The sequence below is a fragment of the Cellvibrio sp. OA-2007 genome, from assembly GCF_000953825.1.
Classification (GTDB): domain Bacteria; phylum Pseudomonadota; class Gammaproteobacteria; order Pseudomonadales; family Cellvibrionaceae; genus Cellvibrio.
Map to the genome: position 1 here is coordinate 1 of NZ_BBUL01000085.1, position 57,671 is coordinate 57,671.

51 protein-coding genes (1 of these 51 running past the window's edge) are annotated in these 57,671 nt (G+C 47.6%); 21 read left to right on the top strand and 30 right to left on the bottom strand.

The features are described 5' to 3' along the window. The first annotated feature begins 121 nt into the window (after positions 1-121). Positions 122-1,402 (top strand): glutamate-1-semialdehyde 2,1-aminomutase, encoded by a 1,281-nt coding sequence (gene hemL / locus AWU77_RS07530; protein WP_062061126.1) that lies wholly within the window; start codon positions 122-124, stop codon positions 1,400-1,402. 81 nt (positions 1,403-1,483) lie between these two features. Here hemL and AWU77_RS07535 read toward each other — a convergent pair whose 3' ends face one another. From AWU77_RS07535 to AWU77_RS07565, 7 genes are all read right to left on the bottom strand, one after another. After that, the gene (locus tag AWU77_RS07535) at positions 1,484-2,083 is read right to left on the bottom strand and encodes a Yip1 family protein (RefSeq protein WP_062061129.1); all 600 of its coding nucleotides are present in this window, start codon (positions 2,081-2,083) and stop codon (positions 1,484-1,486) included. A 221-nt stretch (positions 2,084-2,304) separates the two neighbouring features. Next, positions 2,305-2,979: an SCO family protein gene (locus AWU77_RS07540; protein ID WP_238582342.1), complete on the bottom strand. Its 675-nt coding sequence runs from the start codon at positions 2,977-2,979 to the stop codon at positions 2,305-2,307. Further along, positions 2,957-3,388, bottom strand: coding sequence for a copper chaperone PCu(A)C (locus tag AWU77_RS07545; RefSeq protein WP_062061132.1), 432 nt, complete (start codon positions 3,386-3,388; stop codon positions 2,957-2,959). Before AWU77_RS07545 ends, AWU77_RS07540 begins: the two co-directional genes overlap by 23 nt. Next, positions 3,372-4,307, bottom strand: coding sequence for a heme o synthase (gene cyoE / locus AWU77_RS07550; RefSeq protein WP_084618188.1), 936 nt, complete (start codon positions 4,305-4,307; stop codon positions 3,372-3,374). Before cyoE ends, AWU77_RS07545 begins: the two co-directional genes overlap by 17 nt. A gap of 16 nt (positions 4,308-4,323) precedes the next feature. Beyond that, positions 4,324-5,403 (bottom strand): heme A synthase, encoded by a 1,080-nt coding sequence (locus tag AWU77_RS07555; protein ID WP_062061134.1) that lies wholly within the window; start codon positions 5,401-5,403, stop codon positions 4,324-4,326. Then, a complete protein-coding gene (locus AWU77_RS07560; protein ID WP_062061138.1) occupies positions 5,400-5,945 on the bottom strand; it encodes a hypothetical protein in 546 nt (181 codons plus the stop codon). Before AWU77_RS07560 ends, AWU77_RS07555 begins: the two co-directional genes overlap by 4 nt. After that, positions 5,942-6,685 carry an SURF1 family protein gene (locus tag AWU77_RS07565; RefSeq protein ID WP_062061141.1) on the bottom strand — a complete coding sequence of 248 codons (744 nt, stop codon included), beginning with the start codon at positions 6,683-6,685 and terminating at the stop codon, positions 5,942-5,944. Before AWU77_RS07565 ends, AWU77_RS07560 begins: the two co-directional genes overlap by 4 nt. 26 nt (positions 6,686-6,711) lie before the next feature. On the opposite strand from AWU77_RS07565, the gene AWU77_RS07570 reads away from it, so the two are divergent. Continuing rightward, positions 6,712-6,921: a DUF2909 domain-containing protein gene (locus tag AWU77_RS07570; RefSeq protein ID WP_062061146.1), complete on the top strand. Its 210-nt coding sequence runs from the start codon at positions 6,712-6,714 to the stop codon at positions 6,919-6,921. A gap of 43 nt (positions 6,922-6,964) precedes the next feature. On the opposite strand, the gene AWU77_RS07575 is transcribed toward AWU77_RS07570, so the two are convergent. From AWU77_RS07575 to AWU77_RS07625, 11 genes are all read right to left on the bottom strand, one after another. Continuing rightward, entirely contained in the window at positions 6,965-7,846 is an 882-nt protein-coding gene (locus tag AWU77_RS07575; protein WP_062061150.1) for a cytochrome c oxidase subunit 3, read from the bottom strand. A gap of 44 nt (positions 7,847-7,890) precedes the next feature. Further along, positions 7,891-8,418 carry a cytochrome c oxidase assembly protein gene (locus AWU77_RS07580; protein ID WP_062061153.1) on the bottom strand — a complete coding sequence of 176 codons (528 nt, stop codon included), beginning with the start codon at positions 8,416-8,418 and terminating at the stop codon, positions 7,891-7,893. A 41-nt stretch (positions 8,419-8,459) separates the two neighbouring features. Further along, positions 8,460-10,070 (bottom strand): cytochrome c oxidase subunit I, encoded by a 1,611-nt coding sequence (gene ctaD, locus AWU77_RS07585; protein WP_062061156.1) that lies wholly within the window; start codon positions 10,068-10,070, stop codon positions 8,460-8,462. Between the two features lie 3 nt (positions 10,071-10,073). Continuing rightward, positions 10,074-11,234: a cytochrome c oxidase subunit II gene (coxB, locus tag AWU77_RS07590; protein ID WP_238582338.1), complete on the bottom strand. Its 1,161-nt coding sequence runs from the start codon at positions 11,232-11,234 to the stop codon at positions 10,074-10,076. Positions 11,235-11,888: 654 nt separating this feature from the next. Next, a complete protein-coding gene (locus AWU77_RS07595) occupies positions 11,889-12,731 on the bottom strand; it encodes a putative porin (protein WP_062061159.1) in 843 nt (280 codons plus the stop codon). A 145-nt stretch (positions 12,732-12,876) separates the two neighbouring features. After that, the gene (locus tag AWU77_RS07600; RefSeq protein WP_062061161.1) at positions 12,877-13,689 is read right to left on the bottom strand and encodes a symmetrical bis(5'-nucleosyl)-tetraphosphatase; all 813 of its coding nucleotides are present in this window, start codon (positions 13,687-13,689) and stop codon (positions 12,877-12,879) included. A 43-nt stretch (positions 13,690-13,732) separates the two neighbouring features. After that, complete coding sequence (gene apaG / locus AWU77_RS07605; RefSeq protein WP_062061164.1) at positions 13,733-14,101, bottom strand: Co2+/Mg2+ efflux protein ApaG; 369 nt, start codon at positions 14,099-14,101, stop codon at positions 13,733-13,735. 1 nt (position 14,102) lies between these two features. Next, on the bottom strand, positions 14,103-14,966 hold the full coding sequence (rsmA, locus tag AWU77_RS07610; protein ID WP_152625307.1) for a 16S rRNA (adenine(1518)-N(6)/adenine(1519)-N(6))-dimethyltransferase RsmA: 864 nt from the start codon (positions 14,964-14,966) through the stop codon (positions 14,103-14,105). A 16-nt stretch (positions 14,967-14,982) separates the two neighbouring features. Then, positions 14,983-15,978: a 4-hydroxythreonine-4-phosphate dehydrogenase PdxA gene (pdxA, locus tag AWU77_RS07615; protein WP_062061170.1), complete on the bottom strand. Its 996-nt coding sequence runs from the start codon at positions 15,976-15,978 to the stop codon at positions 14,983-14,985. 120 nt (positions 15,979-16,098) lie between these two features. Then, entirely contained in the window at positions 16,099-17,418 is a 1,320-nt protein-coding gene (locus AWU77_RS07620; RefSeq protein WP_062061173.1) for a peptidylprolyl isomerase, read from the bottom strand. A 15-nt stretch (positions 17,419-17,433) separates the two neighbouring features. After that, complete coding sequence (locus tag AWU77_RS07625; protein WP_238582339.1) at positions 17,434-19,986, bottom strand: LPS-assembly protein LptD; 2,553 nt, start codon at positions 19,984-19,986, stop codon at positions 17,434-17,436. A gap of 177 nt (positions 19,987-20,163) precedes the next feature. Here AWU77_RS07625 and AWU77_RS07630 point away from each other — a divergent pair, with 177 nt between their 5' ends. The 3 genes from AWU77_RS07630 to AWU77_RS07640 are packed head-to-tail and all read left to right on the top strand — an operon-like array spanning position 20,164 to position 22,874. Further along, the gene (locus tag AWU77_RS07630) at positions 20,164-21,252 is read left to right on the top strand and encodes an aminoglycoside phosphotransferase family protein (RefSeq protein ID WP_062061176.1); all 1,089 of its coding nucleotides are present in this window, start codon (positions 20,164-20,166) and stop codon (positions 21,250-21,252) included. Beyond that, positions 21,252-21,959, top strand: coding sequence for an N-acetylmuramate alpha-1-phosphate uridylyltransferase MurU (gene murU / locus AWU77_RS07635; protein ID WP_062061178.1), 708 nt, complete (start codon positions 21,252-21,254; stop codon positions 21,957-21,959). Before AWU77_RS07630 ends, murU begins: the two co-directional genes overlap by 1 nt. Positions 21,960-21,992: 33 nt before the next feature. Beyond that, complete coding sequence (locus AWU77_RS07640) at positions 21,993-22,874, top strand: SPFH domain-containing protein (protein ID WP_062061181.1); 882 nt, start codon at positions 21,993-21,995, stop codon at positions 22,872-22,874. A 69-nt stretch (positions 22,875-22,943) separates the two neighbouring features. On the opposite strand, the gene AWU77_RS07645 is transcribed toward AWU77_RS07640, so the two are convergent. Both AWU77_RS07645 and AWU77_RS07650 read right to left on the bottom strand, forming a co-directional pair. Beyond that, complete coding sequence (locus tag AWU77_RS07645) at positions 22,944-23,624, bottom strand: hypothetical protein (RefSeq protein WP_062061184.1); 681 nt, start codon at positions 23,622-23,624, stop codon at positions 22,944-22,946. Positions 23,625-23,674: 50 nt separating this feature from the next. After that, positions 23,675-25,483, bottom strand: a complete 1,809-nt coding sequence (locus AWU77_RS07650) for a serine/threonine-protein kinase (RefSeq protein WP_062061187.1) — start codon at positions 25,481-25,483, stop codon at positions 23,675-23,677. A 227-nt stretch (positions 25,484-25,710) separates the two neighbouring features. Here AWU77_RS07650 and rpsT point away from each other — a divergent pair, with 227 nt between their 5' ends. Further along, the gene (gene rpsT, locus AWU77_RS07655) at positions 25,711-25,980 is read left to right on the top strand and encodes a 30S ribosomal protein S20 (RefSeq protein WP_062061190.1); all 270 of its coding nucleotides are present in this window, start codon (positions 25,711-25,713) and stop codon (positions 25,978-25,980) included. Positions 25,981-26,270: 290 nt separating this feature from the next. Next, positions 26,271-26,660, top strand: coding sequence for a DUF413 domain-containing protein (maoP, locus tag AWU77_RS07660; RefSeq protein ID WP_062061193.1), 390 nt, complete (start codon positions 26,271-26,273; stop codon positions 26,658-26,660). A gap of 91 nt (positions 26,661-26,751) precedes the next feature. Here maoP and AWU77_RS07665 read toward each other — a convergent pair whose 3' ends face one another. The 3 genes from AWU77_RS07665 to AWU77_RS07675 form a co-directional block, all read right to left on the bottom strand. Further along, positions 26,752-29,133, bottom strand: a complete 2,382-nt coding sequence (locus tag AWU77_RS07665) for a GH36-type glycosyl hydrolase domain-containing protein (RefSeq protein WP_062061196.1) — start codon at positions 29,131-29,133, stop codon at positions 26,752-26,754. Positions 29,134-29,220: 87 nt separating this feature from the next. Further along, positions 29,221-30,861: an MFS transporter gene (locus AWU77_RS07670; RefSeq protein ID WP_062061199.1), complete on the bottom strand. Its 1,641-nt coding sequence runs from the start codon at positions 30,859-30,861 to the stop codon at positions 29,221-29,223. Between the two features lie 130 nt (positions 30,862-30,991). Continuing rightward, a complete protein-coding gene (locus AWU77_RS07675) occupies positions 30,992-32,029 on the bottom strand; it encodes a LacI family DNA-binding transcriptional regulator (RefSeq protein WP_062061469.1) in 1,038 nt (345 codons plus the stop codon). 115 nt (positions 32,030-32,144) lie between these two features. Here AWU77_RS07675 and AWU77_RS07680 point away from each other — a divergent pair, with 115 nt between their 5' ends. Next, positions 32,145-32,714 (top strand): gluconokinase, encoded by a 570-nt coding sequence (locus AWU77_RS07680; protein WP_062061202.1) that lies wholly within the window; start codon positions 32,145-32,147, stop codon positions 32,712-32,714. A 94-nt stretch (positions 32,715-32,808) separates the two neighbouring features. Next, positions 32,809-33,102, top strand: a complete 294-nt coding sequence (locus AWU77_RS07685; RefSeq protein ID WP_062061204.1) for a hypothetical protein — start codon at positions 32,809-32,811, stop codon at positions 33,100-33,102. A gap of 77 nt (positions 33,103-33,179) precedes the next feature. On the opposite strand, the gene AWU77_RS07690 is transcribed toward AWU77_RS07685, so the two are convergent. The 3 genes from AWU77_RS07690 to AWU77_RS07700 all read right to left on the bottom strand — a co-directional run bounded on the left by AWU77_RS07690 (position 33,180) and on the right by AWU77_RS07700 (position 39,939). After that, positions 33,180-35,162 carry a PhoX family phosphatase gene (locus AWU77_RS07690; RefSeq protein ID WP_062061208.1) on the bottom strand — a complete coding sequence of 661 codons (1,983 nt, stop codon included), beginning with the start codon at positions 35,160-35,162 and terminating at the stop codon, positions 33,180-33,182. Between the two features lie 12 nt (positions 35,163-35,174). Then, positions 35,175-37,124 (bottom strand): phytase, encoded by a 1,950-nt coding sequence (locus tag AWU77_RS07695; protein WP_062061211.1) that lies wholly within the window; start codon positions 37,122-37,124, stop codon positions 35,175-35,177. Positions 37,125-37,194: 70 nt separating this feature from the next. Next, positions 37,195-39,939 (bottom strand): TonB-dependent receptor, encoded by a 2,745-nt coding sequence (locus tag AWU77_RS07700; protein WP_062061214.1) that lies wholly within the window; start codon positions 39,937-39,939, stop codon positions 37,195-37,197. A 254-nt stretch (positions 39,940-40,193) separates the two neighbouring features. On the opposite strand from AWU77_RS07700, the gene AWU77_RS07705 reads away from it, so the two are divergent. The 9 genes from AWU77_RS07705 to AWU77_RS07745 all read left to right on the top strand — a co-directional run bounded on the left by AWU77_RS07705 (position 40,194) and on the right by AWU77_RS07745 (position 51,500). Further along, positions 40,194-41,126, top strand: a complete 933-nt coding sequence (locus AWU77_RS07705) for a GGDEF domain-containing protein (protein ID WP_062061217.1) — start codon at positions 40,194-40,196, stop codon at positions 41,124-41,126. Between the two features lie 8 nt (positions 41,127-41,134). Beyond that, the gene (locus tag AWU77_RS07710; protein WP_062061220.1) at positions 41,135-42,250 is read left to right on the top strand and encodes an AraC family transcriptional regulator; all 1,116 of its coding nucleotides are present in this window, start codon (positions 41,135-41,137) and stop codon (positions 42,248-42,250) included. A 60-nt stretch (positions 42,251-42,310) separates the two neighbouring features. Beyond that, the gene (locus AWU77_RS07715; RefSeq protein WP_062061223.1) at positions 42,311-42,904 is read left to right on the top strand and encodes an FMN-binding negative transcriptional regulator; all 594 of its coding nucleotides are present in this window, start codon (positions 42,311-42,313) and stop codon (positions 42,902-42,904) included. A 50-nt stretch (positions 42,905-42,954) separates the two neighbouring features. Further along, positions 42,955-43,617, top strand: coding sequence for an SDR family oxidoreductase (locus AWU77_RS07720; RefSeq protein WP_062061226.1), 663 nt, complete (start codon positions 42,955-42,957; stop codon positions 43,615-43,617). 151 nt (positions 43,618-43,768) lie between these two features. After that, complete coding sequence (locus AWU77_RS07725; RefSeq protein WP_062061229.1) at positions 43,769-44,761, top strand: Gfo/Idh/MocA family protein; 993 nt, start codon at positions 43,769-43,771, stop codon at positions 44,759-44,761. Positions 44,762-44,833: 72 nt separating this feature from the next. After that, positions 44,834-47,068: a DUF3857 and transglutaminase domain-containing protein gene (locus AWU77_RS07730; protein ID WP_062061232.1), complete on the top strand. Its 2,235-nt coding sequence runs from the start codon at positions 44,834-44,836 to the stop codon at positions 47,066-47,068. 8 nt (positions 47,069-47,076) lie between these two features. Continuing rightward, positions 47,077-48,498, top strand: coding sequence for a lipopolysaccharide assembly protein LapB (locus AWU77_RS07735; RefSeq protein WP_152625308.1), 1,422 nt, complete (start codon positions 47,077-47,079; stop codon positions 48,496-48,498). Between the two features lie 41 nt (positions 48,499-48,539). Next, positions 48,540-49,850, top strand: coding sequence for an NAD(P)/FAD-dependent oxidoreductase (locus AWU77_RS07740; RefSeq protein WP_062061238.1), 1,311 nt, complete (start codon positions 48,540-48,542; stop codon positions 49,848-49,850). A gap of 255 nt (positions 49,851-50,105) precedes the next feature. After that, positions 50,106-51,500, top strand: a complete 1,395-nt coding sequence (locus AWU77_RS07745; RefSeq protein ID WP_062061241.1) for a diguanylate cyclase — start codon at positions 50,106-50,108, stop codon at positions 51,498-51,500. Between the two features lie 7 nt (positions 51,501-51,507). Here the strand turns inward: AWU77_RS07745 and AWU77_RS07750 are convergent, their stop codons facing one another. From AWU77_RS07750 to AWU77_RS07765, 4 genes are all read right to left on the bottom strand, one after another. After that, entirely contained in the window at positions 51,508-52,026 is a 519-nt protein-coding gene (locus AWU77_RS07750) for a GNAT family N-acetyltransferase (RefSeq protein ID WP_062061244.1), read from the bottom strand. A gap of 162 nt (positions 52,027-52,188) precedes the next feature. After that, positions 52,189-53,223, bottom strand: a complete 1,035-nt coding sequence (gene lipA / locus AWU77_RS07755; RefSeq protein ID WP_062061471.1) for a lipoyl synthase — start codon at positions 53,221-53,223, stop codon at positions 52,189-52,191. Positions 53,224-53,387: 164 nt separating this feature from the next. Further along, on the bottom strand, positions 53,388-54,038 hold the full coding sequence (lipB, locus tag AWU77_RS07760; RefSeq protein ID WP_062061247.1) for a lipoyl(octanoyl) transferase LipB: 651 nt from the start codon (positions 54,036-54,038) through the stop codon (positions 53,388-53,390). Position 54,039: 1 nt separating this feature from the next. Further along, positions 54,040-54,312, bottom strand: coding sequence for a YbeD family protein (locus tag AWU77_RS07765; RefSeq protein WP_062061256.1), 273 nt, complete (start codon positions 54,310-54,312; stop codon positions 54,040-54,042). A gap of 205 nt (positions 54,313-54,517) precedes the next feature. On the opposite strand from AWU77_RS07765, the gene AWU77_RS07770 reads away from it, so the two are divergent. The 3 genes in view from AWU77_RS07770 to AWU77_RS07780 are tightly spaced (at most 7 nt apart) and all read left to right on the top strand, a layout consistent with a single transcriptional unit that may run on beyond the window. Next, the gene (locus tag AWU77_RS07770; RefSeq protein WP_062061266.1) at positions 54,518-55,195 is read left to right on the top strand and encodes an RDD family protein; all 678 of its coding nucleotides are present in this window, start codon (positions 54,518-54,520) and stop codon (positions 55,193-55,195) included. 7 nt (positions 55,196-55,202) lie between these two features. Further along, positions 55,203-56,192 (top strand): stage II sporulation protein M, encoded by a 990-nt coding sequence (locus tag AWU77_RS07775; RefSeq protein ID WP_062061270.1) that lies wholly within the window; start codon positions 55,203-55,205, stop codon positions 56,190-56,192. Beyond that, a protein-coding gene (locus AWU77_RS07780) for a DUF4129 domain-containing protein (RefSeq protein ID WP_062061275.1) crosses the window boundary here: on the top strand, positions 56,189-57,671 show its 5' portion. It continues 137 nt past the right edge of the window; the window shows 1,483 of its 1,620 coding nt (coding positions 1-1,483); it begins with the start codon at positions 56,189-56,191; its stop codon lies beyond the right edge, outside the window. The genes AWU77_RS07775 and AWU77_RS07780 overlap by 4 nt, the downstream gene beginning before the upstream one ends.

The window sequence follows — 57,671 nt, forward strand, 5'->3', positions numbered from 1 at the left end:
ATTGAATTGTAGGTTGGCGGTGAGGTACGAACCCCAACAGCGGATGCACGATCAGCATGTTGGGGTTCGTACCTCACCGCCAACCTACGGGAAAATGACATTTTATTTATAAGGAAAAACCATGAGCCGCTCTGAAGAATTATTTTTACAAGCCCAAAAAACCATTCCCGGCGGTGTTAACTCACCCGTGCGCGCGTTTAAAGCCGTAGGCGGTACGCCCATCTTTTTTGAAAAAGCATTGGGCGCTTATGTATGGGATGCGGACGGCAAACGCTACATCGATTACGTGCAAAGCTGGGGGCCAATGGTGCTCGGTCACGCCCACCCGGAAGTCATCAACACCGTTATTGAAACCGCCAAATTTGGTTTAAGTTTTGGTGCCCCCACCGAGCGCGAAACTACACTCGCTGAAAAGCTGTGCAATTTAATTCCCAATATGGACATGGTGCGTTTTGTTAGCTCGGGCACCGAAGCCACCATGAGCGCCATTCGTCTTGCGCGCGCATTCACCAAGCGCGACAAAATTATTAAATTTGAAGGCTGTTATCACGGTCACTCGGATTCGCTGCTGATTAAAGCTGGCTCCGGCGCACTCACTCTGGGCGTGCCCAGCTCACCCGGTGTACCTGCGGTATTGGCCGATCACACGCTAACTCTCGATTACAACAACACCGAACAAGTGCGTGAATGTTTTGCCAAACTCGGCGATCAAATCGCCTGCATTATTGTTGAGCCAGTGGTTGGCAATATGAATTGTGTACCGCCAGTGCCAGGCTTTTTAGAATGTCTGCGCGAAGTCTGCGATCAATACGGCAGCGTGTTAATTTTTGATGAGGTGATGACCGGCTTCCGCGTAGGCCATACAGGTGCGCAAGGTCACTATGGTGTGAGCGCCGATATCATCACGCTCGGCAAAGTGATCGGCGGCGGCATGCCAGTCGGCGCCTTTGGTGGCCGCCGCGACATTATGCAAATGATTGCCCCCTCCGGTCCGGTATACCAAGCAGGCACACTTTCAGGCAACCCAGTCGCTATGGCCGCCGGTTTGAAAACATTGGAATTGTTAGAGCAAGATGGTTTTTACGCTAACCTCTGCGCGCGCACCACGCAGTTAGTGGAAGGTCTACAACAACTCGCCGATGCCGCAGGCATTCCCTTCACCACTAATCACGTTGGCAGTATGTTCGGTTTCTTTTTTACCAGCGAGAAAAAGGTCACCAACTTTAAACAAGTGATGGCCTGCGATATTCCGCGCTTTAATAAATTTTTCCACGGCATGTTGGAGCGCGGGGTGTATTTGGCACCTGCCTCTTACGAGGCGGGCTTTATGTCGGGCGCACATACGGAAGAGGATATTAACAATACCCTCAAGATTGCCGCTGAGGTGTTTGCCAGCTTGTAATGCTTGTATTGAATACTCAAAAAAAAAGCCGGTACTGCATAAACAGCACCGGCTTTTTTATACGCTAAAAAATTATACCGATCAGCCCGTGTACGCCGGCCCAAAACCAAAACTCCAAATCAACACGGTGATGGCCATAATCGACACAAACATGACCAAACCAATGGTGAGGATGGAACTGGAATAAATGAAACCCTCATCCTCGGGAATTTTCATAAAAATTGGAATGCCCATATACAGCAAATACACGGTGTAAAATACTGCGGCTATACCCACCAACATAGTGAGAATCACGTTGGGATAGAGTGCGCACAGCCCCGCTACAAATAAAGGCGTCGCAGTGTAGGCAGCAAACACAATGCAGCGCGCAAGGCCAGGCGCCGAATCATAAGTGCGCGCCATCCAGTTAATAAATGCACCGATAACAGCAATGCCAGCGAGCATAGCCAAGTACATCAGTATACTCATCACTGCAGCGCTAGATTCCGTCAGCATAACTGGCGCCCCCTTGCCAATGACCCAGCCCACTTTCGTAGTACCGATAAACATAGAGACGGGGGGGATTAATGCCAGCAACAGAACATGGGCAAAATACAAATGGGAAACGCTTTCTTGTGTATCGCGGATTTCTTCCCATTCTTGATGAGGATGAATAAATAGACCAGCAACATGGGAAATCATAGTTTATCTCCAACACTGTTATTAGGTTATTCGGTTTTAACGTGACAGGTTCAACAACTAATCGTTGGGCAAAAAACTGTTTCTATCTTTTATTAGTATACGTCAGTGCCAGCATTCCTCCTAAGTGCAGTTAGACCAAATGAATTTCAAAAGAAAAGTCTCAATAACCACAACATCTAAATTTAATCGTATTTGCAGAAGCTGGATAATACTTAAAAAATCTATCGGCCCATTAATTTTTGCATATCAAATAACATGTCTTTAACGCTGTAAGGCGATGTAAAACTGCCGACAAACTCACCGGCAGGATTAACCATAAACACACGAGTAGAGTGATTAACTTGATATTGCTCGCCCACCTCGACCGGCATATTGATGCCTGCAGGAATACTCAATACCTTACTGTTAAAGATTGCGGAACGATCATAAGCCGCACCAAAAAAATTGGCAAAGCTGGCTAATTCAACATTACTACCCCGCAAACCAATTATCTGCGGATGAAAAAAATGGACATAGCTTGCCAGTTTCTCCTGCCCGTCGCGCTCAGGGTCAACCGATACAAACACCACTTGCAGTTCGTCACCCGCACCCATTCTATTGAGCAGTTTAGCTAATTTTTGCAATTCCATCGGGCAGTAATCAGGGCAAGATGTAAAACCAAAAAACACCAAACTCCAATGACCACGAAATATATTTTCACTAGCCATCTCTCCACGATGATTTTCCAATATGAATCCCGTTAAGGGTTTAGGCTCTGGCAACATCTGCGCGGCAGTCAGTGGCGACGCAGCAGAAAAATGCTGCATACCCAATACAATACCAAGCCCCACACTGGCGGCGATTGCTATCGTATATAACACCTGCCAAGGATTTTTAGAGATCATTGTTTTTAACATCAAGGCCAAATTCTTGCGTACTGCCATCACTATAACTAAACGTGAGCTTCACTTTAGATTCAAGTGTTAACTCAGCGTCCGGCTCCATTAGCATAATGTGCATACCGCCCGGTGCTAATTGCACATTGGCCTGAGCAGGAAGCTCCAGGTAATCAAGGTGCTCCATCACAACTTTATCGCCCAGCTTGCGGGTATTGTGCAACATTGCTTTCGCGCAGCAATCTGCACTCACACTTACGATGGTTTGTAACCGCAGCTGCGGATTATGGATTTGCATATAAACCGCATTAACATTTATTGCTGGCGGTGCCAGCTGTACCCAAGCATTCTCTACCAACACTTGTGCAGCACTATGGCTAGCCAGACCACAAAAACAGACACCCGCAATAACCCTACTGTAATAATTCACTGAAACTCCACTTTGCATAGTGATCTACCAACAACACCAAAAACAACACCATCAAATGCACAATAGAAAAACGAAACGTTTCCATGGCAGTTGTAAATGTTGCGCTAAATTTTAATTTCCACGCGTGATGAATGAATTTTCCGTTGAGATAAATACTGGCAACAAGATAGATAATGCCCGTCATGCCCACTAGATAAGGGAATAGACACACCAAAAATAATAGCAGGGTGTAAAGCAAAATAGCCGTTTTGGTAAATTCAATTCCGTGCGTAATCGGCAGCATAGGAATGTTAGCCTTGGCATAATCTTTACAGCGATGAATAGCCAGGGCCCAAAAATGTGGCGGCGTCCAGGTAAATACAATCATCATCAATAACAATGCCTCACCACTCAGGCTGCCGGTAATTGCCGTCCAGCCCAATACAGGTGGCAATGCACCGGCAAGACCACCAATCACAATATTTTGTGGTGTCGCGCGTTTTAGCAACATGGTGTATACCACGGCATAACCAAATAAACCGAACAGTGTTAACAGTGCGGTCAACGTATTCACAGCCGACAACAAAATCATAAAACCCATAATCGCCAGCAGGCAGGCAAATGCCACGGCTTGTACTGTGGTTAATTTGCCTTTCGGTAATGGCCGCATATAGGTTCGCGCCATTTGCGCATCAATTTTTTGATCGAGAACATGATTAAACGCAGCGGCCGCAGCAGATACCAAAGCAATTCCCAGACTTGCCAATACAACCAATAAAATATCCGGCGGTGCAGGCGTCGCCAACATCATACCCACCCACGCAGTGAGCACTAACAGGGCAACTACTTTGGGTTTGGTGAGTTGATAATAAGCGCGACAACAAGCCGCAATATCAGTCTGTGCTAAAACGGGCACTGGGGAATGTTTAATGATTGCCATCTCAATCTCCCGTTTTTTATCTATCAATAAGTAATTTATCTTCGGAAGTTTTTACAACTATAGATAAGTTTTCTATCGCAGGTCGTCGCAACACGATTTGCCGAATAAAAACAATCTGTAACATCAGCAAATTAGCAGCCACCAAATTATGCGCAACAGCATTTAACAGAGGTAACTGCGCAACAATATTGAGCACGCCCAGCGTTAACTGCAGCAGTAGCAATCCGCCAATACTAGCCGCCAATATCCGCATCACTCTGGTTTTTGCCCTGCGCCAACACAAGACCGCAAAACTACCCAACAGCAACACCGTGAGTATTGCACCTAAACGATGTAATACATGAATACTCATGCGCGCCTCGTAGGGCAGCACACCATATTCATAAGTTTCATGCCCCAGCGGCAAACTAAATGCAGATTGCAATGAAAACCGCTCGCTCCAGCCAGACTCGCAAATTGGAAGTTGATAACAGACCGCAGCTGCATAATTGCTTGAAGTCCAACCGCCCAATGCAATTTGCAATACCAATATCAATGCGGCCAAACAACCTAGTGGCAGTAGGGAGCCTAAATTGGGTTCGGCAATTTTTTTTGCAAAATTTCTATTTGAGTCAGCACTGACTATTATCAATTGCCACGTAACTTCCACACGCAGTAGCGCCACCAGCGTAAAAAGTGCAAATCCGCCAAGCAAATGCGCCAGCACAATTAATGGCAATAAATTTAAGGTGACACTCCACATACCTAAAGCAGCCTGAAAAACGACTAATAGCAACAGCGCACCACTTAAAAGTCTGAATTTTTTTAACCACACACTGCTTAACGCAATGGCCAATACACACAAGCCCAACAGACCAGCAACATAGCGATGAAACATTTCATTGTGTGCTTTATGTGGTTCTATTTGCGCGTCGGGAAACTTCGCTTGCGCTTCAGCAATATGTATATCGTGCAGTGGTGCCGTTAATTTTCCGTAGCAACCCGGCCAATCGGGGCAACCTAAACCCGCATCAGTCAGGCGGGTATAGGCACCCAGCGCTATCACCATCAGTGTTAACACCAGCGTGAAATTAATCAGCGCAGCAAAGCGATTCATGCACCACTCCTGTCGTAATTAATTAACCGCAATAAATCTGTGCGGATATCCCGGGCAAGATCACGCATATGCTCAGGGTTGCCATCAAGCTTATAACGCAACAACACCAAACCGCGTTGATTTACTATCACAATCTGATTTTGCAATTCATTAGCTGCCGGCCCTTCAGGTTGCCAGGCAACAGCAGAAAATTTATTTAATTGCGCTGGTTTTCGCTGAGCCATTACCAGCGGTTTCATTGTTAATTGTTTGCGCCCCATTCCGACGTAAAGTTGTTGCAGTATAAACAGCGCCTGCTCGCAGAGTTGGTCGCAAGCTTGCGCTTGCACATAGACTAAATGCCAATGCACTGCATCATTACCGGTGAAATTATTTTGTGCTGAATAATTTGCATCGGGTAACAACTGAATTTCATGCTGTAACCATTCGCCTTTATTGTTGGCACTCTGACTAAACCAACCCAGCGATAAACTAAGTTGCGCAGCAAACAAAGGCACCACAGCACAAGCAATAAACAAAACAAAAAATTTACAGCTAGTCATAATTCAACTCCCGGTGGATGCTTGCGAGCACTCGCCAACAAAGCGATAACTACAACCGCTACAGCCAGCAACAACCATTGCAATGCATAAGCCTTATGTCGTTCGGGCGGTAAAATTACCGGGCGATAATGGATCAGAAAAGGAGAGTTTTTTTCCTGATACACAACCCCTGAGATCAGAGGCTGATTTAGGAATGCAGATAAAGATACCGCATCAACTTGTTGGATACGCATCGGCCACACACCGTTATTTTCTATGTTGGTGCCCAATAAAAACCCTTTGGTGCGAGTGCGAAAAATTCCCTCTATACGCAACTCAGCAGGAACATCCACTGCGGGCAACAAATCCCGCTGCAGCGGCGCCGCCACCCACCCAAAATTCACCAGCAGTGCAGCTGAATGCTGGGGTGAGGATAGATCTTCAACCGCGATCAACACATCATAGCCAATGCGACCATTCACCATTTTGTTATCCACTAACCACACCATAGGTGCCAACCAGCGCCCCACAAAATTGACTTGTACACCATCGCGAGCGGTTGCATTTATTATTGATAAGCGCGCAATATCGACTGGGCCCTGCTGTTGCCAATTGGCAATGCGCGCCAATGTTTTGTTTTTTTCGGCAGCGCGCTGCCACTGCCAAAATGACAAACCCAGCAACAATGCCAGCACCAACACATTAACCAACATCCATGGCCAGCGAACTACCCAATAGCGATTGAACGCTATAATGGTCATACACTCACTCCTATAGAGGTGTCTCCATGTTGATCAAAATTGTATTAATTATTCTATTGGCGATTGTGGTATTCAGCTTATTTCAAGCCTTAATTGTGATGTTAAAAAACGACGAAACAGCACCTAAAATGTCAACATTTTTGGGGCGACGCTTAATTTTTTCAGCGATTGTTATAGTGTTTTTAATCATCTTATTGCTGACCGGCGTTATTACACCCAATTCTCGCCCCTATTAAACAACCTTTACGATGAGCCCATCGGGTTGCCAATAAAAAACTCTCACAATACATACACAAAGACAAACAAGTTTAACCAAACCACATCGACAAAATGCCAATACCAAGCCGCCGCCTGAAAACCAAAATGGCGCTCAGGAGTAAAGTGCCCCTTGATAATAATGCGCAGAAAAATAACGGTTAAAAAAATTGCGCCCAGAGTGACATGCAAGCCGTGAAAACCAGTAAGTAAAAAGAAAGTATTGCCATACACACCAGAATCAAGGCGCAAGCCCAGTTCATGATAAGAGTGGACATACTCCTGCCCCTGTAAAAATAAAAATGTTATGCCGAGAATGATAGTGAGCAACAAAAAAAAGCCTAATTGCGTATATTTGCGCTGCTCTATACCCATATGTGCAAATTGCAAGGTGACAGATGAGGCCAATAAAATCAGCGTGTTATAAAGCGGGATACCCTCCCAGGGCATCACTTGGGTTTCTATCCCACCCGGCGTTTTCGTTAGAGGCCAGATAGCCTCAAAACCCGGCCAAAGCACTTCCGCAGTCATTGCATTATTGCCGGAGCCATCCAGCCAAGGCACAGCAATAGTACGCGCATAAAATAGCGCGCAAAAAAATGCCATGAAAAACATAATCTCGGAAAAAATAAACCAGCTCATCCCCTGCCGAAATGAACGATCCATTTGCTGACTATAAAGCCCTTCCATCGACTCATCAATAATATTGCTGAACCATCCAAACAACATATAAAACAGTAATGCAAAGCCAGCGACGATCAAAAAAATACCCACTCCATGTTGATCTTTAGCGAGCGCATTAATCCAAAGTGCAGCCCCATAACCCAATAAAAACAGCGCTATAGCACCAATAATCGGCCAGCTACTTTGATGGGGAACATAATATTTTTGATAAGCAGCACCCATGGTAATTCCTCCACTAGTACAAACTAACAATCGGTTTACTCTACCTATCGCCCTGCTGTTCTCGGAGTATTGTTATACAGCCGGTACGACAAGGTGATCGTTGTAAAATGACTCGGCAATTCTGGGTCTATATAAAACTGCACCGGCATGAATTTAGCTTGATGCGCATCCAGCGGTTGCTCGACAAAACAAAAGCATTCTATTTTTTTAAAATAACGCGCAGCTTCGCCTGGTGATACTGAAGGCACTGCTCTGCCAATCATTGCTTTATCTGTTAAATTTTCTGCCAAAAAGTTAACAATTTTTACCTGCCCTGGATGCACGCTGACACTGACAATTTCAGGTGCAAAACTCCAGGCAATTCCGGGATCAAGATTCGCCAAAAACTCCACCGAAATTTCACGGCTTGCATCTACACGGCGCGATGCGGGTGCAGCCGTATTTTCCGTTTTTCCATTAATACCTGTATAGCGACAAAACACATCGTACAGTGGCACTAATGCAAATCCGAAACCAAACATCGCAATACAAATCAGCACCAATTTACGTATCAATAACTTGTGCGACACCATGTTTTTACTCCGTCACACCAATGACACAATTTATTTGCCCACTATTTCACTTTAGGTGGTGTTTGAAAGGTGTGATAAGGGGCTGGCGATGGGATCTGCCACTCTAACCCCTGAGCCCCCTCCCACACCTCTGCACTTGCCTTTTCACCTTTTTTCCGCATACAACGCACCACACACCAAACAAAAATTAATTGCGATAAACCAAACAAGGCGGCGCCTATACTGATAAACGCATTCATATCGGCGAATTGCAATGCGTAATCAGGAATGCGGCGCGGCATGCCCGCCAAGCCAACAAAGTGCATTGGAAAAAACAACATGTTGACAGAAATTAATGAACACCAAAAATGCCATTGCCCCAAACGCTCGCTATACATAACCCCGGTCCATTTTGGAATCCAAAAATACACACCAGAAATAATGCCAAAAAGTGCGCCGGTCACCAGCACATAATGAAAATGCGCCACTACAAAATAGGTATCCTGATATTGAAAATCAGCGGGGATAATTGCCAGCATCAAGCCCGATAAACCACCAATGGTAAATAACACAATAAACGCGACCGCAAACATCATCGGCGTTTCAAATGTCATGGAACCGCGCCACATAGTAGCCACCCAGTTAAATACTTTTACCCCGGTCGGCACGGCAATCAGCATAGTGGTGTACATAAAAAATAATTCAGCAGCAACCGGCATACCAGTAGTAAACATATGATGCGCCCAGACAATAAACGATAAGAAGGCAATACTCGCGGTTGCTACCACCATCGATTCATATCCGAATAATGGCTTGCGCGCAAAAGTGGGAATGATGCTGGAGACAATACCAAACGCAGGCAAAATCATGATGTAAACTTCCGGATGGCCAAAGAACCAGAAAATATGCTGGAACATTACCGGATCACCACCACCCGCCGCGTCAAAAAAACTGGTACCAAAATATTTATCCGTCAACACCATAGTGACCGTGCCCGCAAGAACCGGCATAACGGCAATCAATAGAAACGCGGTAATCAACCAAGTCCAAACAAATAATGGCATTTTCATCCAGGTCATGCCCGGCGCACGCAGATTAAAAATAGTCACAATCACATTCATCGCGCCCATAATCGACGATATGCCGAGCAGATGCACAGAAAAAACAAAAAATGCGGTGCTGTCATTACTGTAAGTTGTCGAGAGCGGAGCATAAAAAGTCCAGCCCGCAGCTGGGCCGCCGCCCTCCATAAATAAAGTTGATAACAGAATAAAAAACGAGAAAGGTAAAATCCAAAAACTCCAATTATTCATGCGTGGCAGGGCCATGTCAGGAGCGCCGATCATTAAGGGAACCATCCAATTGGCGAGCCCAACAAACGCCGGCATGATGGCACCAAACACCATCACCAAACCGTGTACTGTAGTCATCTGATTAAAAAAATGCGGATCGACAAACTGTAAGCCTGGCTGAAATAATTCAGCGCGAATTACCATCGCTAAACTGCCGCCGATAAACAACATAGTGAGCGAAAATAATAAATACAGCGTACCTATATCTTTATGGTTGGTAGTGTATAACCAACGCGTAATGCCTGTAGGTTTGTGATCGTGATGATCGACATGCTGCTGATCAGCATTAACATCGAGGGTATTTGAATTATCTGTGCTCATTATTTATTCCCCTGCTTCGATGACAGCAACCACATCCGCCACTTGAACCAAATCACCCGTGTTATTGCCCCACGCGTTGCGCTCGTAGGTAATTACGGCTGCCAGTTCGCTAGTGGTTAATTGTTTAGCAAATGCCTGCATGGCCGTTGCTGGTTTGCCATAGGCCACAATGTGAATATGCGCGGGAATATCCTGTGTGACCATAACACTGCCTTTCAGGGCGGGAATAGCGCCAGGCAAACCTTCACCGGAAATTTGGTGGCACATGGCGCAATGGCTCTCGTAGGTTTTTTGCCCGAGCAACATTAGCTCTTCCATACTCTGGGTTTGCTGCGCTGCTTTTTCAGCTTCGGCTTTTGCCTGCGCTTGTAGCTCTACTTGCTCGGCAGCCCAAAGATCAAACTCTTCCGGGTTTTTTACATCCACAACAATCGGCATAAAACCATGATCCTTGCCGCACAATTCTGCACACTGCCCACGATAAACACCGGGTTTATCCACCTTGGTCCAGGTCTCATTAATAAAACCAGGATTGGCGTCTTTTTTTATCGCAAACGCTGGCACCCACCATGCGTGAATCACATCATCTGAAGTGACCAGAAAACGAATTTTTTTACCAGTGGGGAGCACTAAGGGTTTATCAACATCGCGCAGATAGAATTCGGCTTTTTCTGCGAGGTTATCAATCTGTTCGCGCGGTGTGGCAAGCATGGAATAAAACTCAATCGGATACTCCATGTATTTGTAATGCCATTTCCACTGCGAACCGGTGACTAATACCGTGAGATCGGCTTTGGAAGTATCTTCCATAGCAATCAGGGTTCTACTCGCAGGAATTGCCATGACTATCAATATCAACACGGGAATGGCAGTCCACAACAATTCAATTTTTAAGCTGCCATGAAATTGCTCGGCTTTGGCACCTTTGGATTTTCGGTGGTACACAATCGACCAAAACATCAGTGCAAATACAATTGCACCTATAACACAACAAATATAAAAAATAGCCATATGCAAGTCATACACCTGATGGCTAATATCCGTCGCGCCGCGGGTCATATTGTATTTTTCAGTTTGTGCCTGCAGCGTAATGCTGTTGAGTAACAACCAGAATAATACCGAATAACTCGTCACGCATTTTAAGCCAAATAAATAGTGTTTCACTGCACGACTCCTTCTTATGGCTTTTGCCTTATGATTTTGGAAACGTGTAAACGAGCGATACTGTCCTGCTGTTAAACAGGAGTGTAGTTCTACTCATAACAATTCATAAAAATGGCTAACAAAAAAAAACGGCAATAACCAAACATAACAACCCGAGCACAAGCTGTTGTTATTGCACCAATTTTTTAGCAACGCAAAGGCACTGGACTACATCCAGCCAAAGGAATCAGGTGAACACTCTAGTCAACAACCAGAACAAGGCGCGACCTGAACATAGAAACAGCCAACTGGCCAAACGGCGGGATAACGGCGGAAAAGCACAACATTAATTCGCTTTTCAAATACCCAAGTCTTTAAGAGATTAAAGACACACAGCCAGAATACAGGACGTACCAATAAAACCGGACACCTCAATTCCAACAATCATCGAATGACTTCATTCAGCAAGCAGTTAAGCGCAAAAACAACTGAGAAGAAGTAGCTACTCGATTGATTAACTATAAACCCATAACATTAAAACGCAAGGCACAAAACAAATTCACATCTTCAGCATTAAACACCAATTTTTATATAACGAAAAACGCCAAGAGGATTAACCCTTGGCGCTCCATTAACAAACCAAATTAGTGCCTAAGTAAAAATAAACCAAACTAACTAAAAACGGACAGTCCCGCCTAACATTAAACGATTTTCATAATCACCATCGTAATAACTCAACTCCAAACTGGCTTTATCGGTAAAGAAATTACGCGCGCGAACAAAGTAGTCGGTAGTTGTTTCGCTATGGTTAAATTCATTGCCGTCATAAGAGGAATTAACAAAACCTGCGCCCAAGCTCAAATGCCGATCAAAATAGTAATCTGCAGCCATTGTAATCGTATCTGAAGAACTGTAGATATCTTGATATTCATAGCTAGCCTCAATGTTTAGTGCCTGCTCACCCGACAAAGGAATAACGTACTTACCATTAATATTCCACTGTTCAGACACATCGACATCCTCTTCGAATTCCGACCAAACCAACAGCCCTGTAACTGGTGCAACACCCGCCTTTATATACCAGGAAGAATCCCATTTTGATGAGAAGCTGACCGCATCAAAGCTTTCATCAGACGGCAAAGAATATTTTGATTTGTATTGATTAACGCCAGCACCAACATAAAAAATTGTATTGGGAACGTAAAAATCAACACCTAACACACGGTGATATATGTCAAGACGGTCGCCAGATTCTTTGAATTCATAATTGGCAAGATCGATATAAACATTGCTCGCTTTTTCGATAAAAGCAGCCTCTGCAAGCGGATGATTTTTTGTATCTACGGGAGAAAAATAATAGGTTCCTTTCAGACCAACAAAATAGCCTTCTTCAGAGTCGCCTGTTACATCAATGTCCTCGTAAGAAGCCGACAATTCACTTTGATAGGTTGCAGCAACCGCGAAAGGAGATGTTAAAAAACCAGCAGCAATAATGATGGACAATAATTTCAATTTCATAATCTATCCTCTGATATAGACAACAGCATTTGTGGTAATGCTGGAGGCATACTAGCGGGAGAAAATTGAATTGAAACTGAACGATACAGAGTGTTACAAATTGCGCTTGTTTATTGAGCAAAAAGCGAAAGCAGGTATTTTCCAGCTATGCAAGACAATCACAGGAGAACTTGCGCTCATCCTCCAAGCGCAATGCGGTTAGTGACCCACCCCATACACAGCCGGTATCAAGCGCATACACATTTTTTATATTGGTACGGCCTTCCAGTGCAGCCCAATGACCGAAAATAATTTTTTGCGTGCGAGTTTTACGCTCTAAAAATGAAAACCAAGGTGCAAAACCAATTGGTGCTGCATGGGCATTTTCTTTGGTTTGCAACTCCAATTCACCTTCAGCGCTGCAAAAGCGCATGCGGGTAAAATAGTTAGTGATTAAACGCAAGCGATCAATACCAACAAGATCATCACTCCAGCGGCAGGGCAAATTGCCATACATACCCGTCAAGAAATGTTCTATGTTGTCTGACTGCAAGACATTTTCAACTTCGCGGGCACGAGCTAATGCTTCCGTTAAATCCCACTGCGGTGGAATACCGGCATGCACCATGGTGAAATTTAATGCCGGATCAGAATGCACCAATTTTTGCTGGCGCAGCCAATAGACCAGATCAGCACAATCGGGGGCGCGCAATAATTCATCCAGCGTATCGTTTTTGCCACGCTTACGCAGGCCGTAATAAACGGCGATAAAATGCAAGTCGTGATTGCCCAATACGATAGTAATAGAATCGCGCAAGCGATATAAAAAACGCAAGGTAGCAAGGGTGTCTGGCCCACGATTAATTAAATCGCCTGCGAGCCAGAGCTTGTCGTGGCGTGGATTAAATTTTATTTCCTCTAATAGGCATTGCAGTGGTTCAAGGCAGCCTTGAATATCCCCAATTGCGTAGGTTGCCATATCAATACCTGCCGATTTTTTTATTAGATACTTTTAAGAAAAGTTAATGCACTGCGTGTGGCGGCACTAAGGCAAAGGTGGGAATCGGTGCATCAAACATAACACCGTCCTCTGCGCGCATATGATACGTGCCTTCCATAATGCCGGTTTCGGTTTCAAGAATAACACCACTGGTGTAAGTGTAACTCTCTCCCGGTTTTAAATGAGGCTGCTCACCCACCACCCCCATACCCTGCACTTCTTGCAGTTTTTCATTAGCGTCGGTGATGCGCCAGTGGCGACTAATTAATTGCGCGGGCACATCGCTTTTATTTGCGATAGTGATGGTATAGGTATACACATAACGATGCTCAAGCGGCACTGATTGACTGGCCATATAATTGGTGCGCACTACTACTTGTATATCCGACATCTTAGTCAGCCTCTTTCAAAGTTTGACCATTTAATGAAAGCTCGCCAAGCAAATTACTCATGGCGACATATTCAGGCAAACTGATTTCTTCCGGGCGCAGCTGTAAATTCACTGGCAGGCTTTCCATTTGCTCAGCACTCAATAATTGTTTGAGTGAATTGCGCAGTGTTTTACGGCGCTGCTGAAACGCGACATTCACCAATGTTTCCAAACTTTTAATATTGTTTGCTACATGCGGTAATTGTGCGTGCGGGGTCAAGCGCACAATGGCTGAATCCACTTTGGGCGCCGGATCAAAGGATGTAGGAGGCACATCAAACAAATCTTCCACTGCACAATAATATTGCACCATGATTCCCAAGCGACCGTAAGCACTATCACCCGGTTGCGCCGCCATACGCTTCACCACTTCTTTTTGCAGCATAAAGTGCATATCTTGTACGCGGTTGGCATAGGTGAGCAGATGAAAAATCAGCGGTGTTGAAATGTTGTACGGAAGGTTGCCAACAATACGCAGCGGCTGATCATTTTTAATTAATTGTGCAAAATCAAATTGCAGCGCATCTGCTTGGAACAGTTGAAAATTCGGATGACGTTCGAATTTAACTTTCAACCAGGGCACCAAATCGCGATCCAGTTCAATCACACTCAAGTTGTCGCAACTGTCGGCAAGTAATTGAGTAATCGCGCCCTTACCTGGCCCGATTTCTACAATCAGATCATTTTTTTGCGGATGCACCGCACGCACGATTTCGCGAATAATGCCGTGATCGATCAAAAAGTTTTGCCCAAAACGTTTGCGCGCTTTGTGCTGTGATTCCGGTTGTGACTCCCGTTTTGAAAAAGAGTGCAGCGTTTTTTTCATAAACATTTTCCAATAATTAGCGCGCGTGTTTTGCTTCAACCATAGCTAGAGCGTAACTTAATGCGGTGCGTAAACTGCCCATATCAGCTTTGCCGGTACCGGCCAAATCCAGCGCAGTGCCGTGATCAACCGAGGTGCGGGTAATCGGCAAGCCCAGCGTAATATTCACCGCCTGCCCAAAGCCTTTGTATTTTAAAACCGGCAAGCCTTGATCGTGATACATGGCGAGCACGGCATCGGCGTTATCCAAATATTTTGGCGTAAATAACGTATCGGCTGGTAGCGGGCCAATCAGATTCATTCCCCGCGCGCGCAGCCGTGCTAATACCGGCTCGATGACTTCAATTTCTTCGCGCCCGAGGTGACCGCCCTCACCGGCGTGCGGATTTAAACCACACACCAAAATACGCGGCTGGGCGATGCCAAATTGGGTTTGCATGTCGCGCTGCAAAATTTCCGCCACTTGCGTGAGCTCGTCTTCGGTAATCGCTGCTGCGACATCTTTCAGCGGCAAGTGCGTAGTGGCCAATGCCACACGCAAGCCTTCGGTCGCGAGCATCATCACTACTTTATTTGTATGTGTTTTTTCGGCGAGATATTCGGTATGGCCACTGAATGCAATACCCGCATCATTGATGATACTTTTTTGTACCGGGCCAGTAACCAGCGCTGCAAAATAACCAGCTATGCAACCATCGATAGCAGCATCCAGCGTGTGCAAAATATAAGGTGCATTTTTAACATTCAGCTTGCCCGGCACAGCGGGCTCAGCCAACGCGATAGGCAGCACCGCCAATTCACCGGCCGCATTCGGGCGCGGTGCATCCTGCAGATTGATTTCGCGTAGTTGCAACGGCAACCCCAACTGTTGCGCGCGCGCTCGCAATAATTGCGGGTCAGCGATTGCCACCACCTCATAGGGCTGGGCTTGCTGCGCCAGCATCACGGCCAAATCTGGACCTATACCGGCGGATTCACCCGGAGTTAGAGCAATTCGATATACAGAGGTCATGCTATCTGCACCTAAAAAATAAATAAAATACTATGCCAAAAAACACAGCGGCTAAAAACAGAACCGCCCATGGCAATCCAATTTTTAGCCGCCGATAAAACCGTTAGAAAATCTACAGGCTTAGAGTTTAATTTCGACGTAAGCCTCTTCGCGGATTTGGGTCAGCCACAACTGAAACTCTTCATCAAAACGACGTGAGCGCAACACGTTAGCCGCTTGGTTGCGTTTCATTTTATCGCTCATATCCTCTTTGCGGCGTTCGAGAACTTGCAAAATATGCCAGCCAAACTGGCTCTTGAAGGGGCGAGTAATGCCACCGATAGAAGTATTGCCCATTGCCTCTTCAAACTCAGGCACAAACATTCCCGGAGTGGCCCAACCTAAATCGCCGCCGCTCAACATAGAGCCTGTATCTTCTGAATGCTCACGGGCGAGCTTGCCAAAATCTTCACCTTTTTCAATGCGTGTTTTTAAATCCAACAGTTTCTGGCGCGCTTGTGCGTCGTCCATAATTTCTGAGGTTTTGATCAAAATGTGGCGGGCATGAGTCTGTTCAACTAACTGCTCACCGCCACCGCGCTGTTCAATATTTTTAAGGATATGAAACCCAGCGCCGCTACGGAAGGGCTTAGATACTTGCCCCTCGCGCAATTCAGCCATTTGATTACCAAACAACTCCGGTAGTTGCGCGAGTTTACGCCAACCTATATCGCCACCTTGCAGTGCCGCTTGATCGTTGGAATAACTAATCGCCATCTGGGAAAAATCACTGCCCGACTGCAGTTTTTGATAAATATCATTGGCTTGTTTTTCAGCGGTCGCAATAGCATCTGCATCGGCACTGCTGGACACGGCAATTAATATATGGCCGATATGAAAATCCGGCGAGGTAGCAAACTTGCCATCGCTAGACGAGAGAAAGTTATTGATATCTTGTTCAGTTACTTTGATGCGGCTATTCACTATGCCCTGCTGCAAATGACTGATAGTCAGTTCATTGCGCATTTGTTTACGCAGACCATCGAGCGTCAAGCCTTGGGCTTTTAAATCTGCTTCAAGTTGCGCCAAGGTAATTTGATTTTTTTGCAGCACCCGACCAATTGCCTGATCGATTTCTGCCTCATCGACTTTGATTTCGTAACGCTCAGCCATGCCCAATTCAATGCGCTCGATTATCAACTGCTCAAGAATTTGTTTATTGAGCACCTCCTCTGGCGGCAATTGCTGGTACTGACCTTGCAAACGTTCCAGGATAGATGCCTTGCGATCATTCAGTTCACTTTCCAGCACTACATCTTTATCAACAATCGCCACCACCCGATCCAGTGATATCGCATTGTTTTGCGCCAAACCGAGCTGGCTGGTCGCGAGCAGCACACCGCCTAACAATAATGTCCAACCCATGTGCAAAAGATGTGGCCTGCTTTGGTTTTTACTCATAATTCAATCACTGTTTTATTGTAGAGATGCTTCACGCTCGCCGTAGCCAAACATGGCTTTGTCGAGCAAGTTACTAATACGTTGACTCAAATTGCCAAAACCGCGCAATTGCACTTCGAAAAACACGCCGCGGTCATAATCGTCGCTGCTGAGGTTTTCCATAAAGTCGGGACTAAAATCGAAATCTACCCACTGCCGCGCGAGAATACGCACGCGGTAGCAGCAATCGGTATATTCGAGCCCGGCAAAGGTGTCGAGTTCCGCATTGTACGTAAAATCGTAGTTGGCACGGGCAATTAATGCCCATTGGTTGGAAACTGGCCAGAGTGTGGTGATGTCGATCTGATTCAGGTTTTCGCCAATATTCGGTGTAGTTTCCAGTGGACTGAGCGAAACCGGATCGCGACTATAGCGGTAGCCAACGTTCAAAATGCGATATTGCTCATCCATGTAATTCAAGCTGGTACTGACAGTATTTACATGATCTTGCTGATGATCGTAGAGCACATCGCTGCTAATGCGCAGATGATCGCCAATCAGCGTGCTCACCTGCCCTGCCACCGCCGAGCTGGTGCGGGTATTGGCATAGGCGTCATCATTATTGAGGATGCTGACTTCCCGGTCTTCAAAGTAGCTAATCTGACCGATACTCAAGCGCAAGCGCTCGATGCCGCTATCGCTCTCGACAAAACGACTGGTTACACCCAGCGCTAAGTGATTGGTGTCATCGATGCGATCGCCGCCCGAGAAGCGCGAGTCGCGAAATAGTTGGTTGTAGGTAAAAATCAGATCCGACGTATCGAAATTGACATAGCTAGCTGCAGATGTGAGGCCATAGAGTGCATCCTGATTTTCATAATCGCGATAGAGATAAAATGCACGCGGCTCCAAGGTTTGGGTAAATGCGTCGCCAAACAAGGTTTTGTCGCGCTCAAAATACAAACCCATATCCAGTGAACCTTGCGGCGCTGAGTATTGCTGACTGCTTTCCACATCCGTGCGCAGATTGGTCGCTTCTAACTCGTAACCAAGAGTTTTCAGACCCAAGCCCGGCTTTATATAACCGATGGTAAATTCTTTATCCCAGGTCACTTTGTAGTTGGTACGCAGCCGCTCACCAGTGACCAGATCCGCTTTGTAGAGCGCATTGGCGGGATCTTCTTCAAAATAGCGATTCATGCCGAAATGCGTGTACTCGTTGTCCAGTTCGATCAACCAATCATTAAGACGGTACTGACCATCCGCATGCAAACGTGGTAACTCGCGATAAGGCAATTGTGAACTGGTCAGCAAGCGAAACTCTTCCGCTTTGGCGCCCAACTGCCAATGCTCGCTGCTATAACTGGCCGCGGCGCGCTGGCGGATATAGGCTTGGCGATTTAAATCAACCGCACTGCTGTCCACATCGCGGATGTAGTCGGTGTCACTGACATCGGTGTAATCAATTTCGGTAGCCCATGGCTGGTTGCGCCCGCCGGTTTGCTCCACGCTGTACTGCCAGCGATCTTTGCCGAGATACTGTTGATCGATCTCATCGTCAGCGCGGCCAGTATCGCCGCTGCGATCATTATTCAGCACACTGCCGCTCAACTCCGTATCAAAAAATTCGGCCTTGTGGCGCAACTCAGTTGCCAGCATATAACCATGATCAGAGAGGTAGCGCGGAATGATAGTAGCGTCGTAATTAGGTGCGATATTCCAGTAAAACGGCGCGGAAAACTCACCGATACCGTCGTTTTCATCAAGACCTATAGAGGGAAACAAGAAACCGGTCAGGCGATCAGGCCCCACTGGAAAACGAAAGTAAGGCGCGTAAACCACCGGTACATCTTTGATATGCAGACGCATATGCTTGGCGGTGCCGTAGTGTTTATCGTTGTGCAGGGTAATATTAGAGCCGCGAATCGACCAGGTGTTATCGCCCGGCTCACAACTGGTAAAAGTGCCCTGATCCAGACTGATTACCGCATCGCCAAATTTTTGCAGGCTTTCGGCACGGCCGCGCACGCGGGTTTCGTACAGCACAAAACGGGCGTTATCCAAACGGGCATTGCCGGTATTGGTATCGACATAGGCTCTATCGGCACGCAGTAATACGCCCGGCTCACGCACTTGGATATTTCCGTCCAGCTCCGCTTCGCGGGTGGTTTTATCGAAGGTGAAAGTATCGGCGCGAAAGGAGCGGCGCCCCTGCGTCAAGCGCACGTCATCGCGCATGATAAATTTGGTTTGTTTTTCTGATTCTGAGTAATCCGCGGTGCCAAAGATATTGGCTTTTTCCGGATCCATATCCGATTCAGCATCATCGCGCGGCGGCGCCACATAGGCACCACAACAGGCGGTAGGCACTTGCGCGCGTTGCTCGGGGGTTAGCTCATCCAGCGGCACCCAATCCAATTCGCGCAATTGCTCATTGGGGTCTTTTGGGGTAGAGGAGTCAGTCGCCCACACCAAGGGAGCAGACAGGAGCAGCAGTCCCGCACACTGAGCTGCAATACACAGGGCTAGGCGGGAACGAAGAAATTTACTGCGCAGATACTGTTTGGGGTGATGCTGGGATGGAGCCATTAACCGCGGTCTCAAATAGGCGCGCCAAGTATGCCGCCGAAAAAATTGATGCGATTCTACTGTAAACAACCTGCACAGGGAATGAATTGGGGGAAATCGCCTGGCTGGGGTAGAATCCAGCCCTAAAGGCAAGCACCGCTGATGCCGCCCCCTAATCACTTCAATTTCGGAATCTGCATGACCACGCCCCATACCAAGGTCGATCCAATCGCGACAAACGCATCGACTGCAGCGGCCACCGATGGCAGAAAGTTAGCCCTTACTCACTGGGTAAGCCAGAACACATCGGCAGAGTTGCATCCCATTGAGCTACACAGCTTGGGAGGGGATGCAGGCTTTCGCCGCTACTTCCGCTTTCAGACACCGTCGCAATGGTTGGCAGTTGACGCACCGCCCGCTAGCGAAGATACCGCGCAGTTCCTCGCCATCGCACGTCTGATTGAACAGCAAGGTGTGCGCAGCCCGCGCATTGCCGCCGCCGATGCCGAGCAAGGGTTCTTGTTAGTTGAAGACATGGGCGACCGCTTATTCTTTCGCGAAGTCGATTCCAGCAATGCTGATAGCCTCTATCAACAAGCAATTTCTACCCTGCTGCAGTTACAGCACAGTCAGGATGATATTGCGCTTATTCCACGTTACGACCGCGCACTCTTGCGCCGCGAGTTGGAAATATTTAGCGAATGGTTTGCAGGCAAATTGCTCGGGCATTCGCTCACCGTAACAGAGCAGCAGCTACTCAATGATGTGTTCATCCAACTGGAAGACATCGCCCTCGCCCAACCGCAAACCTTTGTGCACCGCGACTATCACTCGCGCAACTTATTACTGCTCGATGACAACTCGCTTGGTGTGATTGACTTTCAAGGCGCACTCTGGGGCGGCGCCACCTATGATTTGGTGTCGCTGCTGCGCGATTGTTATCTGCGCTGGCCAGCGGAAAAAGTCACACACTGGGCGCTGGATTATCGCCAACGCGCCATCGCCGCCGGCATTATTCCGAACATCAGTGAAACCGAATTTCTGCGCTGGTTTGATTGGCTCGGTTTGCAGCGCCATATAAAAGTGCTGGGTATTTTTGCACGCTTATATTTACGCGATGGCAAAGCTGGCTATTTAAACGACCTGCCTTTAGTGATTCGCTATACCCTCGAAATTGCCGAACACTATCCACAATTACAGGCATTCGCCGCTTGGTTTAAACACACCTTATTGCCACTGGCGCAGCAGCAGAGTTGGTATCAGGACTATCGAACAGCAGGAAACTAATGAAAGCGATGATTCTCGCCGCCGGGCTCGGCAATCGTATGCGCCCACTTACCGATCACACCCCCAAACCGCTGCTGTGCGCAGGCGGTAAACCGCTGATTGAATATCATCTGGAAAATTTACAGCGCGCCGGTATTCGCGAGGTGATAATCAACCTCGCCTACCTCGGTGAAAAAATTCGCGCCCACTTAGGTGATGGCCAACAATTTGATGTAAATATTCGCTATTCCACCGAACCCGAACCACTGGAAACCGGCGGCGCTATTTTGCACGCAATCGACTTGCTCGGCGCTGAGCCTTTTTTATTAATCAATGGCGATGTCTGGTGCGATCTGGAATTTGCACAATTTATCCAGCAGCCATTTAGTGAAAACCAAGCGGGGCATTTACTCCTGGTGCCCAATCCGCGGTTTCATCCACAGGGTGACTTTGCTCTGGCAGAAAATGGCCAATTACTCGATGATCCCGACAAAACACATCCACAACGATTTACCTTTGGCGGCATCAGTTTGCTCAAGCCGGAATTAATTAGCGAGTACCCGGGCAAGCGACAAAAATTTCCGCTGGTAGAAGTATTGCGCCGCGCGATTAATCACCAACAGCTGAGCGGCGCAGTACATCGCACGCATTGGAGCGATGTAGGCACACCCGAGCGACTGCAACAGCTTGAACAGTATTTACTGCAACACTCAACCACACCTGTTTAACCCATTAGGTTTAACCCACTATAAGGACGCATCATGTTAAAAGCCGATTTCAGCTCACCCAATCCCATCAGTTTCACCAAACTTATTCCAGTGCTAATTGTATTGTTTCTGCTTACGGTTGTTTACGGCAGTTGGTACACAGTGGATCAAGGTGAACGCGGTGTGCATTTGCGCAACGGAAAAATTATCGGTACTGCAGCACCCGGTTTGGGGTTTAAAATTCCACTCATTGATACAGTGGTAAAAATCTCCACACAAACTCATACCGCCAATTATCAAGCGCTACAGGCCTATAGCCGCGATCAACAACCCGCGACGATTCGCGCATCAGTTACCTTCAGTGTGCCAGCCGATAGAGTGGAAGAGGTCTATGCCAATTTCAAAAGTATCGACTCAATGATGGCGCGCTTGGTTGATCGCCAAGTCCCCACCCAGGTCGAAAATATTTTTGGTAAATACACCGCCATTTCGGTAGTGCAAGAGCGGATTAAATTCGGTATCGATGTCACTGACGCCATCACCAAAGCCATTAACGGCCCGGTCGTGATCAACTCAGTACAGATTGAGAATATCGACTTCAGTGCAGCTTACGAAAAATCTGTAGAAGACCGCATGCGCGCCGAAGTTGAAGTGCAAACGCAAAAACAAAACCTGGAAAAAGAGCGGGTGAGCGCGCAGATTGCCGTCACCAAAGCGCAAGCCGAAGCCGATTCGCAACTGGCGCGCGCCAAAGCAGAAGCTGAAAGTATTCGCATTAAAGGTGATGCTGAAGCTTCGGCGATTAAAAGCCGCGCTGAAGCGCTGGCGCAAAATCAAAACCTGATTGAGTTAACCAAAGCGGAAAAATGGAACGGACAGCTGCCTAGCACCATGCTGCCCAATGGCACCCTGCCATTTTTTAACACCAACAAATAAACAGTAGATACAATAAGGGCGCCAATAGCGGCGCCCTTTTTTGTAAAACTAACTTACCTTGCCATTCGATCAATTCATCGCCAGCAATTGCATCGCACCAAATTCATTGACTTGCAACACCAGCTGAATATCGTTATTTGAACTATCCACTACCTTCCCATTGAGTAACAACTCGGTTTTAATCGGGTATACACCCTGTGGCAAACCTTCAGGCAGGGTAAACGAAAACTCATTTTGGTAGCGGCCACCGCGTTTGGTTTTTGCGTTCACTGGTTTAGTAAAGTTTTTTAACTCTTTGCTATTGTCTTCATTGTCGTAAATTGCAATGCGCTCTTCGATCAACGCGGTTTTTTGCTTGGTGCCTGGCACTACCACTATATCGGACTGAATAATCACTTCTTTGCCCGGTTCAACAATATTACCCGGCAAGGTTTTAGTGATGTATTCGGTCGCCATAGGCTCGGCAGGTAAATTATTGTTTTGCGCTTTGTATTCTTCCGCTACCTGCCCCTCTTTCGCTATTCGCTCGGAGCGATGCTTGATAATCATTTTGGTCAGTACCGTCACTGCCACTGCTACCGCAGCTACACGTGCCACGGCTTTCAAATGCTCACGGTTTTTGCACCCCTGATCACTGCTATTACATTTGTGTGATCGATCTATATTGTCTTTCAAATCTTTTAAACTAAACGCCTGTAGCGGATTCGCCAAAAGACATGACAGTAGAACAATAATCGCTTTGCTTTTCATATTTGCAGTACCTGATCGGTTATGGTTGCGAACTCTTGATCTCCATACACTTACTTAATTGTAAAACCGGTTTCCTTAAGTTTGCGCTGGGTTTCTTGCGCCCGTGTTTTTAAGGCTATTGCCGCTTTGTTAGTGGAATCCAAATCCAGTACCGATTCCGCCTTGGCAATCGCGCAGGCATAATTCTTTTTCCCCATGCAGCGCTCGGCATCATCGAGCAGTTTTGCGGTTTTTGCGGCCAGTTCTTTATATTGCTGCTGTGCCATCGCTGCCGACTGTTTCAATTCAACCGCTTGCGCGCTGGCCGGATCAACCGACAATACATGAGCGGCCACTGCCAGTGCACAATCATAATCCTTTGCGTTCAGGCAATTTTGCCCAGTTACTAATTCCTGATTAATGGACTGCTGCTGCGCTGCCAATGCTAATTGTTGTTGCTGTTCAATCTTGGCAATTTTTTCCATGAGCAACTGGCTGGCCGAATGCTCGGCATTGAGCTCACGCGCGCGCTCGGCAAACAGCCGGGCACAATTTAAATCCTGCTGCTGCAAACAAGTTTCAGCCTCTTGCACCAAGGCCGCCATTTTTTCCTCATCGGCACGTTCAGCCTTGGCCGTTTGCGCTGCCTGTAAAAGAGCGATGGCAACCTGATTATCCGGCGCAAGATTGGTCGCCACCATGCTCTGCTCGATCGCACAATTAAAATCGCTCTGCGCAAAACATTGTTGCGCTGCAGTGATTTTTTCGACGATGGTCGCCTGTAATGTTTGTTTTGCTTGATATTGGCTATAACCAAACCAAGCCGCACCGGCAAGCGATACCAGCGCCAAACTGACTGCGACGGTTAACATTAACGGATTGCGCCGGGGAAATAACTCATCAACAAATTGCGCAACGCTCGCCGTGCGCTCTGCTTTAGTGAGTGCCAGTGCATGGCTCAGTGCGCGCCACTCCCGCGCACTGAGCTTATCCAAACGTTTCGGTACGAGCTTTTGTTGCTGTGCATCCAACGCTGAGAGATTGTTATAGGGGTGGCGCCCCGCCAGCATTTCATACACCACACAGGCGAGCGCGTAGACATCATCGCTAAAACCAAGCGGTTCATCTTTTACCATTTCGATGGTGGCATAAGCAGGTGTAAGCGCGCCTAACTGCCCAGCATCAAAATGGTGTTTTTGCACTTCTTTGGAGGCGGCGCGCGCGATACCAAAATCCAGCACTTTAGCGCTGCCATCGGTATTAACGAATACGTTGCCGGGTTTGAAATCGGCATGAATTAGTTTTCGCTGATGGGCATAGGCCAGCGCAGCACACAAATCTTTGGTAATTTTCCAGACCTGCTCTTTCGCCAACCCTTTGCTGCGCTGCGCCTTGATCAGTTGATCCAACGGCTGCCCTTCGAGCAGCTCCATGGTCATAAATAGCGTATCGCCCTCGCGATCAAAATCGTGCACCGTGACAATATTGGGGTGAGCGAGGGTTTGTGACTTGGCGGTTTCCTGCTGCAGGGTAACAAAAGCGTCGGGATGATCTTTGAAATCCTGGTTGAGAATTTTGGTGGCTATATAAGGATTAGGGTCTTCCGCTTCGACTTTGCGCAGATCCTTGGTTTTATAGACGGTTCCCATACCGCCGTGCCCTAGTACATCTTCCAACAAAAAGCGTTTTTTCAGCAGTGTGCCCTTGCCGCTCTGGGATTGTTTAACCAACTCCCGCGCCTGCGCAAATCCGGCGGAGTGATTATGGGGAGCGCTGTATTGGGTGAATTGCGTGGCGTTGGGAGCAGGAACAGGCTCATCGCCACTGCGCACAGTCGTGGCATTCACATCGGTTTGATTGGATTCATCATGAGTAGACACGCAAAAATCCCCTGGAGGTTTCAACCTTGATCGCTGGCGCCAATATTATCATGCCGCAAGCCTGTATACTGATTAGCTCAGCAACTCCCCCACCACGACTATAATCAGTCAATTACTCGGGGATATTGGTTGACAAAAAAATCGAACACGGCATAATGTCGCGTCCTTGAATCCCGACCCTTTTTTCGACAGTATTTGTCCAGAATTTATCTTATAGGAGCACTAAGGTGGCAAACTCACCCCAAGCCAAAAAACGCGCGCGTCAAAATGAAAAAGCTCGCAAGCACAACGCAAGCATGCGCTCTATGGGGCGTACTTACCTCAAGAAAGTGCTTGCCGCTATCGCCACTGGCGATAAAGCAGCTGCCCAAACCGCTTATGTTTCAGCTGTTTCAGTGATCGATCGTATCGCTGACAAAGGCTTGATTCACAAGAACAAAGCCGCTCGTCATAAGAGCCGCTTGAACGCAAAAATCAAGGCATTGGCAGCAGCTTAATCGCCCTTTTGATCTCGCGTGTAAAAAAACCGGCTTAAGCCGGTTTTTTTATGCCCGTAATTTAACCCAAATGCTGTCATAGACACCATAAAGCATAATTTTAGGTCTATACAGTGTCATAAAAACAGATTATCTTCGGCAGCAACTTTTGCTTGGAACCTTTTCCAGCACAACCAAAAAGAGAGCTGGGCTTGGGGTGATATCAACTGGCGAGCAACCCGATAAAGGATGCAGCTGCCCACAGTTAGCACCTAACCCAGAAGTGCACATACTAATAATGGAGATACTCTATGCTGCCGCGTGACCACTATCTGAAACAAACATTTCAAGATACCGTTAACTTTCCCGATGGTTTTGAAAAAGGTGGCCTATCGGACATTCAGGCGCGCCTGATTCGCAAACAGGGCATACTGATAAATGCCCTAACAATGGAAGAAGTCTCAGACCCCACCGCAGACGATCTGCATATGCTCAAAGTCATCGCCAATCAGAGCGCCCCCAAAAGCCCTATAGAGCAAGCTTGGGTCAAATATCTCTCTATCGTCAAAGCGCGCCAAGCCGCAGCACCCACCAAGGCCAGCAAAACCAAAACAACCAAGGCAAAAGCAGCTGAACCCGCCACTGAAGAGGCTCCAGCCACCAAGGCAAAAGCTGCCAAGAAAACCGCAAAAACAGATTAATAACATCTTCACGCTGCAACAAAAAAGGCGCAACCATTAATGGGTTGCGCCTTTTTGTTATCCGCAGCGCATTAAATGCTGCCGCTTAGAACTACTGCGGAATCAACACCTGCACTGAATAGCTGCGCCCCGCCTGAATATTACCAATGCAATTATCATCAAGCAGTTCACCATTACAGCGCACCTCGATTGCACTCACATTACTGCGCACCAACTCCACCTTAAACTCAGCCCCACGGAAACGCCGCACCACTGTTGCTCTCGGCCAATGGGATGGCAATTGCGGCGCGATGCGCAGCCCTTTTTCACAACCCTGCAAACCAAACACACCCTCAATCAAACAGCGATACACCCAAGACACAGTACCGGTATTAAACAGCTGCGATGAACGCCCTGCAGTGCGTGGATATTGATGATAAGCACCGCGATAATAATTGGGGATATACACCGGCAACTGGCCGCGCTGCAGATAATCTACCTCGTTTGGACCAGGAATCATTTGGCGCAGCAATTTATAGGCGCGATCCGAATAGTGATGATTCTGTTCCGCGATATTAAACAAACTGTAGATATAAAAAATCGCCGCGTGATTGTAAACCGAACCGTTTTCCGCCGAACCGGGATGCTTCTGCGTCACCCGACCCACATCATCGCGCATCGCGGTATATGCAGGCGCAAGCATAGTTACACCGTAAGGTGTTTCCAATTGCTGCTCAATGGCGGCAATCATTTTTTCGCGCTGCTCTGCACTCGCCGCACCTGCTAAAATCGCCCAACTCTGCGGATTTAAAAAGATGCGCCCTTCTTTGTCTTTGCTTACACCAAACACCACGTCATCGTCAGTGATACCGCGTCCGAACCAGTCGCCATCCCACAAGTATTTATTCACTGCTGCATTCACATCTTGCGCACCAACACTAAATTCGTTTTGCAATTCTGTTTGGGATTGTTTAGCGCAGACATCCGCCCATAAATTCAATGCATAAGCCGTTGCCAGGGATAACCAACCAGAAACGCCCCTGCCCTTGTAGCCCACCATATTCATTGGATCACACCAATCACCTTGAGCGATAAAACTCAGGCCGCGCTGATCGCGCGACTGCAATAACCAGCGCATCGCATTAGAGATGCGCTCGAATACGGAAAGAGTTTTACCATCATGACCTGCTACAGGTTCTTGCAAAATGGCGTAGTCATTGGTTTCGTCGAGATAGGTTTTTAAACACACCGGTAGCCACACGCAGTGATCCGTGTGAGGAATTTGGTTGATATATTTCAACTCGGCACCTTCGGCGAGCAAAATACCATCCGGCATAGCGCCCGATTCTTCCTGTTGACTGAGCGCATGCAAAAATGCCGCGCGGGTAACTTCGGGTTTGATGTAAGTCATCCCCATATTGTCTTGCAGATAATTGCGCGTTTGCGGGTCTGTGGTTAAACGATTGACATCACCGTGATAAAACACCTGACGCGGCAGCCAATTGTTTACAAAATTATTTAACTCCGCATCGGGCGTTTCAATTTGTAAACAGCCACTGCCAGTGGCGATATAGGCGGCATAATCCGCCTGCGCTTTAGCAAAGCCCGATGCGCTCAAATAGGCATCACGCAGGCTTGCAATTTCTACATCGTCAAATGCCGGCCCAAAAATAAATCGATAATCTTGCTGCGCCTGATCCGGCATTTCCAAACGGTATTGCAATATCGCCGCAGGCGTTTCATAACGCGCATCACCGCAGGCGAGCGCATCCGCTTGCAGCGCCGTTGGATTGTGTAACCCACCCTCGCCTTCAAAGGTTTCCTGCTTGGCCTCCCAGGCAACGGGATTAACCTCATGCAAGAAAAATGTTTTGTCTTTGAAATTTTTATTTTTGAAATAATCAGCCACTTTTTGATAAGGGGTGACACAGGTGGCGACAATTCCGCCGAGATCTGCACGGTATTCGGCCGACTGATTCATCCAGGACATATAGCCAATAGGGAAATAAGGATAGACACTCAGTTTGCGCGCGCGACCGGAATTATTAATCACACGCAATTGCCACAACTCCACCACATCTTTTACCGGCAGTGACAGCATTAACTCGGCGCGCACACCATCGCACTCAATCGCCCACTGCAAATCACTTTTGCCAACCGAAAAAGAATAGTCATCGTAAGGCGCACGCACCGGCTCATAGGGTGCAGAAAAAATCTTTCCTGTTTCTTCGTCTTTGATATAAAAAAAACGGCCCGGATGATGTGCATAGTAGGGCTGCTCCGGCTGCATAAAGGTTTTTGCTTCCAGATTCGGCGCATAAGCATATTTAGCGGGCTCCGGCTGCATAAATTGTGCAACCGCATAACCGCGACAGGTTACCTGAATCATCATCTGCTGATTCCACAGGAACCCTGCAGCGCGCGGCATCGCCGTCGGAGTTAACAAATCATAGCGTTCGCCAGTCTGGCTGGGGGTCAGTAGAGCGTTGGTCATGAAGGTGTCCTATCGAAAACAATTATTACGAGGGGGGAAGGGAATTAAAAAGCGCCGCAACGCGGCGCTAAATCAAAGCTGTAATCGCTAGGAGTGACGCGCCTCAAGCTCTTGCTGGATCGATTCCACTTTAGCGTCACTCAGGTTGTAAAACAGTAGCGATAATGCGGTGAGGAGTGCAAATAACCCGGGCACCAAGGTTTGCATATAGATGATACTATCGAGCGAAGCGCCATCCTGCATCTGACCGGCTTGATAACCCATCATCGCCAACACCGAGAGCATTAACGCCGAGCCGATTGCACTGCCAATTTTTTGCGAGAAAGTGGTAGCAGCGAAAGTCATACCTGTTGCGCGGCGCCCATTTTTCCACTCGTTATAATCAGCGACATCGGCATACATCGCCCAGGTAATCGGCGGCTTAAAACCCAGTGCAATACTGATCAGAATATTCAGTGCAAACATCCAGATAATTTCTTTGGGTAACTCTGCACTGTCGCGCACTGTGCCATCCGCGCCGATACGCTTCACACTAATTACCTGCCCGTTCGCATCAAGCAGATTCAATGCAGGCCCTGTTTCCGCCAAAGGCACACGCTCTTTAATAATCCAGAAAATTTTGTCGTGGCGCAGCCACTGATAGACATCACCCTCTGCATGGGGCTTCCCAAGCAAGGTGGGCGCATCAAGCTGCACCTCATTAGAGGTTATATCCAATACACCGTTAGCGTGCGGTTTGGGCACAAAGGTAAATGCAATTGACAATATCGCGACCACACACAGCAACCACATCAACAATTTACGTTTATCGACATATTTAGTGACCGTTGAAGCGAACATTGCGCCAACCATCAGGCCCGCCATTTGCAAACCTATATAGTTGCCGAGCAAATCCGGGCGCTCAACAAAATAGCGAAAATAATAAGCCGCTGAGCTGCCACGCAGTGTCATAGTGATCATAAACACCAGCGCCAATACAAATAACACCAACCACGGGCGACAGATAAAAAGATCTTTCAAATCATTTAAGGGGTGGGTTTTTTCTTGGGTGAGTGCCGGCTGGATTCGCTCGCGCGTAGTCAAAAAAGTGACCATAAACAAACAGCTGGCGATGATTGAGTAAATAACCATGGTCATCTGCCACCCTTTTGCGGAATAGCGATCACCATCACCAAAATACTCTGCCAGTTCCGGCGTAGCCGCACCGACCAAAATACTGGCGAAGTAGGCGAAGAAGAAGCGCGTACTGTTGAGTTTATTGCGCTCCTGAGTGTTAGCCGTTAAAACTGCCGAGAGCGAGTTGTACGGCATATTCAACACGGTGTAACAAAGCATTAACAGGCAGTAAGAGGCATAAGCCCAGATCAACTTACCGGTATCATCCAACTCAGGGGTGCTCATGGTTAAAATACCCGCCCCCATCATCGGCAGCGCACCCCAGAGTAAATAGGGGCGGAATTTTCCCCAGCGAGTATTAGTGCGGTCGGCAATACCACCCATAATTGGATCGGTAATCGCATCAATAATCTTGGTAACCGTAATCATGGTCGCCGCTGCAGCAGCGCCAATACCAAACACGTCCGTATAAAAAAATACTAAATATGAGCCAATAATCGCCCAATAAAAATTAAATCCGGCATCACCCAAACCATAACCAATTCTCTCGCGCCAGCTCAGTGTAGCAAGACGATCATCTTTTTTTGTCAGGGGCTGTTGCACATTCACCATTGCTCTCCGGTTTTTTATTAATAGCATCTCGCCACTCGATAGAGTGATAACCACCAAGGGGGAAATGCTGGGGCTCTAGTAGAAGATCTTGTTTTATAGTTTTGTGTGGCTTACTAACTGCAAATAACTGCTACAACAGACGGGTAGTCGATGCACGCTTGCGAATTTCATAGCCCATATCAATTTTTTTAGATTCGATTGGCTTGTCATTGAGCACACGAATAATCATTTCGGAAGCTTTAACACCCATCTCATAACGGCCAACTGATACACTGGTCAGCGATGGATTTACATATCCCGCCGCTTCGATATCGTTAAAACCACAAATTGCCATATCCTGAGGGACGCGAATGTTCATCCGCTGCGCCTCAAACAAGGCACCAAGAGCCAAGTCATCATTCACACAAAATACAGCGTCGATAACACCATTCGTGGAAGCCATTAAACTTTTGAACAGTTCGCCACCAACACCAATGGAAGATGGCTCAGGAGTGGTGACTATGTAGTTTTTCTCAAACTTACCCGCCTGCTCGAGTGCAAGCTTGTAACCTTGCATACGCTGCTGCACACGCGGGTCCATACGGGCGCCGATAAAACCGATGCGCTCATAACCCTGCCCCAGCAAATACTTCACCACATCAAAACCCGCGCGGCCGTGAGCAAACCCAACATTCATATCGATGGGATCGGCCAATAACTCCATGATCTGCACGATCGGAATACGCGCTTTATGTAGGAAATTTTGACAAGCCTTGGTCTGGTCGCCGCCAGTGATAATCAAGCCTTCGGGCGACTGGCTCAGCAGCGTACGCACCATTTTCTCTTCTTCCAGCGGCGAATAATGGGTATCCACCAACAGCACTTTGTAGCCCGCTGCGCCCATCACCTCATAAATACCGCGCAACACCTCGGTAAACACAATGTTACTCAATGATGGAATGGCAACGCCTATCACCTTTGATTTGGACGAAGCCAAAGAGCTGGCATGCTGATTAGGAATGTAACCGAGTGCATCAATCGCTTTCTGCACCTGAATCCGCAGAGATTCTGATACTTTTTCTGGTTGATTGATCACGCGGGACACGGTGATTGCACTAACACCTGAAGCATCAGCCACATCAACCAAGGTGATTTTTTTATCTGAACTTCTTTTTTTTGCTGTTTTCATAGGCAATATCTGCACTTGGCTATTATTTTTTGCTAACATACCACAAGCACAATGATTGCGCTATCATCAGCATGCTCGCATGCTTTGATCTTTCGGTGTAAACGAGAAAACTTCCATGCACTATTCAGTAGCGATAACTAACCCTGATGCCAGCACCCACCTCATTATTGTTATGGGTGTTTCAGGTAGCGGAAAGTCATCACTGGCCAAGGCATTGGCTGAACACTACGGTTACGTCTATTTGGATGGCGACGACTTTCACAGTCAGGAAGCGCGCGATCGCATGGCGAAAGGTCAACCCCTGACCGATGCCATGCGCCTGCCATGGGTTATTCGTATGCGCGATTACTTTCGCGGTGTTGCGCGCAATCACCAGCATTCAACACTGGCATTTTCCGGCCTTAGACGTATGCATCGCGACGAGCTGCGCAAAGCCGGATTGAAAACCATTTTCCTCTTTTTAAGCAGCGATAAAGACACCATTCAAAATCGCGTCAACAAACGCGCCGGGCATTTCATGGCACCAAGCTTGGTTGACAGCCAATTCGAGAGCTTGGAAGACCCGAGCCACGAGCAAGATGTATTTACAATTGATGTAAACGCGCCCTTTGATCAAGTGCTCTCAATGGCAATCCACGTAGTTGATCGGGAACTCCATCATCAAGCAGATGCACTACTTGCCTAACACAGGCTTGGCTTTCCGCTTTACACCAGCGAGAATGTGAACTCTTGAGCCAGATCTTGATCCAATGATCAACATCACCCATGGAGAATCACAGATGTCATCTTCAAAAGTTATCTTCATTAGCAGTTTGTTAGTGCTTGCCGGTGCCATTTCTGCCTGCGCTGGAAAAACCCAATACCGCAGCGCCTGCGCTCAAGAAATCGATGCCGCTTGGAGCGAGCTATCCATCGCCAAAGCAGATGGCTTTAGCGGAACAGTCAGTTATACCAAAGCGCTAGGCCTGATTACCACCGCACGCACCATGCAAGGCGTGGAAAACTTCGATAACTGCTACAACCAAGCCAAAAGTGCTCGCTTCTATATTCGCGAATCACGCAAAGGCCAGTAACAAACTCCTGCATATAAAATACCAATCAATAAAAATGCCCGACATCTGCCGGGCATTTTTATTTTGCAAGATTACATTTAGGAACCAATCACGCCGCCATCATTTTTCGTCACTAGCACCGTTGTAGAACGCGGGCAAGTTTTGCCGTCACTGGCGGGATAACTAATACCTGGGTGCTGAATATTCAGCCACAGGCTTTTTCCATCCGGTGTTGCAGTCAAACCGGTAATTTCGCAGCCGCGTGGCCCCACCAAAAATCGTTTCACTTCACGCGATACAGGGTCGGCACAGAGCAATTGGTTGCACCCCATTGGCTGATAGACACTTTCTTCATCGTCGTAATCTGTTTCAATCCACAGGCGGCCATCGGCATCAAACCACAAACCATCGGGACAGGAAAACTTGTCCCCGCGAATATTGCCTTGTTGATTTTCTGGAAAAACTTCATCGGCATGATTGCCCGCCAGCAAAAATATTTCCCAATTAAATTCTGTTGCCGCAGGATTGGAATCTTTTTCTGCCCAGCGCAGGATTTGCCCGTGATGATTTTCCCGGCGAGGATTTGCAGAGTCTACCGGCTGATCCGGTTTGGTACCGCGCTGATCATTATTAGTGAGTGTGACGTAAAGCTCGCGTGTGTGCGGATCAACCGCCACCCACTCAGGGCGATCCATCGGTGTTGCGCCGAGAATATCGGCAGCAGCGCGCGCATTAATTAATACATCCGCTTGATTCATAAATCCATTGCGCGGCGTTAAGCCGCGCTCGCCCCACACTAACGGCAGCCACTCGCCACGCCCATCACTATGGAATACGGCAACATACAAAACACCCTCATCTAATAGATCTAATTTTGCTGTTGGATTTTTTTTATCAAACCGCTGCTGAGCGACAAATTTATAAATATATTCCCCTCGTGTATCATCGCCGGAATAAATAGCCACCTCACCAGCATCACCCACCACTACAGTGGCACACTCGCGTGCGTAACGCCCCAGCGCAGTACGCTTTTTTGGCAGGGATTGCGGATCAAACGGATCAAGCTCAACCACCCAACCAAAACGATTAGGTTCATTTACAAAACCGTTAAAATCTTGCTCTTCTATTGGCGTAGCGTCAAACCGTGAGTCAACTGAACTCCAATAATACTTGCTGCTATTTAAACCATTGGCAATACCATAACGCTTATGGGATACACGCTGCTGCCAATCAGCAGTATTGCGATTCACAAAATAATTATTCCAATTTTCTTCGCAAATTAAATAGGTACCCCACGGAGTTTTCCCCATTGAACAATTATTTAAGGTGCCCAGCACTCGAGTGCCGGTTGGGTCTTGTGCGGTTTTTAACTGTGCCGAACCAGCTACAGGCCCAGTAATACCCATTGGAGTATTGCCAGTCAAACGACGATTGAAAGAAGAATTTTTTACGCGCTGCCACGCACCTTGCTGATCGCGCATAATTTCAATCACACTCACACCGTGCGCTGCCTGTTCTTTCAGCACCTCGTGTTCAGGGCGATGAACAATACCTTGCGCATCCGCTGTTTCGGTGGGGCCATTAGGGTGCAATGTGGGGTTCGTATATTCATGGTTAATCACCAACAACCCGTGATCATTGGGCGCAGACGGAAACGGAAAGTACGCCATGCCATCGTGATTTTGACCCGCTTGCAATTGCTGTTCTTGCCACGTATTCGTCGCATCAGCTTTCCAGAGAGCTGCGCCAGCAACGACCTCATCGCCCCAAGAAAAAAACGCGCGTGCACTATAACCTTCTGCTATTACAACTCGATCAAAATCAACTGCAGCTTGAATCGGCACAGATTTAAATCCAATCACTGGTGATGTGGTTTTTAGCGGAAGCTTGGGCGATAGCTTTTTAGCATTATTTGTGCAAGCCGATAAACTCCCCCCTAAAAAACCGCCTAGCGCCAAGCCAAGCCCACCTTTTAATAAGTTGCGGCGATTAGCGATAACATCTGACAGCCAGGGATTGGCGGATGGGTTAACGGGAATATCATCCACATCGACAGGTCGGAAATTTTTCTTATCATTCATTGCCATTTACCTTTAATCTAACTGCAACGCGTTACGGATTTTTTCCCAACTCACATATTTGAAATTCTGCGGCGCTTCCGGCATTACCTTATGACCATCTTGCACAACTAGCATACCTTCAGCCAATACTCCGCCGAGATTAACATGAGTCACCTCAAGACCATCGGTTTCGGAAACACCGTCGATATTTTTTTCTGCATTTAAATCAATACGTATTGCACCGCGTACCTTATAGGGCGCTGCTGCATCGAGAATAACATAGCTATTGTTGCCTTGACTGGACACCACTAGATAATTCTTGTGCTTGCCATGATAAATTCCCATTCCCTCCACGTCTGCCACTAACAGGTCACCCGCGCGCAATACCAATTCAACTTGCGCCCCAGCACTTGGCTCGGCACCAATAGTCCACACCGCCTCATCTTCTTCACCGACAAATAAGCGCTGGTTTTTATCATCAGCCACGCAACCTTCCGGCTGGCTCTGCACAAAAAAGCTACGCATTTTTTTACCCTGCCAATGAACAGATTTTTTATTGTTCGGATCAGTAACAGCGGTTAATTGGATTTGCTGGAACTCACCACTTTTTGCATTGGGAATAGCATAGGTAATGCCATTGGCATTCTGGTACATACAAAAACCGTAAATATCCTCAAGGTCGGTAGCGACGCTGCCGGAATAGGTTAATTTTCCATTGTTTGGGTCGATGATATAAATCGCCAAACTATTATCATCGCGATTGGTAGCAACAGCGATGTCGACTACTTTTTTACCAAAGGGAACCGCATAGCGCACATCGACATTATTTAATTTTCCGGTATTAAAATGCTGTACCTCGCGCCCGTGCATATCGTAAACAAAGAGTCCTTGCTGTTTATTGGTGCCGATCACCAAACTTTTTTGCGGGCGTTTTTTGTTGATCCAAATAGCAGGGTCATCTGCGGCATCGCCAAAACGCGCCATCACTTGGGTTTGTTCATCCGGTGTCACGCTCACAATAGTGTGCGCTGGTTTTTCTGGGACAACTAATTGCCACGGCAAGGATAAAGAATGGTTGCCAGTTTTCTCATCACCAATTACCAACCTAAGTGTATTTTTATCCACTGCATCAGCGCTTACAAAAGCTGCTTTCACAATTTCTGGTTCATCAGTATTAGGAAGGCTCTGTACATGCTGCTGCTTGAATTGACCTTGCTGTGTGCGATACAACACCAGTTGTTTTTCTTCCGCGATTGCGGCGATTAATCCTTGCGGCACCACGGCTAGCGATTCCACGCTGCCGCGCAATGCACCAAAAGGCTGTTGCATATCCACCACCACACGACCGGGAGCGGATTCCTCGGAAGCCCCCTGCGCCCAAATGCCGACACCATCTTCGGCGACAAATAACATGTCCTGCGCATCATCCACTGCACAGGCTTTGCTGTTAGGTGCTATGGGTACACGGCGCAATAATTTTGCTGCGGCCTTGCCATTGGCATCAATCACCAACCAGTGCTCCGCCATGCCGCGCTCATCCAACAAATAAAGCGAAACATGCTTGCCGTCCGCATGGCTTAAACACAAATTTTCGATTTTAAATTCCGGCGTAGGTACACGCAGCAACTCGCGCAGTTTTCCTGTCTGCGGATCAAGTGCGATCAAGCCCGCTTGCTGCTCAGGTAAAAATACCGTTGCAGCAATCAACTCTGTACTGGTAGTTTTTTGTGAAGCCAATGTCACTGGATAACGCCAATCCAACAATTCTGTCGATTGCGGCAATTGCGCCAGTGACGAACCATCGGCTGCGCGCCAGTGAATGGCATCACCCAGGCTAAGATAAGTCATTTGCTGTTGCTGCAGCACCGGCAATGGCGCAACCAAACCTTGTTTTAACTCAGGCGGTAAATTATTTTCAGCAACCACAGGCAAACAAAAAATAGCCAGCACACTGGCCAGCAAAACACTACACACATACATCATAATCAAAACCTTTGTTATAGGATGGCCCAGCAAGAGCCATCCGAATCGCAAGAGCACATTCAATCAATACTTAAAAATGCATAAAGGTAATACCGAGTTTATAGGTCGCACCGTAGCTTTCGTATTGCGAATTGTAGTTAGCATCTTTCACGTAGGAGTAATACACCTCATCCGTCAGATTCAATGCTTCAAAATGCAGTTTAATCGAATCACTCAAGTAATAACGCAGAGAGAAATCCAACTGCATTTGATCGTCGACATAGGTGTCTTTCACCGCGTCCATTGGATCACTTACTTCAATTAAGTAATTTGATTTATAGTTGGCCGACAAGCGCATGCTCATCACATCAGATTCGTAGCCCAGCATAAAATTCGCGGAAACGTCTGATTGGCTAGGCATAGGAATATCGCGCGCGATAAATTCACTGTCGTCATAACCGCCGATTTCTGCCGAAGAATCAACAAAGGTTGCATTGCCGCCAATCAGCAAACCATCCCAAGGTGATGGCAAACTCGTAAACTGTTTAGACGCGGAAAATTCAACACCGAGTATGTCGGCTTTATTGCCATTGACATAGGTTACTGCTTCATCAAACCCTTCATAGCCCGCAGTGCCACCCAGGTCAGTTTGATAAACAAAATTGTCGATGGACTTATAAAACGCAAACGCTGAAATTACACTTGCAACACCGGGGAAATGCTCAATACCCAAATCGATATTACTGGACTCCAGCGATTTCAAATTAGGATTGCCAAACTCTGCGGCAATATCACCGTCATCTTCTTCAATCAAGCGGCCGGGAGACAGCTCGGCAAAACCGGGGCGCACTACTGAGTTAGTCCAGGCGGCGCGCACTTGTGTTTTATCATTGATGCTGTAACGAATATGTAAGGCAGGTAAAAAATAATCGTCAGAATTTTCAAACGAGGTCGCACTGACTTCACCGCTGTCTGCATCATAGGAATTTCCCTGCGCAGTAAATTCCGTGTTTTCATAGCGCACGCCGGTCAAAATGCGCCAAGCATTAATATCCACGCGCCCCATCACATAAGCGGCGCTGGTATCTTCAGTGACAACATAATCGCCAATGCTACTTTCTTCTTTATCCCATTCTGCATCTGTAACTGCTGCTTTGACCTGCGCAGCATTAATAGAACTACCAAATTGGCCGTGCTTATAATCTACCGCACCACCGGAAAATGTGCTGAGCGATGTATCGCCGGTAAAATCTTCAGCAATCCACACTTCGACATCATTATCTTTTTCACGAGCGCTGTGTTTTGCCCCAAACTTTATTTGTGCTGGTTTATTGCCCAACTCCAGATCGCGGGTGAAATCCAGATTAAATGCCGTACTTTCATCATTGGTATTGGTGCTGCTTAGCTCAACCTCATCTAATTTATAACTGGTAGATTGATAAAATTCAGCAGGCGCATTGATGTGAATTTTTCTGTTATTGCCATAGGAGAGATCAAATACTTCATCGGCAATAACATCATCGTCAATTTTAAATACCGCACCGGCAATATTTTGCGGTTCGTCTTCGCCGGACTTGCTATAAGCCGCACGGTAATCCAATGTCCACTTGTCCAAACGGGTCTGCCCACCCAGTGAAGTCGAAAGAATTTTTTGCGTTTCAGTGCGATCTTTTAATTCGCGCTGCACTTCCGCTGAACCAACTTCACCTTCGGCTACGGCATCTTCAAACTCAATGACATTAGCCAAACGAATTTCTGCATCCGTGTATTCGCTGTACAGGTTACGCCAATACAAATCGGTATTGTCATTGGGTTTATAATCCAAATTCAAGGTAATACCAGAACGCTCGCGGGTAATACGGTAATCGCGCTGTTCCAATTCTTCTAACAGAGCACCTTCGTCAAAATTCCATGCGCCGCCAGTTTCTACGTTATCCGAACCGAACTCACGTTTGAACGAACTGATCCCAAACGCAACGCCTAGATTATTTTCATCGTCACCCAGGCTAAATTGGTTGCTCGCGGTCGCAGCAATTTTCGGGCTTGTATTTTCAGTATTTTCATCAAAACTGCCTTCAGCCGTGAGTTGATAAAAAAATCCATCGCGATCAAAGGCCGACAGGCTTTGCACATCAATGCTGCCACCGAGTGAATTGGCATCCATATCCGGCGTTAAACTTTTAGTCACTGTTAAATTTTCTAACAAGTCCGATGGAATTACATCCAGCGCCACTGCGCGGCGGTCGGCATCCGGGCCGGGCACGCCCACCCCGTTAATTGTCACCGCATTAAAATCCGGCCCCATACCGCGCACACGCACATAGCGGCCTTCGCCTTGATCGCGCTCAATTGATAAACCCGGCAAGCGCTGCAAGGATTCAGACACATTAGTATCCGGAAATTGTCCAATCGCATCGGCCGATACAGCGGTAATAATATTGTCGGCACTGCGCTGTTTATTGAGCGCTTTGTTAATGCCCGCCACCTGCCCGATTACAATAATGTTCTCGACCAAACCGGAAACACCCGTTAATTGAAAATTTTCACGGGTGGTTTTTTGATCCTGCACAATGACTGCGCGCTTAATATCATCCGCACCTATATAACTGGTGATTAGCGTGTAGTTGCCCGGTTTAACATCTAAGAATACAAAGCGGCCATCGCGCTGACTCACCGCTTCGCGGTTCAATTCTGCGATGCGAATTTTTGCACCCTGCAAGGCAATACCTTTTTCAGTAGCGTTTACCTTTCCTTCGATGCGCCCATCAGCTACCGCACCGCCAGCCAAGCCCGCGATCACAACTGCCATAGCTGTTTTGATGAATTTTCGATTCATGTTTGATTCCGATGCATATTTTTTCACACTAAGCTCCCCCGTTAATTTTTTTAAAAAGATTCAACGGCGCCAAACTAGGGGCGTTAAATGACACTTCTGTGACGAACGGGCTTAGGCGCCAACAAATACCCTGAGCTGATTTGCCTCCCCTGTTGCAGTGCAGCTATTTGGGCCGCATTTAATTAGAATTCACCAAACTGTCATGTATTTCTGTTATCGGTGCTGCACTTTTCTCCCACGGGTTGTGTACCGTTATGCTGAAACATCACAAATGGAAATTATTTTTTGTAGCCATGAGTGCAAATCTGGCGCTTATCGCCAGCCTTGCGGTTGCCGATTTAAAATTATTGGCGGAAATAAATTGGCTGGATGTACTCAGTGAAGGCGGTGCTGCTGCATTGGCATTAGTATGGTTAGTGTTAATTTTGCACAGTCGCCCAACTGGGCGGGTAACCCAGTATTTAAGCTTGGGTTTAAGCGGAATTTTTCTAGCTGGTTTTCAGGATCTACTCGACGAATTTATTCGCTTCCCCGATGCAGTGCAGTGGGATCACTGGATAGAGTCGGGCTGTATGCCGATTGGTTTATATTTTCTCACCCTTGGTATTTATCACTGGCATAAAGAACAGCTCAGCATTAACGCACAATTGCGCAAACGTGAGCGTTTATTTCGCGAACACCGCAGCATGGATTTCACCACCAATTTGAGTGGTGCCGATTATTTGCGCAAGCAATTAACTCAAACACTGCCCGAGCATCGCCATGCAACTAACACACTGGCGCTATTGCTGATTGATGTTGATAACTTTAATGAAATTAACCGTTGTTATGGCCATCAGCAGGGCGACCATTTATTGCAATCATTAAGTGAATTGATCCTACTGAGCATTCGCCGCAACGATTTGTTGTGCCGCTATGCGGGCGATAGATTTGCATTAATACTGCCCAATACTGGCCGTGTAGTAGCAGAAAAAATGGCCAGTGAAATATCCATGCTGGTACAGCACTTTGCCTACAAAACCTTTACTCAAGATGAAAGTCTATTTCACTCTGTCAGTATCGGTGTAGCACTCACCAGTATCGACAGCAGCACACCCGACTCAGCTGAATCGCTGATCGAACGCGCAAATCTGGCGCTGCTACACGCTAAAGAAAAACGCCGTATGGCGATGCAACAGGCGGCTTGATTAGCACCATGAGCCATAATTTGCATACAGCGTATGAAGATGTTTCCCCGACTTATAAACCGGGTAAATACTTTGAAATAGACACGTCTTTTATACCAGCCCATCAGTGGCCGAGCACAATGATCGACTTGGCGTTAAGCCGTGGCATGGAAGAACATAAATTATTGCGTGGCACGGGTATTTTTTTTGAAGACATAGCCACCAACAATCTGCAGCTAACACCGCAACAATGTTTTCAGCTAATTAAAAATATGCAAAAACATTCACATAGTCAGGAGTTCAGTTTTTTACTGGGCCATCAAATTTTTTCCGCGCCTGCCCACCCAACAACGCACCACAACCCAACAACGCACCATTCAACAATTAGCCACGAAAAAAATAATTTACACAACAGCGATAATTTGCAGCAAGCGCTTGATGTGTTGCTCGCGCAGCAAATTCAATGGATGCCGCTACTCAACTTGCGCAGCGTGTATGAGCAAGATCGGCTCGTCATCTATTGGCAAGACGCCTGTGGTGCAGAGACCACGCAAATTTTTTTATTGGAGATGATGTTCACTGCACTCAACTCCCTGACCCGATGGCGCAGTGGGGAGTCTTATCCCTGGGAGTTTTATCTGACCCATAAAAAACCGGATTACATCGAACAATACGATGTTCACCTCAATAGCAACGTACAGTTTTCCAGCCAAACAAATGCCATGGCCATCGCACGGGACTATCTGCATCGCCCGTGGAAAATTAATCATAGCGATCAATTTGCCTCTAACAGTCCAATAGAGTCGCACACATCAACAGCGCTGGAATTTCAGCGCGGTTTTTTGGCTGAAACCTATACCTATCTGCAAAATAATATCCGCCACAACCCAAATCTTGAGCAGACCGCAGTTGATTTTGGAATGAGCAACGCCAGTTTCAAACGCAAACTGAAAAAACACCACAGCCATTTTCAGGCGCAATATGATTTGGCACGCCGTGATTTGGCGATTATGTGGCTAAGCCAGAAGGGATGGACCAATGAGCAAGTTGCGAAAAAATTGCATTTTTACGATGTAGCCAATTTGCGCCGCGCGTTTAAAAAGTGGACCGGAAAGTTACCGCAGGCTATAGAGAAAATGGGGTAAAAGGACGTACAATCATCAGCATTTATTTGCTGCATGATCACGCATATCACAAGGGAAACTATGTACCTACCACCGCAATTTGAAATTACCGACCCAAAGGAAATCCACTCTTTTATTGAGGCCAATGCATTTGGTCAGCTTATATCAACGGTTGAGGGACGATTATTTTCAACCCACATGCCCTTTTTAGTGAATGCCGATTGCACACTGCTCGCAGGGCATTTGGCGAAACCCAATCCGCAACTAATTGATATCAACGATCAGGAAGTGTTGATCACACTGGATGGGGCACACGATTACATTTCTCCGTCATGGTATACGACACAGGGTGTTCCCACCTGGAATTATCAAACAGCTCACATCTATGGAATTTGCAAACGCATCGATGAACCACAAAAAATCACCGATATCATTCATGCGCTCACCGCGAAATATGAAGCGGGTTTTGCATCGCCCTGGCAACCCAGCTATCCACCGGCAGCACTGAATGCGATTGTGGGGCTGGAAATCAAAATCACCCAAATACAATGCAAATTTAAATTGAGCCAAAACCGTTCGTTACAAGATAGAACGCAAGTGATCGAACAACTTGAACAGCGTGGATCAAGACAGCTTGCCGAAGCGATGCGCAAAATATTTCCCAGCACCAAGTGAAGCAAGTAACCTGTACGCATCATTCAGCAGGCAAAACAGGAGAGTAGATTATGAAAACTGCACTTATCACCGGCGCCAATCGCGGTATTGGCCTTGCCCTTTGCAAAACCTATCTGGCGCAGGGCTGGAATGTGATTGGCGTGTGTCGCACCGCATCACCAGAGCTCACCGAGTCGGGTGCGCGGGTGATTGCCGGTGTTGATGTGACCGATGCGCAGGCACTTGCGCGTTTAGCTGAGACGTTGAGTGATCGGCCGCTTGATTTATTAATCAACAACGCCGGTATTTTTCAACATGAAGCCTTGGGCAGTATTGATTACCAATCGATCCAACAGCAATTCCTGATCAATGCCGAGGCGCCTTTGCGGGTGACTGAAGCCCTGCTCGGCAACTTGGCGGCAGGGGCAAAAATTGCGTTTATCACCAGCCGCATGGGTTCAATTGCTGATAATACCTCCGGTGGTTATTACGGTTACCGTATGTCCAAGGCCGCTCTCAATGCAGCCGCTATGTCGCTCGCGCGGGATTTGCAACCGCGCGGCATTGCGGTGGCAATACTGCATCCGGGTTATGTGCAAACGGCGATGGTGAATTTTGGCGGTGATATTTCTGCCGATGAATCTGCCCAGCGTCTAAGTAAACGTATCGAAGGTTTAACGCTAGAGAACAGCGGCACTTTCTGGCATTCGAATGGCGAGACCCTGCCTTGGTAAGACGATGTTGTTAAAGCTGAGTTAAACCCTGTTTTTTCCGTATTTACCCCCAATGCGGCTCACCTCACGAGCCGCGCTTGCGCTACACTGAACCCCACTGCATTACCATTACAGCCACCACTATAATTTAGCTCTGCTCACAGGAACTCCTATGCAAAAACTCCGCTGGGGGGTGCTCAGCACCGCCAAAATCGGCCGCGAAAAAGTCATTCCCGCTCTGCAAAAATCTGCTCACAATCAGGTACTGGCGATTTGTTCACGCACTGAGCAAAGTGCGCGCGCTACTGCCGATAGCTTGGGCATTGAGCGCGCTTACGGCAGTTATGAAGAACTTCTGGCCGATCCGGATATAGATGCAATCTACAACCCACTACCCAACCACCTGCATGTGGAATGGTCCATTAAAGCGCTGCAAGCAGGCAAACATGTGCTCTGCGAAAAACCGCTCGGCTTGAATACTGCCGACGCACAGCGTTTGGTCGATGCTGCGCGCGCTTATCCGCAATTGAAAGCAATGGAAGCATTTATGTATCGCTTTCATCCGCAATGGCAACTCGCCAAACAATTAATTGATGAAGGCCGCATTGGCAAATTGCACGCAGTGCATTCGCATTTTTCTTACAACAATCGCGATGCCGATAATATTCGCAATAAGGTAGATATGGGCGGCGGTGCATTGTTGGATATCGGCTGCTACTCAATCTCTTTGTCGCGCTGGTTATTTAACGAAGAGCCAATGCAAGTGCTCGGTCAGGTCACACCAATGCCCGGCGAAGAAGTGGATTGCCTCACCTCGGCGATTATGGAATTTTCCGCCGGTAGCGCCAGTTTTACTGCCGCCACTAAAATTGAGCCAGTGCAATATGTTGAAGCAATCGGCGACGAAGGCAGCCTCTATCTTGAGCGCCCGTTTTACAACGATAGCCAAGAACCGGTGCAGCGCATTCGCATCACTCGCAACCGCGTAGCAGAAATCATCGAAGTACCCGACCACAATCATTACGGCGCGATGGGTGATGCGTTTGCCCTGAGCATTTTTAACAACATGCAAACACCTACACCACTGACTGATGCCATCGCGAACATGCGGGTAATTGATGCAATTTTTGCCAGTGCGGCGCAACGCCAGTGGATCAAACTTTAACTAAATAGCACTACAGCCTTGGCGGCCCAAGTTAGCCAGGGCTTTTCACCTGTATCGTTTTGGAGAGAATGCGTGTCAGATTTTTTAAGCAAATTATATTGCCTGCGCTACTGGTTAGCGCTCAGCCTGTTAATACCAAGTACACAGGCCTGGGCTGATGATCAAAAAGCGGAACGCATCGCTCCCGCGTTGACAACTCTGGTGCGCAATTTCAAAGCCGATAAAAATAGCGAAGCGCAAATTATTCTGCGCAAAACCAAGGTACTCATCGACGAAAAATTAATGAGTCACGCCACCGCTTATGTTGCAGTTTACATCAACAGTGATGAGGCGGTGCGCGACTACAGCCAGATTAGCGTGAGCTTCAACAGCTTTTATGAAGATATAGCGCTGGAATTTGCTAATGTGCGCACACCCGATGGCAAGATGGATAGTATCAAAGCGGACGCCACGCAAATTCAAAGCCCGACCGACGAAAATTTTTATCACGACCGCAAAGAATTATTATTTTCCCTGCCCAATGTGCGCAAAGGTTCGATAATCGAATTTCAATACCGCTACATCGATACCAAAAAAATGGTACCCAATCAGTGGTTCGACAGTTTCAGTTTCCACTGGTGGGAGGATCGTGCAGCAGGGCAAGGCAGTCGTGCCGACAGCATAGTGACAAGCGAATTAGAAATTACCGCACCGGCGAATATTACGCTGGTCGGCAGCGATACTTCGCGCTACCCAATTGCTCACAAGCGCAGCAGCAAAGGCGCGCAACAGACACTAACCTGGACAGGGAAAAATCTTGCCAAAATCGAATTGCAAAATGCCATGCCACGTGAACATGACTACGCACCCTATGTGCGTGTAGCCACTACCGCCAAATGGAATGATGTGGCGCGCTGGGCCGATGGATTGGTTGAGCCCCACTTAGTGAGCGACACAAAACTCACCGCTTTAATTGCCGACATCAATAAAACTGCACTAACACCCGAGCAAAAAACAAAAGCGGTTTACCGCGCGATTCAAGATCGCGTGCGCTATGTGTTTGCCCATGTAGGTCGTGGTGGTTATGAGCCACACGATGCGTTTGAAGTGCTTAAAAATGGCTACGGCGATTGCAAAGATCAAACCGTACTAGCAGTAATGTTATTGCGCCAATTAGGCATAGCGGCTAACCCAGCATTAATTGTGACCCGCGCGCGCGGCCTACCGGATATGCAAATACCGGGCGTGAGTTTTGACCATATGATTGTGCATATACCGGCACAACAGGGCCTGCAAGAAATGTGGATGGACACTACGGGCGAAACCAGTTTGTACCCCGGCTTTTCGGTTGGCATAGAAGGTCAGCCCGCTCTGATAGTGAATAAAAACACTCAGGCAATTAGCGTACTTCCCTCACTTGCAGCCAAACAACATTTTGCTGAGCTGGAATTGGTGTTTGATAAATTTAGCGGGCGCGATGCACAAGCCAGTTTCAAATTACATTTCGGTGGTTTGTATGAGCAGCGTTTGCGCAGCATGTGGCAGTATGCCAACGAGCGCGATAAATATTTTCGCGAATTGATTGGGCAAATTTACAACTCTGCCGAAGTAAGCGAATTAACCGCCAGTAATGCCGATAATTTATGGCAACCCTTTACCCTGAGTGGTCGGTTTACTTTTACCAATGTATGGGGCGGCAAACAAGAGCCTATCAATTACAGCTTTAGCATCACTCAACTCACCAATTTATTTGCCGATTTACGCAATCTGCATACAGTGCAAGATCGCAAACAACCCTATGTGGTTGATCCAGGCTACAACTTGCGTTCGCGCATTGTATTTACCAGCCCCGACAGCGATCATCACTTGCGCCTCAAAACCCAAGGCGAAAATATTGATAACGCCTATTACACACTGACGCAAACCGGTGTACAGGAAAAAAATCGCTATGTGATTAATCAGGATCTCACGGTCAAAGCAGTCAAGATAGCATTGCAAAACTATGGCGATTTTTACCAAAAAACCAACGAACTGATCGAATCCAACGATTGGGCGCTGAGTTATGAATACAACAAAACCGCCGCCGAATTAATCGCTTTGGAAAGCAATGGTAAAACCGATGTCGCAAGTTTAATTGCACTCACCAAACTGCATATTAAAAATGGCGCCTATGAAAAATCCCTTACAACTGCGCAACAGGCAGTAAAAGCCTCACCCAAAAAAGCAGAGGCCTACTATGTATTAGGCTTAGCCCAAGGGTACAACCAACTGCTGCCAGAATCGGATGCGTCATTTAAAAAAGCAGAAGCCTTAGGCTATAAACTCTGAGGCAATAAATGATGTCACCCAAACGATTACAGTTAATCAGCGCAGCTTTACTGGCAACCGTGCTACTAGGCGGCTGCAGCCAGCAGCCACGCATAAATCCAGCACCGGCAAATAATAGCAGTGGTATTCAGGATAAAAGCGCATCAACAGAAATTGCGGCGCTGGAACTACAACTCAAACAGGCATCGAATAATGCCGAGCTGTATTACAAACTAGGCCTTGCTTATATTGTTGATGCGGAAAAAAATAAATCGCCACGCAGCCGTGCACTGGCAATAGAAAATCTTCGCCATGTATTAACCTTGGTGCCGGGCAACCCCGCCACACTTAAGTTGCTCTACAACATTTATTACGAAGATATAGTTGCGGGCGATAAACAGGCGTTTACCAGTGCCAGTCATATTTTTAACCAACTCTCCAGCGCGACCAAAACAGAAGTGAATGCACCCTCGCTGGCGGTGTTTCTGCAGCGCTATCTTGCGCAACAAAAAACAGGCAACAAAAATCGCGCAGAGCTCTACCGCGCGCTGCTTGCGGCGATAAATGAACAACCGTCTAGCGATAAAGCTTACATCCAACTCGCCAAAATGTATCGCGAAGAAAATTACTTTCCTCTAGCTCTCGCCACCCTCAAACTCGGCGCCGAACAAATTGCCAACTCCGGCGATTTATACCAAGCCATAGGCAATACCTATGAAGCCCGCGCCGAGGCCAGCGGCTGCAGCTACGAGCAAACAGCCTATCTGGGTGATGCCATTCAGTTCTATCAACAGGCAGTACCACTCGCCCCCGAAAGTGCGGAACTGCATTTCGCCTTAGCGCGTTTGTATTTGGATAAAAATCTTTATCAGCTAGCGTTGCATGAATCCAGCATTTTGGTTGAACTGGAACCCAGCGCGGAGAATATCGCTTTTAGTGCACAAAACTTTTCCATGCTGGGCAAGGAGCAAACTGCACACAAACTACTGGAGCAGGCACAGGCTCAAGGCCTCAGTGCCAGTGATTCTGCTTATCACGAAATTTACATGAACTCAGGCCAGTGGATGAAGGCAGCGCGGAGTTTTACTGACTATTTACAAGCGCAAAAAAATATTAGCGTTTATGCTTTCATCAAAGCCGATATTATTGGTCAACATGCCGATGTAGACTTCTCCACGTTGATAGCGCAGAAACAACTGACCGTTAACAGCAAATGGGAAGGCGCTATTTATGCGTTCTGGACAGGCAAAATGACGCGCACGCAATTTGAACGGCTGGCAACTAATCGCTGCGAGCGCACCGAGTTCTTTTTCTATACCGGCTACCGCGATTACCGCGCCGGGCACACAGCTGCTGCACAGCAACAATTTTCTGCCGCCATCGAGCAAAACACCTATCGTTTTATCGAGCGGCCACTAGCGCAATATTTTTTAACTGCGCTTGGGCGCTAAGGCGCCACACCGATTTGTCCACTTAAAATGCAGGTATAAACATGCAAACCACATCAACCAAACCGCGTATTGTTGTTGTCGGCGGCGGTGCCGGCGGCCTTGAATTGGCCACCAAACTGGGCGACAAGTTAGGCCGCAAACACAAAGCAGAGATCACCTTGATCGACCGCAACACCACCCACTTGTGGAAACCTTTACTGCATGAAATTGCAGTGGGCACTATGGACGAAGACGTAGATGCAGTGAGCTATCGCGGCCATGCCAACGCACACCATTTTTTCTTTCGCGTCGGCAGCATGATCGATCTCGACCGCGAAACTCGCGAAGTGGTATTGGCCCCCATGAAGGATGAAGACGGTGTAGAGTTTCTGCCCTCTACTCGCATCCCCTATGATTATTTAATCCTTGCGCTTGGTTCGATCTCCAATGACTTTAATACTCCCGGGATTAAAGACCACTGTATTTTTCTCGACAGCCCTGCGCAGGCGCACCGATTTCACACCAAACTGCTCAACCGTTTTTTGCGCATTCAACGTCTAACTGGTGCAGAAGATTATGTGCGCATTGCGATTGTCGGCGCAGGCGCAACCGGTGTTGAACTTTCTGCTGAATTGCATCACGCAGTACATGAAATTCACAACTATGGCTTTAATGCAATTTCTAACGATCACTTGAAAGTAACTATTGTTGAAGCTGGCCCTAGAATTTTACCCGCGTTACCTGAGCGTATTTCAGGTGCCGCACACAGTGAGCTGACTAAAATTGGCGTTGATATCAAACTCAACACCATGATCACCTCCGCCACCAAAGAAGGGTTACACACCAAAGACGGACAATTGATTGAAGCGGATTTAATGGTCTGGGCCGCAGGCATTAAAGTGCCGGATTTTATGGCCAATCTCGCAGGGCTTGAGAGCAATCGCATCAACCAATTGCATGTAAATGAATTTTTACAAACCACACGCGACACCAATATTTTTGCCATTGGCGACTGCGCCCAATTTATTAACGCCGATGGTAGCCGCGTGCCACCGCGCGCGCAATCTGCACATCAAATGGCAAGTGCCTGTTATAAAAATATTGTTGCACTACTCAACAACAAACCACTAAAAGCCTACAAATACACCGACTACGGCTCACTCGTGTCGCTCGCCAGCTATTCCACCGTCGGCAACCTAATGGGCAACCTCAGCAGCGGCAGCGTATTTATCGAAGGCCGCCTCGCGCGTATGGTGTATGTTTCGCTTTATCGCATGCACCAAATTGCTATTCACGGTTTTATCAAAACTGGATTGGTAATGGTGGGTGGCAGATTAAATAAATGGTTGCGCCCGCGCTTGAAGTTGCATTGATTTAATCTGGTTAACCCTAGGGTGGAGTTGCATAGCGCTCCACCCTAGTCCAATCACAAGTTATAGTTATTAGCTTCTAAAAATCTTTTTAAAATTCTTTTATCTCCCTAACTTTGTCGATATCACTCCGGCAAGCTATTTATATTCTATAAATTAACCATCCACTCACTATGAAACTGGCGTATTTTGACCATTATTACTAATCTTATAGTGTCGCATAAAAACACATAATACAGTCTTCACGAGTGTCTACTAATGAATGGCATAGACGCAATCAGCCTACAAACACTGCTTGAAAATGCCCATATAGGTGTTGTTATACACCGCTGGGACACCTCTATTGTCTACGCCAATCCCACTGCGTTGAAGCTGCTTCGCCTCACCCATGAACAGATCATTGGCCGGGATGTCATGGATCCGCAATGGCGCTTTATTGATGATGGCAACCGGGTGCTTCACCACAATGAATTCCCCGTGAACAAAGTAAAACGCTTTAGAAGCCCGGTGACCAATGAAGTAATGGGCGTGTTAGATGGGCATCGAAAAAAAGCTACCTGGTTTTTAGTCAACGCCTATATGGATGCAGCAAACAAACTCGAAGATAGTTTTATCATTGTCACTTTTAATGACATCACTGAAAGCAAACATCTTTTTTCTTACGAAAATATTCTGCAAAACAGTCAGGATATTGTGATAGTTACCGAAGCCGATGATATTGATTCACCCACTGGCCCCAAAATTATTTATGTCAATGCGGCATTTGAAAAACTCACTGGCTACAGCGCGCAGGAAGTAATTGGTGAAACACCGCGCATCTTACAAGGCAAACATACAGATCAAGATACTTTGGCGCGCATACGCACCGCTCTTGCCGAGAAAAAGCCAATCCGTGAAAAAATTTTAAACTACAGCAAAACCGGCCACCCTTATTGGCTTGACATTAACATTTTTCCGCTTATCAATCGCTATGGCGAAATCACTCATTTTGCCGCAATAGAGCGCGACATTACCGAGCAGATGTATCACGCGGATCAATTGGAAAAACGCAACAAAGATTTAAAACTACTAAAAGATAATTTGGAACAACTGGTATCACAGCGCACCGATGAATTGCGTATGGCCAACCAACAACTGGAACGTTTGGCTTTTAACGACAGCCTAACCAGCCTGCCCAATAGGCGCAGTTTTAATGAACACGCGGAGAAACAAATCTTTCGCGCACAGCGTAATAAATTTTTCTTGCTGACCGGTATTTTGGATTTGGATAACTTTAAAAATATTAACGATACCTACGGCCATAGCGCTGGCGATCAAGTATTAGTTAGCTGCGCAGAGTGCATCATGCAGTTTTTCCGGCAGGAGGATATTTACGGGCGTATTGGCGGCGAAGAATTTGCATTTAGTATTATCATCGGCAACCCAAACGATGCGGAACTTATCTGTAATCGATTGCTCGCCAGTCTGCGCGAAAAAAATGTCCCGCTCGACAATCATCAATATTTAACTATCACAGCCAGTATTGGTTACAGTTTGGCTTCGCCTAATAGTGAAATATGCTTTGAAGAAGAAATGAAACGCGCCGATCAAGCGCTGTATCAAGCCAAAAATAATGGTCGCAATCAGGCAGTAGAATTTGTTACTGAAGAGTGAAATGGGATTAGCCAGCTAACCCCACTCGCATCACATTCACCTGGCGCCCACCGAGTTTGGTGCGGCGTACAATTTCCCAACCGCGCTTTTGGTAGTAATCGGTATAGTCGGTTGCGGAAAGCCAAAGCTCGTCCAAATCCAAATTATGTGCGTATTTTTTTGCAGCGTTAATAAGCGTGTTGCCAATACCTTGATGACGCAAATTTTCCAGCACAAATAAATTGCTGAGCCATACCGGGCTTTCGCTTGCGACTTTGGGCATGCGTTCGCTGCTGCGATAGGTGTAATTAACAAGGCTTACGCAGCCGATGACTTGATTATTACGCAATGCAATTAAGGTTTTGGGAATTGCACTGCGCTGCACGTGTAATACCAAACGCTGTTGGCGCAATGCGATAGAGGATTTTAAACCCTGCCGCTCGCACTCTTGATGATGCCATTGCGCAACCTGCGCAAAAAACTCCGGTTTTTGTTCCAGAAAAAAAATATCGGTGGCGATAACACTGGTGGGACTGAATAGATTCACGATGACTCGGCGCAACAAAAGTGTGAACTAACTAAAATGTAAACTAACTATAGCTTCGAAAGCTTAAAGATACGAAATCAGTAACGTTAGGCAGGTGACAGCGGCAGAGACAAAAAACTCCCGACTAGCGGGAGTTTTTGCTGCACAGTTCAAAGTAATAGATCAGGCGTTTTTTGTTTCGCCAAACCATTTCACATCTTCGCCGTGGGCTTGTTTATCTGCGTGATACGAAGATCGGACCAGCGGGCCACAAGCAGCGTGTTTGAAACCCATTTCTTCGGCGAGTTTGGTGTACTCGGCAAATTCATCCGGGTGCACGTAGCGCTCAACGGGTAAGTGATCTTTTGACGGCTGCAAATATTGGCCGATGGTTAGCATATCGATATCGTGATCGCGCATGTGCTGCATCACTTCAATAATTTCTTCTTTGGTTTCGCCGAGGCCAACCATCAAACCGGATTTGGTTAACACATCGGGGCGACGCGCTTTATATTGCTTGAGCAATTCCAACGACCAATTGTAGTTAGCGCCAGGGCGCGCTTGGCGATACAAACGCGAGACGGTTTCCATATTGTGATTGAACACATCGGGCGCTTCTTTTTCGAGAATATCTAATGCGATATCCATGCGGCCACGGAAATCCGGCACCAGTACTTCTACTTGCAGATTCGGGCTGAGCGCGCGTGCTTCGCGAATACAATCAGCAAAATGTTGGGCGCCGCCATCGCGCAGGTCGTCGCGATCCACTGAGGTGATGACCACGTATTTCAAACGCATTTCAGCAATTGCTTCGGCGAGTTTGCGCGGCTCGTGTTCGTCGAGCGGATTGGGTTTGCCGTGGCCAACATCGCAGAAAGGACAGCGACGGGTACAGATATCGCCCATGATCATAAAGGTCGCGGTGCCGCCGCTGAAACATTCACCCAAGTTCGGGCAGTTAGCTTCTTCGCACACAGACGATAATTTGTTTTTGCGCAGAATGGTTTTAATGCGATCCACTTCTGGCGATGCGGGAATGCGCACGCGAATCCAATCGGGCTTGCGCTGCACTTCTTCACGGTCAGTGGCAATCACTTTGACCGGGATGCGCTCGACTTTATCGGCATCGCGCAGTTTTTCACCCTGTTTGTAGCGCTCGGTACGCTTGACCGGTTGCAGCTCGGGGACAAAGGTAGATACAGGTGGCAGATCGGACATAAGAAGCTCTTTGAAATTGGCGCTGGTTGCCATTAGCTCGCTGGCAATCGAAAGTAGAGTTGTGAAACCCGCCGTGAACCCGTCCGTGGGGGCTTATCTTCGACATCCATGTCTCAGACAGTCTCACAACTCTACTTCCGATTCCCAACTACCTACGAAGTAATTTAGTTGGCGCGCATTGTACAGGTTTCATAACCCAATTTCCGCGCAAATTCCGTAACAAGTTGCTCTTGAACCTGTGCAAGATCAGGGGGATTGGACATAAGGTCGCGAATTTGGGTCATCGCCAAGCCTTGGTAGCCGCAGGGATTAATCCTTTGGAAAGGCGTCAGGTCCATCGCCACATTCAAGGCCAGGCCGTGAAAACTGCAGCCGCGCCGCACCCGCAGGCCAAGTGAAGCGATCTTGTCGCCATTGACGTAAACCCCCGGAGCATCGGGTTTGGCGGCGGAATCTATGCGGTAATACGCGAGCGTGGCGACAATAGTTTGCTCAATCGCCGTTACCAACTCACGCACGCCGATCTTTAACCGGCGCAAATCCAGCAGCGGGTAGGCCACCAACTGACCTGGACCGTGGTAGGTCACTTGGCCGCCGCGATCGGTTTGCACCACAGGGATATCGCCGGGGAACAGCAGATGCTCCGCCTTGCCCGCCTGCCCCTGAGTGAATACCGGCGGATGCTCCACCAGCCACAGCTGATCTGTAGTTTCCGGGGTGCGCTGATTGGTGAAATCGGTCATCGCTTGCCAGCTGGTTTGATAATCCTGAACGCCGAGGTTAACCACCTCCAGCGCAAGTGCAGTGCGGCTCAAGTTACATCACCATTTTGATGCGCTTGTGAATGCGCAGGTCTTCATGAATCGCCTTTAACTGCGGCTCACCGGTAGCGGTAATCCACACGGTCAGCGATTGAAAGCGACCTTTGCTGCTTTCATTAATCGTGATGCGGGTTTGATCAAACCCAGGCGCATGGCGCTCCATCACATCAATAACCAACTCATGCAATTCTTGCCCCGCCTCACCCAACACTTTGATCGGGTAGTTTTCGCAGGGGAATTCGATTTTGGGGGGCTGTTGTTCAGACATAAATAAAACCATTTTGAAGAGGGGCGAATTATACGGGTAGATGGGGACAAAATCCCGCATCGCAAGCTACAAACAGGGGGGATTAGCTATTCAGAAGCGGCCATATCCGCTATTCTCGCCGCTGGTTTAAGCACGCAAAAAATATAATTTAAGCGCCGCAAGCTGAAAAAGCGTCAGGTTCGCCGTTATATAAGGACAGCTGGATTTGTTACTCGATACCCGCCAATCGCTCGAAACCCCGGAAGGCGCCCTACTCCCGCTCACCCCTGCAGGCTTTGGCGTGCGTGTGCTGGCGCAGCTGCTGGATGTTCTGATCCGCTACGGCATAGTCATAGTGATATTTATTGTGCTCTCGCTACTGGGCAAGATGGGCACCGGCATAGCGCTGATTCTCGCGTTTTTACTCGAATGGTTTTATCCCGTCTATTTTGAAGTCAGCCGCCAAGGGCGCACGCCCGGTAAAAAATGGATGGGCATCCGCGTGGTTAATGATGACGGCACTCCTATTACCTTTGGCCCTTCTCTGCTGCGCAACCTTTTACGTTTTGTCGATTTTCTCCCCATGCTCTACCTCACCGGCATTATCGCCAGCCTGTGTAATCGTCAATTTAAACGTCTGGGCGATTTGGCCGCTGGCACTATGGTGATTTACGAGGCGCCGCCCGCGCGCGAACCCAGCTTTGAAGTGCGCGGCCAGTTGCCGGTGCCCGCCGATTTCTCTACCGATGAACAACGCGCACTGCTCGCGTTTGCGGAGCGCAGTAAATATTTATCGGCCGAGCGCCAAAGTGAATTGGCGACGATTCTGTTGCCCGTTATCGGCAGCAAAGATCCGGTGATCGCCATCAAACAAATGGCCAACACTATGGTCGGCAAGCAGTAGGCACAGGATGAAACAAGGACAATTCGAACAACTCTACCAACCGCTCTGGCATGTTATGGAGCGGGAAATAATCGAGCTGGAAAAACCCGATGGTCGCCTCAAGGGCAATGAGTTAGCAAGCTTTGCCAGCCGCTATCGCCGCCTCTGCCATTTTCATGCGCTTGCAAAAGATCGCCATTACTCCAGCCACCTGGTCGATAAGCTGGGTGATCTGGTGGTGCGCGGCCACCAGCAGTTGTATCGCCGCAAACAACCATTTATGCAGCAATTCACCAGTTTTATTGTGGCGGGATTTCCGCGCTTGGTGCGCGAGCAGCAGCGCTACATTTGGTGGGCGACTGCGCTGCTGTATGTGCCTGGGCTACTGATGTTTTTAGCGATTTTGTGGCAGCCGGATTTGGTCTATACCGTCACCGCCCCCGAACAAGTAAGTTCATTTGAAAGCATGTACGACCCGGAAAACCGAACCCTTGGCAGCGCGCGCGAATCCGATACCAATGTGGAGATGTTTGGTTTTTACATCAGCAACAATATCAGCGTTGCCTTTCGCACGTTTGCCTCAGGAATTTTGTTTGGTGTCGGCTCGATTTTTTTTCTCGTCTACAACGGATTATTGATGGGCGCCGTCGCCGGGCATTTAACTAACGCAGAATTTACTCAAACTTTTTTTACCTTTGTGGTCGGGCACGGCAGTTTTGAATTAACTGCCATTTGTATCGCCGGTGCCGCTGGCTTAAAACTCGGCTACGCACTGCTGGCGCCGGGCAATCTCACCCGCAAAGAATCATTGCGGCGCGCTGGCGTTATCGCGATCAAACTCGTCTACGGCGTCATCATCATGCTGGTGATTGCCGCATTTATTGAAGCCTTTTGGTCATCCAACAATATTCTTATGCCCTGGCAAAAATATTTAGTGGGCGGATTTTTGTGGGCGGTAGTAATTGGTTATTTGGTGTTTAGCGGGCGCGGTTTGCGCGGTGAGCGAGGCCAAGGATGAATCTGGATCAGGTCACCATCGAAATTCGCCCACGCAGCGCCTGGGAAGCGCTGGATCTCGGTTTGTTAATGGCCAAACGCTGGTGGCTGCCAATGATAAAAATTTGGCTGCTAGTTAGTCTGCCTTTTTTTGCTATGACACAGCTACTGCCCGCCAATTGGTTTTGGGGCGGCGTGATTTTTATGTGGTGGCTAAAACCGGTACTGGAACGGCCACTTTTACACATCCTCAGCCACGCCGTATTTAACGCGCTACCGGATACCCGCAGCACATTTAACTTGTTTCCATCGCTCGCACTGAAACAAATTTTTGCCAGCTTGACCTGGAGAAGATTAAGCCCAACTCGCTGCATGGATTTACCCGTGTTACAACTGGAAGGATTAAGTGGCGCACGCCGTCAGGATCGTTTAGGTGTTTTGCACCGCGAAGATTCATCGCCCGCCATCTGGCTCACGTTTATGGGTTTTGCGCTGGAACTATGTTTATGGGTCGGCATGATCAGTTTTATCTGGGCATTCATTCCGCGCGAAATTGACATCGAATGGGCCAATCTTTTTTTTGATCAAGAGTCAGCGCAACTTCACCGGCTGCAATTATTCATCTGGTATTGCGCACTCAGTCTCACCGCTCCGTTTTATGTCGCCTGCGGTTTTGCACTTTATTTAAATCGCCGCATTAAATTGGAAGCATGGGATATAGATATTGCCTTCCGCCGCATCGCCAATAAACGCAGCAGCACCAATTTACTCTCTGCGTTTGTGTTGGTACTCACGCTTGGATTGAGTGTGTTTGCCAGCGATGCCCAGCGCAATGTTTATGCAGAAGATCAACTTCCCACCATGGAGAATTCTAGCGCGGCAGAAGCGTACAGCGGCGAAGCGATTCTCGATCAACCACTGGGAGAATACACTGAGTTGGATCGCCACCAGACACAAGAATCCATCAAAGCGGTTTTGCAGCAAGCTGAATTTAGCCGCAAAGAAATACAGCGCACACTGAAATTCGATAAACCAGAAGAAGAGGAAGATGATGAAGCAGCCACCTTCTGGAAAAAATTATTTAACTTTTTGGATAACTTTGAAGGTTTTGTCGCCGCCGCCAGTCTATTGGAAATCCTATTGTGGGTCGGCGTCGCGGCGCTGATCGGTTTTGTTTTATATCGCTATCGTCATTGGTTAGCCGCGCAGTTTGTGCGCATCACCCCAACACCTTCCCCCAAAGCCAAACCAGTCACCTTGTTTGGTATGGATGTCACCCGCGAATCTCTTCCGGAAGATATCAGCGGCAACGCGCTGCGATTATTAAACACGGGCGATGTACGCGCGGCGCTCGCCCTGCTCTATCGCGCCAGTTTATTTCATATGATTCACAGCGGTATCGAAATTCACGATGGCCACACCGAACAAGAATGCGCAGAATTAATGCACCAACATTTTGCCAGCAATAGCGCGGCACAAACCCGTGTCGCCTATTTTGCGG

Bases quoted from the DNA above. Each gene is read 5' to 3' on its own strand.
- hemL (WP_062061126.1), top strand. From the start codon at position 122: ATGAGCCGCTCTGAAGAATTATTTTTACAAGCCCAAAAAACCATTCCC.
- AWU77_RS07535 (WP_062061129.1), bottom strand. From the start codon at position 2,083: ATGATTTCCCATGTTGCTGGTCTATTTATTCATCCTCATCAAGAATGG.
- AWU77_RS07540 (WP_238582342.1), bottom strand. From the start codon at position 2,979: ATGTTAAAAACAATGATCTCTAAAAATCCTTGGCAGGTGTTATATACG.
- cyoE (WP_084618188.1), bottom strand. From the start codon at position 4,307: ATGGCAATCATTAAACATTCCCCAGTGCCCGTTTTAGCACAGACTGAT.
- AWU77_RS07555 (WP_062061134.1), bottom strand. From the start codon at position 5,403: ATGAATCGCTTTGCTGCGCTGATTAATTTCACGCTGGTGTTAACACTG.
- AWU77_RS07560 (WP_062061138.1), bottom strand. From the start codon at position 5,945: ATGACTAGCTGTAAATTTTTTGTTTTGTTTATTGCTTGTGCTGTGGTG.
- AWU77_RS07565 (WP_062061141.1), bottom strand. From the start codon at position 6,685: ATGACCATTATAGCGTTCAATCGCTATTGGGTAGTTCGCTGGCCATGG.
- AWU77_RS07570 (WP_062061146.1), top strand. From the start codon at position 6,712: ATGTTGATCAAAATTGTATTAATTATTCTATTGGCGATTGTGGTATTC.
- AWU77_RS07575 (WP_062061150.1), bottom strand. From the start codon at position 7,846: ATGGGTGCTGCTTATCAAAAATATTATGTTCCCCATCAAAGTAGCTGG.
- AWU77_RS07580 (WP_062061153.1), bottom strand. From the start codon at position 8,418: ATGGTGTCGCACAAGTTATTGATACGTAAATTGGTGCTGATTTGTATT.
- ctaD (WP_062061156.1), bottom strand. From the start codon at position 10,070: ATGAGCACAGATAATTCAAATACCCTCGATGTTAATGCTGATCAGCAG.
- AWU77_RS07595 (WP_062061159.1), bottom strand. From the start codon at position 12,731: ATGAAATTGAAATTATTGTCCATCATTATTGCTGCTGGTTTTTTAACA.
- AWU77_RS07600 (WP_062061161.1), bottom strand. From the start codon at position 13,689: ATGGCAACCTACGCAATTGGGGATATTCAAGGCTGCCTTGAACCACTG.
- apaG (WP_062061164.1), bottom strand. From the start codon at position 14,101: ATGTCGGATATACAAGTAGTAGTGCGCACCAATTATATGGCCAGTCAA.
- rsmA (WP_152625307.1), bottom strand. From the start codon at position 14,966: ATGAAAAAAACGCTGCACTCTTTTTCAAAACGGGAGTCACAACCGGAA.
- pdxA (WP_062061170.1), bottom strand. From the start codon at position 15,978: ATGACCTCTGTATATCGAATTGCTCTAACTCCGGGTGAATCCGCCGGT.
- AWU77_RS07620 (WP_062061173.1), bottom strand. From the start codon at position 17,418: ATGAGTAAAAACCAAAGCAGGCCACATCTTTTGCACATGGGTTGGACA.
- AWU77_RS07625 (WP_238582339.1), bottom strand. From the start codon at position 19,986: ATGGCTCCATCCCAGCATCACCCCAAACAGTATCTGCGCAGTAAATTT.
- AWU77_RS07630 (WP_062061176.1), top strand. From the start codon at position 20,164: ATGACCACGCCCCATACCAAGGTCGATCCAATCGCGACAAACGCATCG.
- murU (WP_062061178.1), top strand. From the start codon at position 21,252: ATGAAAGCGATGATTCTCGCCGCCGGGCTCGGCAATCGTATGCGCCCA.
- AWU77_RS07640 (WP_062061181.1), top strand. From the start codon at position 21,993: ATGTTAAAAGCCGATTTCAGCTCACCCAATCCCATCAGTTTCACCAAA.
- AWU77_RS07645 (WP_062061184.1), bottom strand. From the start codon at position 23,624: ATGAAAAGCAAAGCGATTATTGTTCTACTGTCATGTCTTTTGGCGAAT.
- maoP (WP_062061193.1), top strand. From the start codon at position 26,271: ATGCTGCCGCGTGACCACTATCTGAAACAAACATTTCAAGATACCGTT.
- AWU77_RS07665 (WP_062061196.1), bottom strand. From the start codon at position 29,133: ATGACCAACGCTCTACTGACCCCCAGCCAGACTGGCGAACGCTATGAT.
- AWU77_RS07670 (WP_062061199.1), bottom strand. From the start codon at position 30,861: ATGGTGAATGTGCAACAGCCCCTGACAAAAAAAGATGATCGTCTTGCT.
- AWU77_RS07675 (WP_062061469.1), bottom strand. From the start codon at position 32,029: ATGAAAACAGCAAAAAAAAGAAGTTCAGATAAAAAAATCACCTTGGTT.
- AWU77_RS07680 (WP_062061202.1), top strand. From the start codon at position 32,145: ATGCACTATTCAGTAGCGATAACTAACCCTGATGCCAGCACCCACCTC.
- AWU77_RS07685 (WP_062061204.1), top strand. From the start codon at position 32,809: ATGTCATCTTCAAAAGTTATCTTCATTAGCAGTTTGTTAGTGCTTGCC.
- AWU77_RS07690 (WP_062061208.1), bottom strand. From the start codon at position 35,162: ATGAATGATAAGAAAAATTTCCGACCTGTCGATGTGGATGATATTCCC.
- AWU77_RS07695 (WP_062061211.1), bottom strand. From the start codon at position 37,124: ATGATGTATGTGTGTAGTGTTTTGCTGGCCAGTGTGCTGGCTATTTTT.
- AWU77_RS07700 (WP_062061214.1), bottom strand. From the start codon at position 39,939: ATGAATCGAAAATTCATCAAAACAGCTATGGCAGTTGTGATCGCGGGC.
- AWU77_RS07705 (WP_062061217.1), top strand. From the start codon at position 40,194: ATGCTGAAACATCACAAATGGAAATTATTTTTTGTAGCCATGAGTGCA.
- AWU77_RS07710 (WP_062061220.1), top strand. From the start codon at position 41,135: ATGAGCCATAATTTGCATACAGCGTATGAAGATGTTTCCCCGACTTAT.
- AWU77_RS07715 (WP_062061223.1), top strand. From the start codon at position 42,311: ATGTACCTACCACCGCAATTTGAAATTACCGACCCAAAGGAAATCCAC.
- AWU77_RS07720 (WP_062061226.1), top strand. From the start codon at position 42,955: ATGAAAACTGCACTTATCACCGGCGCCAATCGCGGTATTGGCCTTGCC.
- AWU77_RS07725 (WP_062061229.1), top strand. From the start codon at position 43,769: ATGCAAAAACTCCGCTGGGGGGTGCTCAGCACCGCCAAAATCGGCCGC.
- AWU77_RS07735 (WP_152625308.1), top strand. From the start codon at position 47,077: ATGATGTCACCCAAACGATTACAGTTAATCAGCGCAGCTTTACTGGCA.
- AWU77_RS07740 (WP_062061238.1), top strand. From the start codon at position 48,540: ATGCAAACCACATCAACCAAACCGCGTATTGTTGTTGTCGGCGGCGGT.
- AWU77_RS07745 (WP_062061241.1), top strand. From the start codon at position 50,106: ATGAATGGCATAGACGCAATCAGCCTACAAACACTGCTTGAAAATGCC.
- lipA (WP_062061471.1), bottom strand. From the start codon at position 53,223: ATGTCCGATCTGCCACCTGTATCTACCTTTGTCCCCGAGCTGCAACCG.
- AWU77_RS07765 (WP_062061256.1), bottom strand. From the start codon at position 54,312: ATGTCTGAACAACAGCCCCCCAAAATCGAATTCCCCTGCGAAAACTAC.
- AWU77_RS07775 (WP_062061270.1), top strand. From the start codon at position 55,203: ATGAAACAAGGACAATTCGAACAACTCTACCAACCGCTCTGGCATGTT.